The sequence below is a fragment of the Paenibacillus sp. MAHUQ-45 genome (genome assembly GCF_058133325.1).
On sequence record NZ_JBYUPV010000002.1, the window covers coordinates 517572 to 575242 of the forward strand.

General features: G+C 48.3%; 58 protein-coding genes (2 of these 58 cut by a window edge). 57 read left to right on the forward strand and 1 reads right to left on the reverse strand.

Annotated elements, in window-relative coordinates; all coding sequences use genetic code 11:
• Positions 1-382, reverse strand: the 5' portion of a protein-coding gene (locus AC3Y23_RS06100; RefSeq protein WP_066362203.1) for an organic hydroperoxide resistance protein. The gene continues 47 nt to the left of window position 1, outside the view; 382 of the gene's 429 nt are visible here — the first part of the coding sequence; the start codon lies at positions 380-382; the stop codon falls past the left edge of the window.
• A 145-nt stretch (positions 383-527) separates the two neighbouring features.
• Here AC3Y23_RS06100 and AC3Y23_RS06105 point away from each other — a divergent pair, with 145 nt between their 5' ends.
• From AC3Y23_RS06105 to nusA, 57 genes are all read left to right on the forward strand, one after another.
• A complete protein-coding gene (locus tag AC3Y23_RS06105) occupies positions 528-995 on the forward strand; it encodes a MarR family winged helix-turn-helix transcriptional regulator (RefSeq protein WP_379196686.1) in 468 nt (155 codons plus the stop codon).
• Between the two features lie 347 nt (positions 996-1342).
• Complete coding sequence (gene sucC, locus AC3Y23_RS06110; protein ID WP_175371955.1) at positions 1343-2500, forward strand: ADP-forming succinate--CoA ligase subunit beta; 1158 nt, start codon at positions 1343-1345, stop codon at positions 2498-2500.
• A 70-nt stretch (positions 2501-2570) separates the two neighbouring features.
• Entirely contained in the window at positions 2571-3500 is a 930-nt protein-coding gene (gene sucD / locus AC3Y23_RS06115) for a succinate--CoA ligase subunit alpha (protein WP_379196688.1), read from the forward strand.
• A gap of 225 nt (positions 3501-3725) precedes the next feature.
• Positions 3726-4844 (forward strand): DNA-processing protein DprA, encoded by a 1119-nt coding sequence (dprA, locus tag AC3Y23_RS06120; protein WP_379196690.1) that lies wholly within the window; start codon positions 3726-3728, stop codon positions 4842-4844.
• A 163-nt stretch (positions 4845-5007) separates the two neighbouring features.
• On the forward strand, positions 5008-7116 hold the full coding sequence (gene topA, locus AC3Y23_RS06125; RefSeq protein ID WP_379196692.1) for a type I DNA topoisomerase: 2109 nt from the start codon (positions 5008-5010) through the stop codon (positions 7114-7116).
• A 15-nt stretch (positions 7117-7131) separates the two neighbouring features.
• Positions 7132-8511 carry an FADH(2)-oxidizing methylenetetrahydrofolate--tRNA-(uracil(54)-C(5))-methyltransferase TrmFO gene (gene trmFO / locus AC3Y23_RS06130; protein WP_379196694.1) on the forward strand — a complete coding sequence of 460 codons (1380 nt, stop codon included), beginning with the start codon at positions 7132-7134 and terminating at the stop codon, positions 8509-8511.
• 16 nt (positions 8512-8527) lie between these two features.
• The gene (gene hslV / locus AC3Y23_RS06135; RefSeq protein WP_379196696.1) at positions 8528-9070 is read left to right on the forward strand and encodes an ATP-dependent protease subunit HslV; all 543 of its coding nucleotides are present in this window, start codon (positions 8528-8530) and stop codon (positions 9068-9070) included.
• Positions 9071-9105: 35 nt separating this feature from the next.
• Positions 9106-10506: an ATP-dependent protease ATPase subunit HslU gene (gene hslU / locus AC3Y23_RS06140; RefSeq protein ID WP_379196698.1), complete on the forward strand. Its 1401-nt coding sequence runs from the start codon at positions 9106-9108 to the stop codon at positions 10504-10506.
• 368 nt (positions 10507-10874) lie between these two features.
• Positions 10875-11282 (forward strand): flagellar basal body rod protein FlgB, encoded by a 408-nt coding sequence (gene flgB, locus AC3Y23_RS06145; RefSeq protein ID WP_379196700.1) that lies wholly within the window; start codon positions 10875-10877, stop codon positions 11280-11282.
• Between the two features lie 6 nt (positions 11283-11288).
• Positions 11289-11735: a flagellar basal body rod protein FlgC gene (gene flgC / locus AC3Y23_RS06150; protein ID WP_379196702.1), complete on the forward strand. Its 447-nt coding sequence runs from the start codon at positions 11289-11291 to the stop codon at positions 11733-11735.
• Positions 11736-11763: 28 nt separating this feature from the next.
• The gene (fliE, locus tag AC3Y23_RS06155; protein WP_483874837.1) at positions 11764-12081 is read left to right on the forward strand and encodes a flagellar hook-basal body complex protein FliE; all 318 of its coding nucleotides are present in this window, start codon (positions 11764-11766) and stop codon (positions 12079-12081) included.
• Between the two features lie 34 nt (positions 12082-12115).
• Positions 12116-13714, forward strand: coding sequence for a flagellar basal-body MS-ring/collar protein FliF (gene fliF / locus AC3Y23_RS06160; RefSeq protein ID WP_379196704.1), 1599 nt, complete (start codon positions 12116-12118; stop codon positions 13712-13714).
• 8 nt (positions 13715-13722) lie between these two features.
• Positions 13723-14739 carry a flagellar motor switch protein FliG gene (gene fliG / locus AC3Y23_RS06165; protein WP_379196706.1) on the forward strand — a complete coding sequence of 339 codons (1017 nt, stop codon included), beginning with the start codon at positions 13723-13725 and terminating at the stop codon, positions 14737-14739.
• A complete protein-coding gene (locus AC3Y23_RS06170; RefSeq protein ID WP_379196708.1) occupies positions 14732-15580 on the forward strand; it encodes a FliH/SctL family protein in 849 nt (282 codons plus the stop codon). Before fliG ends, AC3Y23_RS06170 begins: the two co-directional genes overlap by 8 nt.
• Positions 15573-16886 carry a flagellar protein export ATPase FliI gene (gene fliI / locus AC3Y23_RS06175; RefSeq protein ID WP_379197144.1) on the forward strand — a complete coding sequence of 438 codons (1314 nt, stop codon included), beginning with the start codon at positions 15573-15575 and terminating at the stop codon, positions 16884-16886. Before AC3Y23_RS06170 ends, fliI begins: the two co-directional genes overlap by 8 nt.
• 9 nt (positions 16887-16895) lie before the next feature.
• Complete coding sequence (gene fliJ, locus AC3Y23_RS06180) at positions 16896-17339, forward strand: flagellar export protein FliJ (RefSeq protein WP_379196710.1); 444 nt, start codon at positions 16896-16898, stop codon at positions 17337-17339.
• A gap of 18 nt (positions 17340-17357) precedes the next feature.
• Positions 17358-18308, forward strand: a complete 951-nt coding sequence (locus tag AC3Y23_RS06185; RefSeq protein ID WP_379196712.1) for a MotE family protein — start codon at positions 17358-17360, stop codon at positions 18306-18308.
• A 25-nt stretch (positions 18309-18333) separates the two neighbouring features.
• Positions 18334-19812 (forward strand): flagellar hook-length control protein FliK, encoded by a 1479-nt coding sequence (locus tag AC3Y23_RS06190; RefSeq protein WP_379196714.1) that lies wholly within the window; start codon positions 18334-18336, stop codon positions 19810-19812.
• Positions 19813-19837: 25 nt separating this feature from the next.
• Positions 19838-20389 (forward strand): flagellar hook capping FlgD N-terminal domain-containing protein, encoded by a 552-nt coding sequence (locus tag AC3Y23_RS06195; RefSeq protein WP_379196716.1) that lies wholly within the window; start codon positions 19838-19840, stop codon positions 20387-20389.
• Positions 20386-20769 (forward strand): TIGR02530 family flagellar biosynthesis protein, encoded by a 384-nt coding sequence (locus tag AC3Y23_RS06200; protein ID WP_379196718.1) that lies wholly within the window; start codon positions 20386-20388, stop codon positions 20767-20769. Before AC3Y23_RS06195 ends, AC3Y23_RS06200 begins: the two co-directional genes overlap by 4 nt.
• 121 nt (positions 20770-20890) lie before the next feature.
• Positions 20891-21709 carry a flagellar basal body rod protein FlgG gene (flgG, locus tag AC3Y23_RS06205; protein ID WP_379196720.1) on the forward strand — a complete coding sequence of 273 codons (819 nt, stop codon included), beginning with the start codon at positions 20891-20893 and terminating at the stop codon, positions 21707-21709.
• Between the two features lie 236 nt (positions 21710-21945).
• Positions 21946-22170, forward strand: coding sequence for a flagellar FlbD family protein (locus AC3Y23_RS06210; RefSeq protein ID WP_379196722.1), 225 nt, complete (start codon positions 21946-21948; stop codon positions 22168-22170).
• Positions 22167-22634: a flagellar basal body-associated FliL family protein gene (locus tag AC3Y23_RS06215; protein ID WP_379196724.1), complete on the forward strand. Its 468-nt coding sequence runs from the start codon at positions 22167-22169 to the stop codon at positions 22632-22634. Before AC3Y23_RS06210 ends, AC3Y23_RS06215 begins: the two co-directional genes overlap by 4 nt.
• 38 nt (positions 22635-22672) lie before the next feature.
• On the forward strand, positions 22673-23671 hold the full coding sequence (gene fliM / locus AC3Y23_RS06220; RefSeq protein WP_379196727.1) for a flagellar motor switch protein FliM: 999 nt from the start codon (positions 22673-22675) through the stop codon (positions 23669-23671).
• On the forward strand, positions 23661-24959 hold the full coding sequence (fliY, locus tag AC3Y23_RS06225; RefSeq protein WP_379196729.1) for a flagellar motor switch phosphatase FliY: 1299 nt from the start codon (positions 23661-23663) through the stop codon (positions 24957-24959). The genes fliM and fliY overlap by 11 nt, the downstream gene beginning before the upstream one ends.
• 25 nt (positions 24960-24984) lie before the next feature.
• Positions 24985-25350: a response regulator gene (locus AC3Y23_RS06230; protein ID WP_066362129.1), complete on the forward strand. Its 366-nt coding sequence runs from the start codon at positions 24985-24987 to the stop codon at positions 25348-25350.
• Between the two features lie 9 nt (positions 25351-25359).
• The gene (locus AC3Y23_RS06235; RefSeq protein ID WP_379196732.1) at positions 25360-25887 is read left to right on the forward strand and encodes a flagellar biosynthetic protein FliO; all 528 of its coding nucleotides are present in this window, start codon (positions 25360-25362) and stop codon (positions 25885-25887) included.
• Positions 25884-26648, forward strand: a complete 765-nt coding sequence (gene fliP, locus AC3Y23_RS06240; RefSeq protein WP_379196734.1) for a flagellar type III secretion system pore protein FliP — start codon at positions 25884-25886, stop codon at positions 26646-26648. The genes AC3Y23_RS06235 and fliP overlap by 4 nt, the downstream gene beginning before the upstream one ends.
• 22 nt (positions 26649-26670) lie before the next feature.
• Entirely contained in the window at positions 26671-26943 is a 273-nt protein-coding gene (gene fliQ / locus AC3Y23_RS06245) for a flagellar biosynthesis protein FliQ (protein ID WP_379196736.1), read from the forward strand.
• Between the two features lie 5 nt (positions 26944-26948).
• Positions 26949-27734: a flagellar biosynthetic protein FliR gene (gene fliR / locus AC3Y23_RS06250; RefSeq protein WP_379196738.1), complete on the forward strand. Its 786-nt coding sequence runs from the start codon at positions 26949-26951 to the stop codon at positions 27732-27734.
• Between the two features lie 22 nt (positions 27735-27756).
• Positions 27757-28851, forward strand: coding sequence for a flagellar biosynthesis protein FlhB (gene flhB / locus AC3Y23_RS06255; RefSeq protein WP_379196740.1), 1095 nt, complete (start codon positions 27757-27759; stop codon positions 28849-28851).
• Positions 28852-28871: 20 nt separating this feature from the next.
• Entirely contained in the window at positions 28872-30905 is a 2034-nt protein-coding gene (gene flhA, locus AC3Y23_RS06260) for a flagellar biosynthesis protein FlhA (RefSeq protein WP_379196742.1), read from the forward strand.
• The gene (gene flhF / locus AC3Y23_RS06265) at positions 30902-32293 is read left to right on the forward strand and encodes a flagellar biosynthesis GTPase FlhF (RefSeq protein WP_379196744.1); all 1392 of its coding nucleotides are present in this window, start codon (positions 30902-30904) and stop codon (positions 32291-32293) included. The genes flhA and flhF overlap by 4 nt, the downstream gene beginning before the upstream one ends.
• Positions 32293-33171 (forward strand): MinD/ParA family protein, encoded by an 879-nt coding sequence (locus AC3Y23_RS06270; RefSeq protein WP_379196746.1) that lies wholly within the window; start codon positions 32293-32295, stop codon positions 33169-33171. The genes flhF and AC3Y23_RS06270 overlap by 1 nt, the downstream gene beginning before the upstream one ends.
• A gap of 37 nt (positions 33172-33208) precedes the next feature.
• Positions 33209-34609 (forward strand): protein-glutamate methylesterase/protein-glutamine glutaminase, encoded by a 1401-nt coding sequence (locus tag AC3Y23_RS06275; RefSeq protein WP_379196748.1) that lies wholly within the window; start codon positions 33209-33211, stop codon positions 34607-34609.
• A gap of 34 nt (positions 34610-34643) precedes the next feature.
• Positions 34644-36740, forward strand: a complete 2097-nt coding sequence (locus AC3Y23_RS06280; protein WP_379196750.1) for a chemotaxis protein CheW — start codon at positions 34644-34646, stop codon at positions 36738-36740.
• Positions 36741-36767: 27 nt separating this feature from the next.
• On the forward strand, positions 36768-37229 hold the full coding sequence (locus tag AC3Y23_RS06285) for a chemotaxis protein CheW (RefSeq protein WP_379196752.1): 462 nt from the start codon (positions 36768-36770) through the stop codon (positions 37227-37229).
• A 36-nt stretch (positions 37230-37265) separates the two neighbouring features.
• Positions 37266-37859, forward strand: coding sequence for a chemotaxis protein CheC (locus tag AC3Y23_RS06290; RefSeq protein ID WP_379197146.1), 594 nt, complete (start codon positions 37266-37268; stop codon positions 37857-37859).
• A complete protein-coding gene (locus tag AC3Y23_RS06295; RefSeq protein ID WP_379196754.1) occupies positions 37852-38346 on the forward strand; it encodes a chemotaxis protein CheD in 495 nt (164 codons plus the stop codon). The genes AC3Y23_RS06290 and AC3Y23_RS06295 overlap by 8 nt, the downstream gene beginning before the upstream one ends.
• Positions 38347-38348: 2 nt before the next feature.
• Positions 38349-38765, forward strand: a complete 417-nt coding sequence (locus AC3Y23_RS06300) for a hypothetical protein (RefSeq protein WP_379196756.1) — start codon at positions 38349-38351, stop codon at positions 38763-38765.
• An 88-nt stretch (positions 38766-38853) separates the two neighbouring features.
• Positions 38854-39642, forward strand: a complete 789-nt coding sequence (locus AC3Y23_RS06305; RefSeq protein WP_379196758.1) for a FliA/WhiG family RNA polymerase sigma factor — start codon at positions 38854-38856, stop codon at positions 39640-39642.
• 30 nt (positions 39643-39672) lie between these two features.
• The gene (locus tag AC3Y23_RS06310; RefSeq protein ID WP_379196760.1) at positions 39673-41076 is read left to right on the forward strand and encodes a flagellar assembly protein A; all 1404 of its coding nucleotides are present in this window, start codon (positions 39673-39675) and stop codon (positions 41074-41076) included.
• Between the two features lie 64 nt (positions 41077-41140).
• The gene (locus AC3Y23_RS06315) at positions 41141-41452 is read left to right on the forward strand and encodes a hypothetical protein (RefSeq protein ID WP_379196762.1); all 312 of its coding nucleotides are present in this window, start codon (positions 41141-41143) and stop codon (positions 41450-41452) included.
• A gap of 187 nt (positions 41453-41639) precedes the next feature.
• Positions 41640-42215, forward strand: a complete 576-nt coding sequence (locus tag AC3Y23_RS06320; protein ID WP_379196764.1) for a hypothetical protein — start codon at positions 41640-41642, stop codon at positions 42213-42215.
• The gene (locus AC3Y23_RS06325; RefSeq protein WP_379196766.1) at positions 42212-42889 is read left to right on the forward strand and encodes a hypothetical protein; all 678 of its coding nucleotides are present in this window, start codon (positions 42212-42214) and stop codon (positions 42887-42889) included. Before AC3Y23_RS06320 ends, AC3Y23_RS06325 begins: the two co-directional genes overlap by 4 nt.
• A gap of 286 nt (positions 42890-43175) precedes the next feature.
• A complete protein-coding gene (gene rpsB, locus AC3Y23_RS06330) occupies positions 43176-43877 on the forward strand; it encodes a 30S ribosomal protein S2 (protein ID WP_066362087.1) in 702 nt (233 codons plus the stop codon).
• Positions 43878-44000: 123 nt separating this feature from the next.
• A complete protein-coding gene (tsf, locus tag AC3Y23_RS06335) occupies positions 44001-44651 on the forward strand; it encodes a translation elongation factor Ts (RefSeq protein ID WP_379196769.1) in 651 nt (216 codons plus the stop codon).
• Positions 44652-44757: 106 nt separating this feature from the next.
• Positions 44758-45486, forward strand: a complete 729-nt coding sequence (gene pyrH, locus AC3Y23_RS06340; protein ID WP_379196771.1) for a UMP kinase — start codon at positions 44758-44760, stop codon at positions 45484-45486.
• Positions 45486-46040, forward strand: coding sequence for a ribosome recycling factor (gene frr / locus AC3Y23_RS06345; protein ID WP_379196773.1), 555 nt, complete (start codon positions 45486-45488; stop codon positions 46038-46040). The genes pyrH and frr overlap by 1 nt, the downstream gene beginning before the upstream one ends.
• A 77-nt stretch (positions 46041-46117) precedes the next feature.
• Positions 46118-46885 (forward strand): undecaprenyl pyrophosphate synthase, encoded by a 768-nt coding sequence (gene uppS, locus AC3Y23_RS06350; protein WP_379196775.1) that lies wholly within the window; start codon positions 46118-46120, stop codon positions 46883-46885.
• A gap of 21 nt (positions 46886-46906) precedes the next feature.
• Positions 46907-47710 (forward strand): phosphatidate cytidylyltransferase, encoded by an 804-nt coding sequence (locus AC3Y23_RS06355; protein ID WP_379196777.1) that lies wholly within the window; start codon positions 46907-46909, stop codon positions 47708-47710.
• Positions 47711-47731: 21 nt separating this feature from the next.
• Complete coding sequence (locus tag AC3Y23_RS06360) at positions 47732-48871, forward strand: 1-deoxy-D-xylulose-5-phosphate reductoisomerase (protein WP_379196779.1); 1140 nt, start codon at positions 47732-47734, stop codon at positions 48869-48871.
• A 141-nt stretch (positions 48872-49012) separates the two neighbouring features.
• Entirely contained in the window at positions 49013-50287 is a 1275-nt protein-coding gene (gene rseP / locus AC3Y23_RS06365; RefSeq protein ID WP_379196781.1) for an RIP metalloprotease RseP, read from the forward strand.
• A gap of 33 nt (positions 50288-50320) precedes the next feature.
• On the forward strand, positions 50321-51769 hold the full coding sequence (gene proS, locus AC3Y23_RS06370; protein WP_379196783.1) for a proline--tRNA ligase: 1449 nt from the start codon (positions 50321-50323) through the stop codon (positions 51767-51769).
• Positions 51770-52164: 395 nt separating this feature from the next.
• Positions 52165-56490: a PolC-type DNA polymerase III gene (locus tag AC3Y23_RS06375; RefSeq protein ID WP_379196785.1), complete on the forward strand. Its 4326-nt coding sequence runs from the start codon at positions 52165-52167 to the stop codon at positions 56488-56490.
• Positions 56491-56720: 230 nt separating this feature from the next.
• Positions 56721-57188, forward strand: coding sequence for a ribosome maturation factor RimP (gene rimP, locus AC3Y23_RS06380; protein WP_379196787.1), 468 nt, complete (start codon positions 56721-56723; stop codon positions 57186-57188).
• A gap of 26 nt (positions 57189-57214) precedes the next feature.
• A protein-coding gene (gene nusA / locus AC3Y23_RS06385; protein WP_379196789.1) for a transcription termination factor NusA crosses the window boundary here: on the forward strand, positions 57215-57671 show its 5' end (the start). It continues 641 nt past the right edge of the window; 457 of the gene's 1098 nt are visible here — the first part of the coding sequence; it begins with the start codon at positions 57215-57217; its stop codon lies off the right edge, out of view.

Here is a 57671-nt window from a genome sequence, read left to right on the forward strand (position 1 = left end):
AGTAAGGACAGGCACCATGTGCTGCTTCTACGAGCGAAACTGCGGTGTCATGGTCTACGCCTTTTACAAGGACATCCAGCTTGACTGCGATGCCGAAGCCGCCATCTTCTACTTTACCCAAGCTCACGGTTGCAGTGACTTCGCTGCCCTCGATTTTCACTTTACCCAGGCGTGCTACCATGTTCAGCGCACTGTCGAAGCAAGCTGAATATCCAGCTGCGAACAGCTGCTCAGGATTTGTTCCTTCACCGCCAGCACCGCCCAATTCACGTGGTGTGCTGATATTCAAGTTAAGCTTTGGAGTTTCAGATTCGATGTAGCCGTTTCTTCCGCCCACCGCTTTTACTGTTGTTTCATACATTTTTTGTTGGATAGTCATCATTATAAATCTCTCCCGTTCCGTTATTTATATATTGTACACAATTTAATTTAACACAAATAAAATAATAGTCAAACTATTTTTTGCAATAATTATGATATAGAGAGTGAATTATGATAAAATAGTTCTATAAGGTGGGTGAAGAGATATGCAAGAAAAGTCAACAAACACCGAGCTTTTGCTCGAAAATCATCTATGTTTTACCATCTATGCTTGCTCACGTGAGATAACGAAGCTGTATCAGCCTTATCTCGACAAAATAGGCGTGACGTATTCGCAATACCTCGTGATGATCGTGTTATGGGAACGCGAACAATGTACAGTGAAGGAACTGGGTGAAGCCCTGTTTCTGGACTCCGGTACATTGACGCCACTATTGAAGCGATTGCAGGCGGCAGGACTTATTTTGCGTGAACGTTCGCTTCAGGATGAGCGCAAAGTACTCATTTCCCTGACACCGCTCGGCTGGGATTTGCAGAAGGAAGCGGCTTGTATTCCAAGCAAGATGATGGAAGGTACGGACATGTCGGAGAAAGAACTGGGAGACCTTCTAGTTCAGTTCAAAGATCTGCTAGGGCGTGTTCATAGTGCGAATACGAGTGCATCCAAGAAATAACACCGGAATGTAGTCAAGATAATTGTTCGCATTCCGGCATGAAACCAAGCGAAAATGTGTGTATAAATTATGAATTATTTTAAGGAAAGCGTTTCAAATACGTGTTACAATATTCTGGGTTTCCTTTTTGGGCATATAGGTTATATGTAAGCTCTGTCTTAGATGAGACCTTATGTTTCCCGCAGAAACGCGAGCCGTCCATATGGGCGGTTGATCCGTTTCTACCTGCTCCGGGCAAGTGAACTGTTGTACCGGCCCGAACCCGGGCATCGCGGCAATCAAAACGGAAAGCGGAATGACTGCAGGCTGCCTGCTAGGTCACCGCAACACTTTAGGAGGCTTCCGGAATGAATATCCACGAGTATCAGGGAAAAGAAGTGCTTAAGAAGTACGGCGTAGCCGTACCGAACGGAAAAGTAGCTTATACGGTGGAAGAAGCGGTCGCAGCCGCAGAATCGCTGAGCACCCCGGTGGTAGTTGTGAAAGCTCAGATTCATGCAGGTGGACGCGGCAAAGCTGGTGGCGTGAAGGTGGCCAAGAATTTGGATGAGGTTCGCAGCTACGCTGCTGAGATTCTCGGCAAGACACTTGTCACTCATCAGACCGGCCCGGAAGGTAAAGTGGTGAAACGGCTTCTCATTGAAGAGGGCTGCCAAATTGTGAAGGAATATTATATCGGACTTGTTGTAGATCGCGGGACTGGCCGCGTCGTAATGATGGCTTCCGAGGAGGGCGGAACGGAGATTGAAGAAGTTGCCGCTACACATCCCGAGAAGATTTTCAAAGAAATTATTGATCCGGCAGTAGGGCTGCAGACCTTCCAAGCCCGCAAACTTGCATACAGCATTGCCATTCCGAGCGAATTGGTGAACAAAGCGGTTAAGTTCATGCAAGCGCTATATTTGGCTTTTGTGGATAAGGATTGCTCTATCGCAGAGATTAACCCGCTGGTCGTTACTGGTGACGGTAATGTGATGGCACTGGATGCCAAATTGAATTTTGATTCCAACGCTTTGTTCCGCCACAAGGACATTCTGGAGCTTCGCGATCTTGAGGAAGAAGATGAGAAAGAGATCGAAGCCTCCAAATACGACCTTAGCTACATTGCCTTGGATGGCAATATTGGCTGTATGGTTAATGGTGCGGGCTTGGCCATGGCTACTATGGATATTATTAAATATTATGGTGGAGAACCCGCTAACTTCCTCGATGTAGGGGGCGGTGCTACTACTGAGAAGGTTACTGAAGCGTTCAAGATTATTTTGTCCGATGCCAAGGTTAATGGAATATTCGTCAACATCTTCGGCGGCATCATGCGCTGTGATGTCATTGCCAACGGTGTGGTGGAAGCTGCCAAGCAGTTAGGGTTGACCAAACCGCTGGTGGTTCGTCTTGAAGGCACCAATGTGGCACTTGGTAAAGAAATTTTGGCCGGATCGGGACTGAATATCGTGCCTGCCGACTCGATGGCGGATGGGGCCCGTAAGATTGTTTCTCTCGTATAATAATAGCCCTGCGAAGTGGTTTCGCAGTGGTGGATCGTATTTGACAAAATGATTAGGGATGTGACGAAGAATGAGCATTCTTGTAGATAAAAATACGAAAGTGATCACGCAGGGAATTACGGGTTCAACCGGATTGTTTCATACTAAGGGCGCGCTGGACTACGGAACCCAGATGGTTGGCGGTGTAACGCCAGGTAAAGGCGGAACAACAGTCAACATCACGCTGGAAAATGGGGAAGAGGTCAGCCTGCCGGTATTTGACACTGTTGTGGCAGCCAAAGCGGCAACCGGTGCAACTGCCAGTGTAATTTATGTACCGCCAGCATTCGCTGCAGACTCTATCATGGAGGCCGTAGATGCGGAACTGGATCTCGTGATCTGTATTACAGAGGGTATTCCGGTGCTTGATATGGTAAAGGTATCACGTTATATGGAAGGCCGTTCCACTGTTCTGATCGGACCTAACTGTCCGGGCGTCATTACCCCGGGAGAATGCAAAATCGGTATTATGCCGGGTTATATCCACTTGCCGGGCTATGTCGGCGTAGTCTCACGTAGTGGAACATTGACCTATGAAGCGGTTCATCAGCTGACTACGCGGGGAATTGGACAATCCTCTGCCGTTGGTATCGGTGGTGATCCTGTTAAAGGCTCGGAGTTTATTGATATTTTGAAGCTCTTTAATGAAGATCCGGGTACTAAAGCGGTTATCATGATCGGTGAAATCGGCGGTACAGCGGAGGAAGAAGCGGCGGTTTGGATACGCGATAATATGACTAAGCCGGTGGTCGGCTTTATTGGCGGGGCTACTGCACCTCCAGGGAAGCGGATGGGTCATGCCGGTGCCATTATTTCAGGCGGAAAAGGGACTGCCAGTGAGAAGATCGCCGTTCTGGAGTCTTGTGGAATTAAAGTGGCTCCGACTCCGGCAGAGATGGGCTCTACTTTGGTAAGTGTGCTTGAAGAACGCGGTATTTTAAGTACATTCACCACTCACTAGCATTCATCTTATCGTTAATAATATCTACATGAAAGGCTCTGCGCTGCAGGGCTCTTTCGTGTATAATGTGATCAGAGGTAAGCAACCTTTTGTTCCTGCGGGAATGGAAGGTTGCTTTTTTGCGTATTTGCGCAAATTCGGGATTTCAGAGAGGACTTGCAATTATAAGCTGTGTGTCACAAAATAGGGAGGTCAGTCCTTCCATTAAAAGGGAGAGAGTGCAAAATGAAGGAACGTGATTTATTATTTGGTCTGAATGAGGTTCAGGGGATTGGCTGGAAAAGCATCGATAAGATTCGTGCTGCCGGGTTATTGACGGAAAAAGCATTTTCTTGTATTCCTGAGGATTGGGAGCGTATCGGATTAAACGGGAAAGTGGCGGCTACCCTTGCCTCTATCTACACACCCGAATGGATCGCCGAGAGACACTCTTTAATAGAAGAAAGAGGAATTGGTCTGCTCACTATTTTGGATGAAGACTACCCCGCAATGTTAAAAGAAACGGTAGAGCCCCCATGGGTACTGTACTACCGCGGACGACTGGAACTGTTGTCCTGCCCCGGAATTGCCATGGTGGGTACCCGTGTGCCTACTGCCTATGGTATCAAGGTTGGTGAAATGCTGGCAGGTGAATTAAGCCAATCCGGACTGACTGTCGTTAGTGGACTTGCCAGAGGGATTGACAGCGTCTGCCATAAAGCTGCCCTCAAGGGTCGCGGAAGTACGATTGCTGTGACCGCAACCGGCATGGACAAGGTTTACCCTCCCGAGAACCGGGAGCTACTGCGGGCTGTAGCCCAAGATGGGCTGGTGCTGACCGAGTACCCTTTGGGGACACCGAGTCACCCTGGTCTTTTCCCGCGGCGTAACCGGATTATTGCGGGACTGTCACTTGGAACCGTAGTTGTTGAGGCTGACAGCCGCAGCGGTTCGCTTATTACAGCTGATGCAGCTCTGGAGGCAGGTCGTGATGTGTTTGCCGTTCCAGGACCGCTGACATCTCCCAAAAGCAGAGGGGCGCTTGACCTAATTAAACAGGGCGCGAAGCTTGTCACCAGCAGTGCAGATATTGTTGAAGAATATCAGTTTTCTCTGCCTGAGCTTCCAGTAATGACAAGTGATAACGGGGATGTCGAACCGCTCGGCAAAGAGGGCTCTGGTGAAAAGAAATTGACAAGAGAGGAGTCCCAACTATACCATATACTGCATCAGGGGCCCTTTACCTTGGATGAGCTTCTAGTAAGAAGCCAGTGGGATTTTGGACATTTGCATTCAGTTCTGTTATCTTTAATCATAAAAAAAGCGGTAACACAATTACCGGGAGCCATTTATAAGATTATTTAAAAATATAAGCGGACATCACAATGGTGTATCCTCCTTGTATTTTCTAAGGAACTTATTAATTTTCGAAGGTCCCCGCCAATTTTTAAGAAGACCGCAGTATAAAGGTTAGGGCCCAGGGGCTATCTTGTATAGAAGGTTGTAGTGTCAATGAGGAGGACGTATTATGGCGGATACATTGGTCATTGTCGAGTCGCCCGCGAAGGCAAAGACGATCGGCAAATATTTGGGCAGTAAATATATTGTGAAAGCATCCATGGGGCATGTTCGTGACTTACCCAAAAGTCAGATCGGCGTAGAGGTTGAGAATGACTTCAACCCGAAGTACATTACCATTCGTGGTAAAGGCTCCGTGCTGAAGGAATTGAAGGATGCCCGTAAAAAAGTGAAAAAAGTATATCTGGCGGCTGACCCGGACCGCGAAGGAGAGGCCATTGCCTGGCATTTGGCTCATGCGCTGGATCTGGACAATACCGAAGAATGTCGGGTGGTTTTTAACGAAATCACTAAGCAGGCCGTCAAGGATGCCTTCAAGACCCCACGAAAAATCAACATGGATCTGGTGAATGCACAGCAGGCTCGCCGGATTCTGGATCGTCTTGTGGGCTACAAGATTAGTCCATTATTATGGAAGAAAGTTAAAAAAGGATTGTCTGCCGGACGAGTTCAATCGGTTGCTGTCAAAATTATTATGGACCGTGAGAACGAGATCGCCGAATTTGTCCCTACAGAATATTGGAGCATTACCGCGAGGCTCGGCATCCGCGATACAAACTTTGAGGCCAAGTTCTATAAGCTGAACGGTGAGAAGAAAGAACTGAACCAAGAGAGTGATGTTCAAGAGGTTCTTCAGGCGATCGAGGGAGCCGATTTTACGGTTAGCCAGGTAAAGGAAAAGGAACGGCAACGTCATCCATCGGCACCGTTTACCACCAGTTCATTGCAGCAGGAAGCGGCGCGTAAGCTCGGGTTCCGGGCAGCCAAAACGATGTCGGTAGCTCAGCAGCTGTATGAAGGTGTGGAATTGGGCAAAGAAGGCACGGTCGGTCTTATAACCTATATGCGTACCGACTCCACGCGGATTTCGGCGACGGCGCAGGAAGAGGCAAAAGAACTGATTCTCTCCAAGTACGGTGAGAAATTTGTCCCAGAATCCCCGCGTCAATATTCCAAAAAGGCTGCCGGAGCTCAGGATGCGCACGAAGCAATTCGTCCGACATCTGCTCTTCGCGAACCTGAAACGGTCAAAGAGTTCATGAGTCGAGATCAATTCCGTCTCTATAAACTCGTCTGGGAGCGGTTTGTTTCCAGCCAGATGTCTTCTGCCCTGCTGGATACGCTTTCGGTTGATATTGGCGCAGGACCGGCCATTTTCCGTGCTGTGGGCTCCAAAGTTTCTTTCCCAGGCTTCATGAAAGTGTATGTGGAGGGGAATGATGACGGCACGACGGATGAGGAGAAGTTCCTTCCGCCGCTACAGTCAGGCGATCACCTGAACACGCAAGAAGTTGATCCGAAGCAGCACTTTACACAGCCACCACCACGTTATACGGAGGCAAGGCTCGTTAAGACGCTGGAGGAACTAGGTATAGGGCGTCCAAGTACGTATGCCCCGACGCTGGAGACGATCCAGAAGCGAGGTTATGTGGCCATTGAAGAGAAGAAGTTCATGCCAACAGAGCTGGGTGAATTGGTCATCGAGCAAATGGAAGAATTCTTCCCGGAGATTCTGAACGTTGAATTCACAGCCAACATGGAAGGCGATCTTGACCATGTGGAGGAAGGATCAGAGGACTGGGTGAAGGTACTGGCTGAGTTCTATGAATCCTTCGAGAAGCGGTTGGAGTTCGCCGAAGAGGAAATGAAAGAGATTGAGATCGAAGATGAAGTCTCCGACGAGCTCTGTGAAAAATGTGGTAAGCCAATGGTGTATAAGCTTGGCCGCTTCGGGAAGTTTCTTGCTTGTTCGGGATTCCCAGATTGCCGAAACACAAAGCCAATCGTCAAAGATATCGGTGTTACCTGTCCGAAATGCCACGAGGGCAAAGTAGTAGAACGTCGTAGCAAGAAGGGGCGCGTCTTCTACGGCTGCGATCAGTACCCGGGTTGTGATTTTGTCTCCTGGGATCGTCCGTCTTTGAAGCCTTGTCCTGCTTGCGGCTCCTGGATGGTAGAGAAGCGCAATAAACAAGGGGTCAAGCTGCAATGCACCTCATGCGATCATACAGAAGCAGTTCTGGACAATGATAGCGACAACGAAGAATTAGCAGAATAATAGGTTCAGGAGGAAATGAAGTTGACAGATATTTCGAAAGTTACAGTAATTGGTGCCGGCTTGGCCGGTAGTGAAGCAGCCTGGCAAATTGCCTCGCAAGGGGTGCCGGTTAGGTTGTATGAGATGAGACCGGTTGTGAAGACTCCGGCCCATCATACAGACAAATTTGCTGAACTGGTGTGCAGTAACTCGCTGCGCGCCAATGGCCTAGGCAATGCAGTTGGCGTGTTGAAGGAAGAAATGCGCCGCTTGAATTCGCTTGTTCTGGGAGCGGCGGACCGGAATGCGGTCCCGGCTGGTGGTGCGCTTGCAGTGGATCGTGACGGCTTCTCCGGCGAGATTACATCCACCCTGCATAACCATCCTCTCATTGAGGTTATAAATGAAGAACTTACGCATATACCGGAGGAAGGGATTGTTGTTATTGCGACCGGTCCACTGACCTCCCCTGCGTTGTCCTCCGAGATCAAGGCCCTGCTGGGAGAAGAATATTTCTACTTCTACGATGCGGCTGCGCCAATCGTCGAGAAAGATTCTATCGACATGGATAAAGTCTATCTCGCTTCCCGCTATGACAAAGGCGAGGCGGCATATTTGAACTGCCCGATGACAGAAGAGGAATTTGATATCTTCTATGATGCGCTGATCACGGCAGAGACAGCAGCACTCAAAGAATTTGAGAAAGAGATTTATTTTGAAGGCTGCATGCCGATCGAGATTATGATGAAACGGGGCAAGCAGACCGCACTGTTCGGGCCGATGAAGCCAGTAGGCTTGGTCAACCCGCATACAGGCAAACTGCCTTATGCCGTTGTACAGCTGCGTCAGGATAATGCGGCTGGAACGCTGTATAACCTTGTAGGGTTCCAAACTCATCTCAAATGGGGCGAGCAAAAGCGCGTGTTCTCTCTGATTCCAGGACTTGAGAATGCGGAGTATGTTCGTTATGGTGTTATGCACCGCAACACTTTCATCAACTCGCCTAAGCTTTTGCACCCTACTTATCAGATGAAGGGGCATGAGCGTCTGTATTTTGCCGGTCAAATGACAGGTGTAGAAGGTTATGTAGAATCGGCAGCTTCCGGCCTAATCGCTGGTATTAACGCCGCCAGAGCCGCCAAGGGACAGGAAGGTCTTATTTTCCCTGGAGATAGCGTGCTTGGCAGTATGCCTGCTTATATTACTTCAGCCGATCCGAAGCACTTCCAGCCGATGAATGCTAACTTTGGATTGTTGCCGAAGCCTGAAAAGAAGATTCGCAACAAGAAGGAAAAGAATGAGCTGCTGGCCCACCGTGCGCTGGACAGTCTGGCTGAATACGCAATTCGTGAACAATTAAATTATATCGAACCTGAGATTAGCGAAGTCCAAGAAGAGGAAGAGAGCTTATCTTGATAAGGAGGCAGCAATCATGATTCCCAGCTTTCATGCAACTACAATTTGTGCAGTAAGACATAACGGTCAGGCGGCGATAGCCGGCGACGGGCAGGTTACATTCGGAGAAAGTGTCATCATGAAGACGACAGCCAGAAAAGTACGGCGCCTCTATCGTGGGCAAGTCATTGCTGGCTTCGCAGGTTCTGTCTCTGACGCTATTACGTTGTTCGAGAAGTTTGAGGGTAAGCTGGAGGAGCATCACGGCAACTTGCAGCGTGCAGCGGTAGAACTGGCCAAGGACTGGCGTCAGGACCGTGTCCTGCGCAAGCTGGAGGCACTGATGATTGTGATGAACAAGGACGGTATGCTGCTGATTTCCGGTAACGGAGAGATCATTGAGCCAGATGATGATGTACTGGCTATTGGTTCGGGCGGCAACTTTGCCCTGGCTTCCGGTCGTGCTCTTAAACGCCACGCGTCCAATCTGACTGCGGCAGAAATTGCGAAGGAAGCTTTGCAAATTGCATCCGAGATCTGTGTATATACGAATTCCAATATTATTGTTGAACAATTATAGGCATAACAGCCATAGAAGAGATGGAGGAAGTCACGATGGTTAATCAATCGCTAACCCCGCGCCAAATCGTAGCCGAATTGGATAAATATATCGTTGGTCAGAAGCAGGCCAAGAAATCCGTGGCCGTTGCACTCCGCAATCGGTATCGGCGCAGTTTGCTTGCCGAAGAACTGCGTGATGAGGTCGTTCCGAAGAATATTCTGATGATCGGACCTACCGGTGTAGGTAAAACCGAGATCGCCCGGCGTCTAGCCAAGCTGGTCAATGCGCCTTTCATCAAGGTCGAAGCTACGAAGTTCACTGAGGTCGGCTACGTCGGTCGCGATGTAGAATCCATGGTTCGGGATCTTGTGGAGACCGCCATCCGGATGGTGAAGCTGGAGCGGACCGAGAAGGTTCAGGATCGGGCAGAGGAACTGGCTAACGAGCGGATCGTTTCGATTCTGGTGCCCTCCGCCTCCAAGAATAAATCCCAGCGCAACCCCTTTGAGATGATCTTTGGGGGGAATGGGGGTCAGGATGATTCCAAGGAGGAGTCCGAGCAGGATAGCAGCCTCAGCGAACGCCGTAGAGGGGTCAGATTCAAGCTTCTGGCCGGACAACTGGAAGAGGACATCATCGAAGTGGATGTAGAGGACGCGTCCCCTAATATGCTGGATATGTTTGCCGGACAGGGCAATGAGCAGATGGGGATGAATATGCAAGAAATGTTCGGAAGCTTTCTGCCTAAACGCACCAAAAAGCGTAAGCTGCCGATTAAGGAAGCTCGCAAGGTGTTGATTCAGGACGAAGCTTCCAAGTTGATTGACATGGATGATGTGATTCAGGAATCTGTGGCGCGAGCTGAGCAGTCCGGCATTATTTTTATCGACGAGATCGATAAGGTAGCCAGCCAAGGCAAGGGCTCAGGTCCGGATGTCTCCCGTGAAGGCGTACAGCGTGATATTTTACCGATCGTCGAGGGCTCTACAGTGATGACCAAATACGGCCCTGTGAAGACGGATTACGTGCTCTTCATCGCCGCAGGCGCTTTTCACATTGCCAAGCCGTCGGATCTTATTCCTGAGCTTCAGGGACGTTTTCCAATTCGGGTCGAGCTCAACAGCCTGACACTGGAGGACTTTGTATCCATTTTGACAGAGCCGGAGAACGCATTGACCAAACAGTATGTTCACTTACTCCAGACAGAGAATCTCGAAGTTCAGTTCCAGAAGGAAGCCATTGAGGAAATCGCCAAGATTGCAGCGTCTGTTAATCAGAACATGGAGAATATCGGTGCCCGTCGTCTGCATACCATTTTGGAGAAGCTGCTGGAGGATCTTTCCTTTGAAGCGCCTGAGCTGACACTGGATACAATGGTCATCACACCGGAATATGTTCGTGAGAAATTATCGGGTATTGCCCAGGATCGTGATTTGAGCCAATACATTCTTTAAATTGACAGCATTCGAGATAGTTCGAATTTGGGTAGTTGGAATTAGAAATACATAATATCCCCTCGAAATGAAGGAATATTATGTAATAATATGCAAAATATTAGTTTTAATATAAGGAGTAATGTAATAAAATAGCATTATTGTGCTTTAAGCCCTCTCTTTTCTGAAAAGATAGGGCTTATTTCTTATTGTAATAATATACAAATTCTAAGAAAATCAAAGTATGTGAGATTGCTAGTGGAATAAACCACTGACAACATTCGACCTATATCTAGCTGTTCGGCACTATTTTTGTCGAATAAAGAAGGGATTCGCATAGTTGTTGTGGAATTCTTTTTATTACGAAAGCTTTTGGAAGGAGGATTTCCGTGGGATTGCTGAATAGTGTCAGTTTTCAACGATTACAGGGAGGCATTGAAGCTGCTAATCAACGACAATCTGTGCTGGCTAATAATGTGGCCAATGTCGATACGCCAAATTTCAAACGCTCCAATGTTTCATTCGAGAGTATTCTTAAGCAGCAAGAGCTTGGGCTTCATTCGGACTTGAACGCTAGAGTGACAGATCGCCGGCACATTCAATTCGGTTCGAACAAGACCGTACCGGCTGCCGCCTTTAGCACAGATCTAACCACCTCAATGAACAATAACAAGAATAACGTAGATATTGACAGAGAGATGGCTCTAAGCGCTGAAAATCAGCTCAGATACAGTTCATATGTCGGGCTGTTGAATAGCCAAATTACGATGATGCGCTCAGTTGTTGAAGGGAGATAATGCTCAATGAACTTTGGTAGCAGTTTTGGGATAAGCGCCTCTGCATTAACCGTTCAGCGGCTGCGGATGGACGTAATCAGTTCGAATATTGCCAACGCAGAAACGACAAGAGCTTCGGTAGTGGATGGCAAGGCTGTTCCTTATCGGCGCAAGATGGTCGTTCTGGAGACAGCAGAAGGCAACAAATTCTCGGACATCCTTCACAACAAGATGAATGGTGACGTCAAGGGTGTAACCGTCCAGGCCATTACGGAGGATTCTTCTCCGCTCAAGCCGGTATTCAATCCAAGTCATCCCGATGCGGATGAGAATGGATATGTGTATATGCCGAATGTGGACATCACCAAGGAAATGGTGGACATGCTGTCTGCATCCCGTTCCTACGAAGCGAATGTAACGATGTTGAATGCATCGAAGGCCATGGTAAGCAAGGCGCTCGAAATCGGACGCTAACCGTAAAATTGACCAAGGAGGAACATAGTTGATACCGAATAATCTCGCTATAGGCTCACAGGGAGTTCAGCAGCTTGCACTTAAACCGGCAGCATCGCAATCATCATTTGGTCCGGCAGTGAATAACACACAAAGCTTTGGCTCTTACCTGGAAAATGCATTGAATCAAGTGGCTGCCCAAGAGCAGCAAGCGAAAGTTATGAGTAACAAGTTTATTCTCGGAGAAGTGAACGTGGACGAAGCAATGATTTCTTCGCAACAAGCGTTGCTTAGTTTGCAGCTTACGACACAAGTCCGGAACAAGGTGATAGAGGCCTATCAGGAAATTATGAGAACTCAAATCTAAATAATCCTAGCTTAGTTTCGGATGGGGTGACACTGTGAATGAAAGATTTGCCCAGTACCGGGAAAAAGCAGCCCAGTATTGGAACAGATTCAGCAACCAACAGAAGATATTATTTTTTGCCACACTTGGCATTATTATTGTAATTATTGTGGTTCTTACGATGCAGTTGTCCAAGACGGAATATGAAGTCGCATTCAGGGATCTGGACAGTACGGATTCCGCGGCAGTCATGACCTATCTGGACTCCAAAGGAACACCTTACCGGTTGAGTCCTGACGGAAAGAGCATATCTGTACCGAGTACAGAAGCAGCACGGATCAAGGTGGACATCGGTTCGCAGGGAATCGTGCAAGGCGGCTCTATCGGGTACAAAATCTTTGACGAGAACTCGTCCATGATTGGTACAACAGATAATGAGTTTAATGTGAAATATAACAACGCTCTGAATGGTGAAGTGGAGCAGTTGATGAAACGGATGCAGGGCATTCAGGATGCCAAGGTATTGGTCAATCTGCCAAAAGAGACTGTATTTGCCTCTCAGGCTAACCAAGAGAAGGCTTCCGCTTCCGTTGTACTTACGTTTAAGCCTGGATTCAGACCAAGCCAGGATAATATTGACGGTTACTTCAATCTCGTGAAGACTGCTGTGCCAAATCTACCGGTTGAGAATATTACGATCGCCAACAATGAGGTTGAGCTGATACCAACGGCCAAAGGCGGCCAAGGTGGCGGAGTCTCCAATCAGGTGGAAGAGAATTTTGCGCTGCAGAAGAAATTCGAAGAAGATGTCAAAAAGGATGTTAAACAATTTCTTAGCAGACTGATGGGACCTGAAAAAGTTGATGTGCTCGTCATGTCTAAGCTGAACTTCGACAAGGAGAACCGTAAGGAAGATCTTGTCGCACCGGTTGATACAGAGAATATGAAGGGGATCGAGATCAGTTCCCAGATCATTAGTAACTCGTATTCCGGTCAAGATAATCCTAACAATGCTGGAGGTCTGGCTGGTACAGGTACCCAGGATGTTGCCGGATTCCCATCCGCAACGGGTTCGGGGCAGTCGACTTCGGATGAATCTTCGGAGACTAGAAACTATGAAGTGAATCGAATCACTAAAGATATCATTGCGAGTCCGTACTCTGTAAAAGATTTAACCATTAATGTGGCAGTTGAACCACCTGATGGACAAAATTCTTTGGATCAGCCAACAACAGCTGCTATCCAGAACATTTTGGTCAATATTGTAAGAGCATCGCTGGCTGGTTCTGATGTTACTTATACAGACGCAGAGTTGGCCAAAAAAGTTTCGGTATTTTCGCAACCATTTGGTTCCAGTACTACGGCGACCACTTCTACCGGACTTGCTAACTGGATGATTTGGGCCATTGGCGCAGCTGCACTACTAGTAGGTGCCGGGGTGGGATACTTCATCTATCGGAGACGTAATAGAGCCGAGGAAGAAGAAGAGGAAGAAGACATTCCTCTGCAAGTTCCGACTGAGTTTCCTTCCATTAATTTGGAGAGCGTGACGAATGAAAGCCAGGTTCGCAAGCAGCTTGAGAGTCTGGCGAAGAAGAAACCGGACGAATTCGTAAATCTGCTGCGTACATGGCTTGCAGACGAACAGAGGTGAACTGATTAATGGCTAAAGCTACACAGCAGAGTCTTAGCGGTCGTCAAAAGGCTGCAATTCTGCTAATCACACTTGGGCCGGAAGTGTCGGCGCAAATATTCAAACATCTAAGGGACGATGAAATCGAACAACTTACGTTGGAGATTGCCAATGTGCGTAAGGTTGATAGCGGTGAAAAAGAGTCGATTATGGCGGAGTTTCACCAGATTTGCCTCGCCCAGGAATATATTTCACAAGGCGGTATCAATTACGCGAAGGAAATTCTGGAGAAAGCACTGGGTTCGCAGAAAGCACTGGAGGTTATCAACCGCCTGACAGCTACGCTGCAGGTGCGGCCATTCGATTTTGCTCGAAAGGCAGATCCGAACCAGATCCTCAACTTTATTCAGAACGAGAATGTACAGACCATTGCACTTGTCTTGTCCTATCTGCAATTTGAACAAGCCGCAGCGATCCTGTCTTCACTGCCGCAGGAGAAGCAAGCGGAGGTTGCGCGGCGAATTGCCGTCATGGACAGCACTTCGCCAGAAGTTATTACCCAGATTGAACGGGTGCTCGAGCAAAAGCTGTCAGCGACGGTTACTCAGGATTACACCAACGCTGGCGGCATAGAGTCCATCGTTCAAATTCTGAATGGCGTAGACCGCGGTACAGAACGTACGATTCTGGATTCCTTGGAAATTCAAGATCCGGAGCTTGCTGAGGAAATCAAGAAGCGGATGTTCGTATTCGAGGACATTGTCAACGTGGACAACCGTTCGATTCAACGTATTATCCGCGATATCGAGAATGCGGATTTGCAGCTCGCTCTCAAAGTGGCCAGCGAGGAAGTTCGGGATGTTATTTTCCGCAACATGTCCAAGCGTATGGCAGAGACATTCCGCGAGGAAATGGAGTACATGGGTCCGGTGCGGCTGCGTGATGTGGAGGAAGCTCAGACGCGTATTGTCGGTACGATCCGCAGACTGGAAGAATCCGGTGAGATTATTATTGCCCGCGGTGGAGGAGATGACATAATTGTCTAAGCTGATCAAACACTCCCAATATGTTCCGGTAGATGTACTCAAGAGATTGGAGCAGGCCCGGCAATATGCCGGGCTCACCGAAGAACCCGATCCGGAGGAATCTACTGGAGAAATCCACCATCAAGATCCCGCGCAAGAAGAGGCGGAGCAGGCCCGCAAGCAAATGCTGAAGGATGCGAAGGAGTTTGCTGAAGGACAGGTGCGTGATGCCTCCCTTGAGGCTGAATCCATCGTGGAGGCGGCGCAGGCGGAAGCCGAAGAGTGGTGGCGGCAACGTCGGGAGCAGGATGAGCACCTTGTAGAGGCAGTTAAATCCGAGGCATTTCAGCAAGGGTATCAGGAAGGCGTCCAGCGGGCAGAGGAAGAGATGCAGCGGAAGCTAGCCGAGATGATGGAAGAAGCCAGGGCAGTATTACAAGAAGCCTATAAGGCGAGAGATGTTATTATTCAGGAGGCTGAGCCTTTCCTCGTAGAGCTGAGTTGTGACATCGCCGAGAAGATCGTGGACAAGCAGTTGACCTTGGAGCCACAGTTCGCGATGGAACTGATTCGCAAGAATCTGGCGCGCAAGCGCGAGCAAGGATTGATCTCGCTCTGTGTGTCACCTGCACAGTTCGCATTTGTGAATGCGGCCAGAGAGGAATTGGCGCTCGCGGTAGATTCGCAAGCAGAGCTGCAGATTTTGCCTGATTCAACGGTGAAAGATCAGGGCTGTGTGATCCGGTCTTCCTTTGGCAGCATAGACGCCCGTATTGATACTCAACTTTCGGAGATTAAGAAAGAGCTGGTACGAATCGCGCTGGATTCCGAGGAGCATGGAAGTGGTGAAGAGCATGCTTGACAGTAGACGCTACAAAGAGCAACTTCGTAATCTCGATCCAGTTAGAATCAACGGCAAGGTTACGCAAGTTATTGGTCTTATGGTGGAATCGGAAGGACCAGACGCAAGCATTGGAGATGTATGTTATATCTACCCGACTAAGGGTAGCAAGCCATTGCAGGCTGAGGTCGTCGGTTTCCGTGATAATAAAGTGCTGCTGATGCCTTTGGGCGAGCTTCAGGCCATCGGTCCAGGTTGTGACGTGGTCGGAACAGGAAAACCACTTAGTGTTCAAGTTGGTTCCGAACTGCTCGGCAAGGTGCTTGACGGTCTTGGTCAGCCACTTGACGGCTCGCTAATCCCAGCCCGCATGCCCCATAGCTCGACTTTTAATATTCCTTCCAATCCGCTGACCCGGCCACGTGTGCATGAACCGATCAGCATTGGAGTGCGCGCCATTGATGGGCTATTGACCATAGGTAAAGGACAGCGGGTTGGGATTTTTGCGGGTTCAGGCGTCGGTAAAAGTACACTGATGGGCATGATCGCCCGCAATACCTCGGCAGATGTGAATGTCATTGCGCTTATTGGAGAGCGGGGCAGGGAAGTGCTTGATTTTATTGAACGTGATCTAGGTCCGGAAGGATTGCAGCGTTCAGTAGTTATAGTAGCTACCTCAGATCAGCCGGCTCTGATCCGTATCAAGGGGGCATTGATCGCTACCACAATCGCCGAATATTTCCGCGATCGCGGACTGAATGTCATGCTGATGATGGATTCTGTTACCCGCTATGCGATGGCTCAGCGTGAGGTAGGACTTGCTGTTGGCGAGCCGCCAGCGATGAGAGGTTACACTCCTTCTGTGTTTGCCAGTCTGCCGAAGCTTCTGGAACGTGCAGGAACAGGTCCAACTGGATCAATAACAGCGTTCTACACGGTGCTGGTGGACGGGGATGACATGAATGAGCCGATCGCCGATGCGGTTCGGGGGATTCTGGATGGACATATCGTGCTTAACCGTAGCATCGCGAATAAAGGACATTTTCCAGCCATTGACGTGCTGGCCAGCATTAGCCGTGTTATGAAGGATATCGCTCCCGAAGATCAGATAGCGGCTGCTGAGAATGTGAAGCGACTCATGGCTGTGTACAAGGATTCAGAGGATTTGATCAATATCGGTGCCTATCAACGAGGCTCTAATGCCCAGATCGATGAGTCGATCCATTATATCGACAGCATTTGGGAGTTCACGAGACAGAAGGTTAATGAAAAAGTGACGCTTACTGAAGTTCAGGAATCTTTAATTTCCCAGTTCTCAAGGAGTTGATTCAGTATTATGAAATTTCATTATACGTTTCAAAAGGTCGTAGACTTGAAGGCTAACGAAAAGACACAGGCAGAGTGGATGCTCTCAAGCGCGCTCGGAGAACTGCAGGCACAGGAGAAGAGCCTCGAGGAATTGACTGCCCAGCGCAGTGATTTAATGATGGCTCTGCAAAACGCAGCGGAACACAGAACGCCGATGGCGAAGATACGGGAGATGCAGGATTACGTTGATTATCTGGACCAATGCATTATTCGCAAGCATGCGGATATTGGCCGTGCACATCAGGAAGTTCAGAGAAAGCAGGATCAGCTGAGCAATAAAATGTTGGATGAAAAAGTATGGCTGAAGGCAAAGGATAAAGCCCAGATGCTATTTCAGCAAAATATGATTTTACGGGAACAAAACGAACTGGATGAGATGGCTACCGTCCGCTTCGCGATGAAATCCCTCTAACCCGGGAGGTTTCCCCTAGTGGCAAATAATGATATTGAACTGGAAAACGAAGGGTCAGCAGGAAAGTTTGAGCGTTTCTTGTTCTTGATGATACCGATTATATTTACGCTCGTACTACTTGGCGTACTGTTGACACTTTTTAATATGGATATCCGCAATAATGTGTTTGCGATTGCGAATAAGATTCCTATTTTGGAAAAATGGGTTCCTGATCCGCCAGCGGATCCTTCCAAACCCGCAGATCCGAAGAAGCAGGCCCAGAAGCAAGCTGAAAGCTCAAATTCTACAATCAAAGAATTGAAGTCACAGCTTTCCAAGCAAGAGGAGAACTTGAAGAAGATAACTGAAGAGAAAACAGCTCAGGATAGCAAGGTGCAGGCGCTTGAGTCTCAGGTAAATACGATGACAGAAGAAGCAAAGGCTGCGGAAGAAGCCAAAGCGGCTACTACTGAAGATGATTATCTGAAGCAGGTCAAGGATTTGGCCAAACTCTACGCCGGAATGAAACCGTCCAAGGCAGCACCCATCATGGAGAATTTGACACAAGAAGAAATGGTGCAGATTTTCAGTGTGATGAATAATGCAAGCAAAACTGCAATCCTTGAGAAAATGGACCCGAAAAAAGCAGCAGATGTTTCTATCAAGCTGAAGGAAGAGACGACTTCCTCGGATCTCGCTATTGCTGCACTTCAGTCTCGACTGAAACAAGATTCGAACGCAGCAGCGACAACGCCTGCTAACGGAACTAAGAATCTGGACAAGGAAAAGCTGAACCAGACATTTTCCAGCATGACACCTGCAAACGCAGCTTCACTGCTTGGAGAAATGTACAAGATCAGTCCAGATAAAGTAATTACGATCATGAATACGGTCAGCGATTCCGTGAGATCGTCCATACTGGGCGAAATGACGAAGAATGACAGCGTTCAGGCTGCCAAAATTGTCAACCGGCTAATGGGAGGCAAGTAGACCTGAGAGGAGGTGAACAATAACAATGAGCTTGATTATTCAATCCCTTATGGGCAGCAATGCGCTGACAGGGAGTTCCCAGTCAGGGGCTTCAGCAGGTTCTACTACAACACAGCCGTTCGCCCAGACACTTGTTCAGACGATGGGTGCAAAAGATGCGTCAGCTACCCCACAGTCTTTGGGAAGCTTAACTTCTTTGCTAATGGGACTACTTGGTGCTACGCAGCAAACAGTAAGTGAATCTGGCGATCAACAAGGTCAACAGACGCCAGAAGATTTGTTAAATGCAGTGACAGAGGAATTGGAGAAGCAGGATGACAAGATTAGCAGTGATCCTGTGCTGCAAGCGGCATTGCAAGGATGGTTGATTTTGGTATCGGCGGCAGGAAACTCGTTCCAGGAGTTAACGGAGGATGGACATCTTAAAGGCGGAGGCCTTGAGGGAAGTTTACCGCCACTGGCTCAGCACTCAGCCACTTTGCGCTTCGCCCTTCAGGATGAGCTTCATAATCTGGTCAACGTGATTCAACAATCAGCGGATAAAGGCGACGAAGTTGCAGTAGCCAAAGGTGTTGAACTGGTAAAACAGCTGTCAGCAATGCTAGAACTAGTAGCGCCATCTGTTGATCAAACGAAAACTGCAAATGGTCCTCTCGTTGATACATCCACGGCAGCAGTTGAACAGCTCCTAGGTGTAGAAAGTAAGACTAAGTCTCAAGATAAAGCAGTGCCTGTGCTTCGTTATAGTCCAGTGGACGCGACGGCAGCTAAAGGTGCGACGTCATCTTCTCAAACTGCGATACAGCAGGGAACGACCGAAGAACAGCCTGACACCCCAACTGTTTCAGGAGCTAAAGCAGTAACAGCTGTTGCTGCTAAAGGTGTTGCTAAAGAAGAAGAGTCTGCACAAGTAAAACCAACAGAAGCTGGCGAGCATGAAATCGTTACGGCGGGTCAGTTGTCACTTCGCAATGGGATCACTGCTATGCATAAAGCGGAAGCTCCTTCACCACAGGTTCCTGTACATCAGTTTGCCGAGGAAATGACAGGCTTTATTACAGGAAAGCTGGAGATTGTGAGAAAGGGCAGTGCTGCTGAAGCTACGATTTCATTGTTTCCGGAACATCTTGGACAGGTTGATGTCAAAATTACAATGCAAAACGGTCACCTGGTCGCACAGTTCATGACTGAGCATGCTGCCACCAAAGATATGCTGGAGCAGCAAATGACTCAGCTACGTGCTGCGTTGCAGTCCCAGGGCCTACAGGTGGAGAAACTGGAAGTAACTCAGAACAATGCACCGCTGCATTCCCAATTCGGCCAGGAAGGCCGTCAGCCCGGTTCAGGTGGGCAACAGTCCGGCAACAACCGTTCGAAGCAGCGCAGTGAAGATACCGGAGATGCCGTTCTTGCAGCGGAGCTTACTGGTGATTGGAGAGACTGGGTAGCGGGCGAAGGAAGCGGAGAACGTAATCACGGAGGTTCCTTCTCAGCTAAAATCTAAACATGAGGAAGAGAGGTGAACGGCGATGACTACAACACCACCACCGGTATCGAACAGAGACCAGTGGAATTACAATCCTGAGAACAACAATAAGAAGACTACCGGTGATTCCAAGTTAGGAAAAGATCAGTTTCTGAAAATTCTGATTACCCAGTTGCAGAATCAAAATCCGCTGCAACCGATGGAGGATAAAGAATTTATTGCTCAGATGGCACAGTTTACCTCGGTTGAGCAGTTGACGAATATCTCGAAGCAGCTAACGGAAATGAACCAGTCACTTGGCTCTGTTTCTGGATTGATCGGCAAGGAAATAACTTGGATGGATAGTAAGAGCTTGGAGAAATCCGGCAAAGTGGATTCCATTCTGGTGAGTAACGGCCTTCAGTATGCGGTGGTCGGCAATGACAAAATTGCGTTGAGTGACATTACCAAAATTCAGAATGAAGTGCCAAAAGCTGAGGATACACCAGACAATGGAACTGGTGATAATGAAGCAACTCCAGTCGATACCAAGGCGAAAGCCAATGATGCTAATGACACCTCGGTCAATGACAAGGAGAGCGGGGCGGAGCAATGAGTGACCGGATGACCATAGGTCAGATGTATCCGGCAGCCGTCCATCCTTCAATCCTGCAGCGACCGTCTGTTGCCAAAGATGCAGCATCCCCGGAATCATCTTTTGAGAGCATGCTGCAGCGGAATATGCTGAAATTCAGCAACCATGCCGCTAAGAGATTGGAACAAAGAGGGATTGAACTTGGAAGTCGTCAGTTGGATGAAATTTCATCCGCAGTAGACAAAGCTGCTGCCAAGGGAAGCAAAGAGTCATTGATATTAATGAAGGATATGGCGCTGATCGTCAGCGTACCTAACCGCACAGTGGTTACAGCTATGGATGGCAACTCGATGAAAGACAACGTGTTTACGCAAATTGATAGTGCAGTGATTATATCTTAAACCGGCCGGTCCTAACGGAGAGCCGGAGTGACCGCCGACCGACTGAAGCGGTCCTAAGCTCTGATTAAGCTTTACATTCCACGGGTCGTATAGACTCTATAATCTGGGAGGACGACATTAAATGTTAAGATCAATGTATTCTGGGGTTTCAGGAATGCGCGGTTTCCAAACCAAGCTTGATGTCATCGGTAACAACATTGCAAATGTCAACACTGTAGGTTTCAAATCCGGTCGTGTGATGTTTAAGGATATCATGAGTCAAACGGTATCCGGTGTTACGGCTCCAACCGATGGCGGACAAGGCGGGGTGAATGCGAAGCAGGTAGGTCTTGGTGTAAGCATTGGTTCTATTGATACGATGCATCTTCAGGGCAGTGCGATGACCACGAACAATCCAACTGACCTGCGGATTGATGGGGATGGATTTTTCCTCGTAAAACTGTCAGGAGATCAGGAAACTCCTTTTCTGACCCGTGCAGGAGATTTTCGTCCAGATGCGGCCGGTAATCTCTTGACTGCTGACGGTCTGCATGTTGTGGATTCCAACGGAGACCCCATTCAGTTCGGTGACGACGTAACGGCATTTTCCATCTCCAGTGACGGCACAATTATCTTATCTAGAGCAGACGGCACAACCGAGCCAGGACCTCAACTCGGAATCGGTAAAGTTGCCAATCCGCAAGGTCTGGAGAAAATCGGGGGGAATCTGTACCGGATGACCCTGAATGCTAACCCGGATGGCGCACTTGAGCCTACCACTGCGAACAATGCTGAAGCCGGAACTGGCTCCATTGTTGCAGGTCAGCTGGAGATGTCCAATGTGGATCTCACTGGTGAGTTTACGGAAATGATCGTGACACAGCGCGGTTTCCAGGCCAACTCACGGATTATCACGACTTCTGACGAAATTCTGCAGGAAGTTGTGAATCTGAAGCGTTAATTTTAAATAACGTTATTAATGAATCAATTTCATAATGCGGATTTCAATCCGAATAGGTGCAATATCTAGTTATACCAAAACCATGTGCAACTAGATATCGATGATTAGACGCTCACTTATGGATTTATGAAAATGATTCAATAGCTTGCTATTATAAATTATAACGTTCGCCAATGGCGAGGATGCACAATCGGGGGAGAGGTTCTCCTCTCCCTATTTTTGTTAGGAGGCCTGTCATGATTTCCGTAACAAGATTAAATGGTACACCCATGTGGCTGAATGCCCTGCTGGTGGAGATGGTTGAGGAAGGCCCGGACACGTATGTTACGCTGGTAACGGGAAAGAGACTGATCGTGCTTGAAAAAGCCGATGAGGTTATTGCAAAAATCCGTGATTACAACAAGGACATCGGCACGAATGCTGCCACCATTAAATTCCAAAGTATGGAGGAGCTTTCATGAAAAAGATGCTGCCTTGGCTCATTACAATTCTACTCGCAATCACTTTGATCGTAGTGGCTGCGTTTCTGTTATGGGACAAGCTATTCCCAAGCAATCCCAATGATGTGAATCAAGCCGTGCAAAATGTGCAGACGAAGCATTTAAATGCGGATGAGATTGTCGCACTAACGGCTGAAATCAAGGACATCAAAACTAATTCAGCTGACCCCGATTATATCGTTTTAATAAATTTGGCTTTTCAACTGGATTCTGTGAAATCCAAAGAAGCTTTTGAGAAGATCCAAGAGATTAAGATCAAACCTATTATTATCAAGACACTTGCGGACTCAAAACCAGAAGAGTTGAATGGTGCAAGCGGGAAAGATCAGCTTGCCAGCAAGCTAGTCAATCTGATTAACAAAGCATTGACTGAAGGTAAGCTGACCCAGATTGAAGTTACCAATTTCGTACTTGCAAGACAGTAGTAACCGGGGGATAAATCCTTGATGGGGGGGTGATTGAATTGGTTGATGTACTTTCACAAAACGAAATTGATGCTCTGCTTGCTGCATTGTCATCCGGTGAAATGGATGCCGATGAGCTTAAGAAAGAAGAAACACAGAAAAAGATTCGCTCCTATGACTTCAAACGGGCCGTACGTTTTTCGAAAGATCATATCCGTAGCCTTACGCGGATTCATGAGAATTTTGCCCGCTATCTAACAACGTACTTTTCAGCCCAATTGCGCACGTTTGTGCAGATCAATGTCGTTCAGGTGGAGCAGCTCCCTTATGATGAGTTTATCCGCTCCATTCCAAAAATGACGATTTTGAATATTTTTGAAGCTGAGCCCCTGGAAGGGCGAATGGTTATGGAGGTACACCCGAATATCGCCTTTGCCATGCTTGACAGGCTTCTAGGTGGTTTCGGAACCGCGCCATCCAAAATCACTTCGTTAACCGAAATTGAAACAACGATTATGGAGCGTATTTTCAGCCGATGCTTTGAAAGTTTGCAGGAGGCCTGGAAGACGGTTCTGGATATTGAGCCGCGTATGGAAGCACTGGAGACCAATCCACAGTTTATGCAGATCGTGTCGCCTAATGAGACGATTGCTCTGATATCCTTAAGCACTAAAATCGGGGATACCACTGGGATGATCAACCTATGTATTCCTCACGTGGTGCTGGAGCCAATCATGTCCCGACTTTCGGTGCACCAATGGTTTGTTTCAGAGAAGAAGACGAGAGATCCAGAAGAAATTAATGCTATAAGAGAACGGGTGCACAAGGCGCAGCTGCCGATTGTGGCTGAGCTTGGTGAATCCAGGCTGTCCATAGCCGAGTTTCTCGGACTTAGTGTCGGTGATGTAATCTCGCTGAACAGAAATGTGGATTCTGGATTGTCGATTAAGGTAGGAAACAAGCTGAAATTCATTGGAAGCCCCGGCATGATTAAGGATCGGGTAGCGGTGCAAATAGACGAGATTGTCCATGAAGGAGTTGAGGAACTTGACGAGTAAAGACTACTTATCCCAGGAAGAAATCGACGCTCTTCTGCGACAATCTGCGGAGGGCACGATGCCTGCCGCGGTAAAGACGGTGGATGATTTTTTAACACCGTTTGAACAGGATGCCTTGGGTGAAATAGGGAATATAACGTTTGGTAGCGCGGCCACTGCATTGTCCACATTGCTGGGCAAGAAAGTTGATATTACAACACCTCAAGTATCAATTATTACACGGGGTGAGTTTGAAGAGACATTTCCTAAGCCGCATGTGGCTGTTCATGTACAATATGTCGACGGGTTCCAAGGAATTAATTCGCTTGTGATCAAGATCCGTGATGCACAGGTCATTGCTGATCTGATGCTTGGCGGAGAAGGTGAACCTAAGGAAGAAGAGCTGAATGAAATCCATATCAGTGCGGTTCAGGAAGCCATGAACCAGATGATGGGTTCTTCCGCAACGTCGATGTCGACCATTTTCAATCGGTTTGTTAATATCTCGCCACCGGGGATTGACATTCTTAACATGTCCAGCGGTGAAGGGGTAGGAAGTCTTCCTGATGAAGAGACACTGATTCGCATTGCTTTCCGGCTTAGAATCGGTGACTTGATCGATTCGACGATTATGCAGCTTCTGCCGGTGCGCTTTGCCAAAGATATGGTTACGATGCTGATTGGTGATGTAGCTCCTTCTGAGCAGGAGACAGCTGCTGCGGCCACGCTGCCCCCACCGGCTCCAGCTCAACAACCGGCTCCAGAAGCACCTCCGGTGCAGCAGGCGCCGCCACAGCAGCCTCAGGGCGCGGCTCAGCAGCCTTACCCGCAGCAGGGAGTGCCTCCGTATCCGGGAATGCCGGAAGGTGGCTACTATTATCCGCCGCAAGGAATGCCTGCTTATGGAATGCCGCCATACGGGGTGCCGCCGCAAGGAATGCCTTACGCGCAGACACCGCCGCCGGCTAGCCCGCCACAGAATCGCAATGTCAACGTTCAGCCGGTGCAATTCGCCAATCTTAGTGGGGGCGCCTTCGGCAACATTGACGAAAATAATTTAAATTTATTGATGGACATACCACTGAAAGTCACCGTAGAATTAGGAAGGACCCAGAAGCAGATTAAAGATATTTTGGAAATGTCGCAGGGTTCGATTATCGAGCTGGACAAGCTAGCCGGTGAGCCTGTGGACATCCTGGTTAACAACAAACTTATTGCCAAAGGGGAAGTCGTAGTTATCGACGAGAACTTCGGTGTTCGTGTTACGGATATCGTCAGCCAGTGGGACCGTATTCAAAAATTACAATAGCGTACTTAGGGAGGATTTAGTAAAAATGGCTAATCGAATTCTAATCGTGGACGATGCAGCATTTATGAGAATGATGATCCGGGACATTTTGACCAAAAACGGATTTGAAGTAGTGGGCGAAGCCCAGGACGGTTCTCAAGCCATCGAGAAATTTAAGGAACTTCGTCCAGATCTGATCACGATGGATATTACCATGCCTGAGATGGACGGAATCGCCGCCCTGAAAGAGATCAAAAAAGTGGATGCAAGCGCCAAGGTTATTATGTGTTCAGCCATGGGCCAGCAGGCTATGGTTATCGATGCAATTCAAGCGGGTGCCAAGGACTTTATCGTGAAGCCATTCCAGGCAGACCGTGTTATTGAAGCGATAAACAAAACGCTGGGCGTATAGGAAACAGTTATGCCGAGCAACACAGAACCGCTTGGAACGGGTAACAACCTGCTGAACTTGCTTAACGTTATTTTAGTGCTTGCGGTGATCATAGTTCTTATTGTGCTGCTGATCCGCTTTCTTGGCCGCCGCAATCAGACTTGGATGAGCGGACGCTCCATGCGCACACTTGGTGCGGTGGGGCTTGGTCCGGGCAAGTCGATGCAGGTCATTGAGGTTGGGAGCAGCCTGTACCTGATCGGAGTCGGAGAGGACGTATCCATATTGGATAAGGTGACCGACCCGGATGAGGTAGCGTTGATTATCTCGGCTTTCGAGGACCAGTCCTCAGGCCGTAACAACTTTCTCGTGCCGCTTATCTCCAAATTTAGAAATAGGCAGCGCGGGGAAGTTTCATCTCAGGAAATCGAACTTAGTGAAACATCGTCCTTTTATGAGACACTTCAATCCAAGCTTCGCTCTGCGCCTGAGCGCAAAGAGAAGATGGAGGAGCTGCTTCGGGAAGATGCCGCCAAGAATGAGTCGAGGGATTTATGAAAAAAAAGCTAATTCTCGCTTTTCTGCTGCTCAGTAGCCTTAGCATTCTTATGATTCATACGATGCACGCTGATCCTATCCCTAATATCAATGTTCAAATTGGGGGTAATAATAGTTCCAGCGGGGGAACCAGTTCCATATCCATATTGCTACTTATTACGGTTCTGAGTGTTGCCCCGGCATTTGTTATCCTGATGACCAGCTTTACCCGGATTGTCATTGTGCTGGGCTTTGTCAGAACCTCGCTCGGTACACAGCAGATGCCGCCCAACCAGGTACTTGTGGGGCTTGCTCTTTTCCTGACGCTTTTCGTGATGGCTCCGACATTTTCGACCATTAACGAGACGGCACTGCAGCCTTATATGAAAGGTACAATTACCCAGAGCGAGGCGCTGAACAAGGCAGCTGATCCAATGAAGGAATTCATGTTCAAGCAGACGAATTCCAAAGACCTGTTACTATTTATGAAATATACAGGGTATACGGGGACAGACAAGCCGGCTACATACAGCGACATCCCATTAACAGTCATTGTGCCTGCTTTTGCAATCGGTGAAATGAAAAAAGCATTTACTATGGGTTTTCTTATTTTCATACCATTCTTAATTATTGATATTGTGGTAGCCAGCACCCTGATGGCAATGGGGATGATGATGCTACCGCCCGTAATGATCTCATTACCTTTCAAAATTATGCTCTTTGTACTGGTAGACGGCTGGTACCTGGTCATAAAATCACTGCTATTGAGCTTTAACACCTGACGTTTATGAGGAGGCATAGGGGATGAATACGGAGTTTATTATCGGCCTAGCTGGCCAAGCCGTATATATCGTGCTGGAAGTCAGCGCGCCCATGCTGATTCTGGGTCTGACGGTTGGGCTAATTATCAGTATCTTTCAAGCTACGACACAGATTCAGGAGCAAACGCTAGCGTTTGTTCCCAAAATCGTCGCAGTATTGCTGGCCTTGCTGCTGTTCGGGCCTTGGATCATTACGAAATTGGTCGACTTTACAAGCCAGATTTTGGGCAATCTCCATATGTACATCGGTAAGTAACGGATATGGAGATCATGCTGCAAAGTTTTCCCGTCTTTCTGTTGTTTTTTTGTCGAATTTCAGCATTTTTTGTTGTCGTACCTGTGTTTTCATCTAATGGGGTGCCAATGACCTTCAAGATAGGCCTTTCCTTTTTTGTGTCACTGATAGTGTTTAGTGCAAGTGGAACTGGATTGGTTGTCCCGCAGGATCTTAGCTATATCCTATTGATTGCCAAAGAGATTTTAGTTGGACTCCTGCTAGGTTTTATAGGTTACCTCATCTTTATGGCGATACAAACGGCGGGCTCCTTTATTGATATCCAAATTGGCTTCGGGATTGCGAATGTCATTGATCCAATGACTGGCGCGTCCGCACCGATTTTCGGTAACTTCAAGTATATGATTGCGCTGCTAATGTTCCTGAGCATGAACGGACATCATTATCTGCTCGATGCAATTGTGTACAGCTATAATTGGGTTCCTATTAATAATGATCTATTCCTAAAAATGATAGACGGCAGCTTGTCGGAATTCCTTGTGCGTACATTTACTCAATCATTTATCCTTGCTTTTCAAATGTCTGCGCCCTTGGTGGCGGCATTGTTTCTGACAGATATAGGTCTTGCTTTTCTGGCGAGAACGGCTCCGCAATACAATGTATTTGTGATTGGGGTTCCGCTTAAAATCATTATTGGTCTGGCACTTTTGCTTGTGCTGATGCCAGGACTGGCAGTTCTTTTCAGAAGCATGTTCGATATTTTGTTTGAATCCATGCACAACTTGCTGAAGCTGATGGGGAGTAGTCCATAGGTGACCATAAGGAGAGATAGTTATGCCGCAGCCTAGGCGCTATAAACTGGATCTTCAGCATTTCGGGGGAGAAAAAACAGAAAAAGCCACCCCTAAGAAACGACAGGATGCGCGCAAAAAAGGCCAGGTGGCCAAAAGTGCGGAGCTGTCGGGTGCTGTTGTGCTGTTATCCGCAGTGCTAAGTTTATCCATGTTTGGCGGTTATATGAAGGAACGCTTCATGGACTTGTATATGGATGTTTTTCAAAACAGGATGCTACAGGAAATTTCATCTGAGAATGTGATGAAAATGTTCAGCGGGTACGGAGTACAGGTTCTATTACTGCTGGCTCCACTGCTCGGAATTACATTTATAATGGCATTAGTATCCAATATCATGCAGGTCGGGTTTATGGCCTCCGGACAAGGGTTAACCCCCAAGTTCAGTAAAATTAATCCGATCAAAGGGTTTAAAAATATTTTTTCCATGCGTTCGCTTGTGGAATTTCTGAAATCCATCCTCAAGCTGCTGCTGATCGCTTATCTGGTCTACAGTACGTTATGGGGACAAAAAAGAAGCATCATGTCACTGTCGCATATCGATACGGAAGGAATCTTCAAATTCGTAGCCAAACTAACGTTGACGCTCGGACTTAAGATAGGCGTGGTGCTGATGGTACTGGCTCTTCTCGATTATATGTATCAGAAATATGAGCATGAGAAGAGTCTCAAAATGTCCAAACAGGATATCAAGGATGAATATAAGAAAATGGAGGGTGACCCTCTAATTAAAGGCAAGATCAGGGAACGCCAACGCAGGATGGCTATGCAGCGGATGATGCAGGAAGTTCCTAAAGCGGATGTGATCATTACGAACCCGACGCACTTTGCAGTAGCGCTGAAATATGACGGCTCCATGATGGAGGCGCCACAGATTATTGCCAAGGGCCAGGACTACGTGGCACTCCGAATCCGGGAGCTGGCCAAGGAGCATGGCGTTGTGACTATGGAAAACAAGCCGCTTGCACGGGCGCTGTTCCAGAGGGCTGAAATCGGGGATACCGTCCCTGCAGATTTGTTCCAGGCAGTTGCCGAAGTACTGGCGTATGTATACAAGCTTAAAGGCAAGAAGAGATAAGACGGGGGAGGTTAAGGACATTGAAAGCTAGAGATCTATCTGTTTTAGTGGGCATCATCGGTATAGTGCTTATGATGATTCTGCCTATCCCGTCCTGGCTTCTGGACGTTTTACTAGTTATCAATATTTCAGTTGCGTTAACCATCATATTGGTGGCCATGAATACCAAGGAAGCCTTGCAGTTTTCAATCTTTCCAGCATTGCTTCTGATTACAACGCTTTTCCGTCTGGCATTGAACATTTCGACAACCAAGCTGATTCTTTCTAAAGGGGATGCAGGTGCCGTAGTTGCTACCTTTGGTAGCTGGATTGCCGGCGGACAGATTGCAGTCGGTTTTGTCGTGTTCCTGATTCTCGTAGTTGTTCAATTTATAGTTATTACCAAAGGTTCTGAGCGCGTAGCTGAGGTAGGCGCGAGATTCACACTCGATGCGATGCCCGGAAAGCAGATGAGTATAGATGCCGACCTCAATGCCGGCATGATTAATGAACAGCAGGCTCGTGAGCGTCGTCAAAAAGTAGAACGCGAGGCAGACTTCTACGGAGCGATGGACGGGGCCAGTAAGTTTGTTAAAGGAGATGCTATTGCCAGCATCATTATCCTCCTAATCAACTTGATAGGCGGATTTATCATCGGGATGGTTGTGCATGGAATGCCTTTTGGTGACGCACTGTCAACCTATTCCGTACTGACGATTGGTGACGGGTTGGTTAGCCAAATTCCTGCCTTGCTCATTTCGACGGCTGCCGGCTTGATTGTTACCCGTGCTTCTTCGGAAGGAAATTTGGCCGAGGATTTGACAGGACAATTATTGTCTTATCCGAAGCTGCTCTACATTGTAGCTGTAACGGTAGCCTTCCTAGGATTGTTTACTCCAATTCATCTCACTACAACGTTGCCGTTAGCTGGACTGATGGCCTTTGCGGCTTATCGGATGAGTCAGAATCTCAATCGGAAGCAGATTGCGGAAGAACAGCTTGTGGAAGAAAAGCAGATCGAAGAAGTGCGTAGTCCCGAAAGTGTTATTAACTTGCTTTCCGTCGATCCGATCGAGTTCGAATTTGGCTACGGCTTGATTCCTTTGGCAGATACAGGCCAGGGTGGCGACCTACTCGACAGAATTATCATGATTAGGCGGCAATGTGCACTAGAAATGGGACTTGTAGTGCCTGTTATTCGCATTCGCGACAATATTCAACTAAAACCGAACGAATACGTCATCAAAATTAAAGGAAATAACGTTGGCGGCGGTGAATTATTACTTAATCACTATCTTGCTATGAGCCCAGGATATGATGATGAGTCCATCAACGGAATTGAAACCGTGGAACCTTCTTTCGGACTGCCGGCTCTATGGATTGATGAATCAGTCAAAGAACGTGCCGAGTTGTCAGGATATACCGTGGTTGATCCTCCGTCTGTAGTGGCTACACATCTTACCGAACTGATTAAGCGTCATGGGCATGAACTGCTCGGACGTCAGGAAACCAAAATGCTGGTCGACAATTTACGGGAAAATTACCCTGTACTTGTGGATGAGCTCATTCCTTCAGTATTGGCCATTGGTGATGTACAGAAGGTGCTGGGGAAATTGCTTCGTGAGAAGATTTCCATTCGGGATCTCGTAACCATCTTCGAGACGCTCGCAGATTATGGAACCTACACCAAGGATCCTGACATTCTAACCGAGTATGTGCGTCAATCCTTGTCGAGACAAATCACTCAGCAGTTTTCCCAGATTGGGGAGACGCTGCGGGTAATTACCGTAGGGCCGACACTGGAAAAGAAAATCTCTGAAAGTGTGCAGCAATCGGAACAGGGCAGCTATCTCGCGCTGGATCCGGTGTCCACACAAACGGTCTATCAGCGACTGACCGAGCAGATCAATCGCCTGCTTCAGTCAGGACAGCAACCGATTGTGCTGACCTCACCGAATATTCGCATGTATTTGCGGCAGGTGATTGAACGCACGATGCAGGATATCCCAGTGCTCTCCTACAGCGAGCTGGAACCGAACATTGAAATTCAAAGCGTTGGAGTGGTGAATCTATGAGAGTGAAGCGTTATGTGGTGGATACAATGCCTGACGCCATGTTGTCCATCCGTAATGAGCTTGGCAGCGACGCCGTCATTCTTAGTACCAAAGAGATCAAAGTAGGCGGATTTATCGGACTCTTCCAAAAGAAAAAGATAGAAGTGGTTGCTGCCGTAGAGAAGGAGCAGAAGCCTGTTGTTCCGGCCAAGCCGCCAGCGCCTTCTCTGAGCATACCGCGCAATGCCGTTCCTCAGGCGTATAAAAAAGCTTCTGCGACGCCGCTTGCTGCTGAAGAGCAGAAAGCCCCTGAGGAGAACCGCACATTTGCCGAGATTGCCGCAGCACTGTCTGAGGCGATAGGCATTCAGGAGGCACCTGTTGTGCCAGCGCCTGCCTTGCGCCAAGAAACACCTTCGACTACGGGGGAGCTGAGGCAGACTTTGCTGAGCAAGGAGCCTGAGTCCCCGCTCCTAAATGTCGACTTCATGGAGGAAGCGAGAAGGCCTACCTTAAATGAAGCACCAGGTCCTGACCCTGAGGTGTTGCGTGAAATCCGCGAAATGAAGCAGTGGATGGAACGGATTGCAAGGCACTCCTCAGTATCGCGTGATTTGCCGGATCGTCTGGAGATCCTGCGGAGTCAACTGGTAGATCAGGAGTTGGATACGGTACTGGTGGAAGAATGGATTAGCACTATTTTTGACCGCTGGAATGAAGAAGGGCGAACCTGGAGGTCTGAACAGTTCGACGAAAGTCTGGCTGAACAGATCAGTAGCTTTCTCACTGGCCGTGTAGGTCAAGGGATACGCCCGAATACTCAGATCGTGTACATTGCCGGACCTACAGGCGTCGGTAAAACAACGACAATCGCGAAGCTGGCCGCAGAGCAGTTATTCAAGTATGGCCGCAAAGTGGGCTTGATCACTTCGGATACATACCGGATATCGGCTGTAGATCAGCTGCGAACCTATGCGTCTATTCTGAACATTCCACTGGAAGTAGTTCAATCGCCCGGTGATTTGCAGCGGGCGATGTTTCGACTCGAAAGCTGCGACCTCGTACTGATGGATACGGCAGGACGTAATTATCGCAATGAGCTGCTCGTTGCTGAATTGCAGAGTCTGTTGGCCAAGGAATTGAGGAGCGAGACCTACCTGGTTCTCAGCATGACCTCCAAGAGCCGGGATATGAAGAAGATTGCCGAGCATTTCGGCAGGTATCCGCTGGATAAAGTAATCTTTACGAAGCTGGATGAAACGGGAAGCTACGGCCCTCTTTTCAATGTGCTGAATGATTTTCCGTTGACCTTGTCCTACTTGACCAATGGGCAGAACGTTCCGGAGGATCTGTTGCTTGCCTCTGAAGAAGAACTGTCAGATATGCTGCTGGGAATAGGTGGACATTAATGGATCAAGCGCAAGCTTTAAGACATCTTGTGTCCAGGCAAGACCCCAAGCGTATGACCATGGAAGGATCAAGTGCTCGGATCATAACAGTCTGCAGTGGAAAAGGCGGCGTTGGCAAATCGAATTTTACGCTGAATTTTGCGTTAGCCCTGCAATCGCTGGGTAAGAAAGTACTTTTATTTGACGCTGACATCGGGATGGCGAACATAGATGTGTTGATGGGGGTATCACCCAAATATAACCTCTATCATTTGCTGACAAGAGAAGCCGATATTAGCCGGGTTGTTCAGCTCGGTCCGCAAGATCTTCCTTTTATCGCAGGCGGTTCCGGTATGGACGAGCTGTTCTCGCTCTCCGAGAACGATCTCAATTATTTTACTAACCAGATTGCCGAGATTGCTGACAGCATGGATTATATTTTGTTTGATACAGGTGCTGGTTTGTCCAAGGAAACAATGAAGTTCATTTCGACTGCCGATGACTGTCTGGTGGTCACCACCCCGGAGCCAACGGCAATAACCGACGCCTACGCATTAATGAAAGTAGTACATAACTCTCATCCCGATGTTTCCTTCAGACTTATTGTCAATCAGGCCGGGGACATACGGGAAGCTGCAGCAACTAGTGACAAAATTAGAATGGCGGCAAGCCGATTTTTACAGTTGAATCTTCCTTTCCTGGGTCATATCAGCAGTGATTCCCATGTGGTCCAGGCTGTGAAAAGACAAGTGCCGTTCATTCTGGCCTTTCCAAACTGCGCAGCATCCAAAGACGTTCATCTTCTAGCCGTTCGTTATTTGGCAAGCGATGCCGTCATAGAAACCAAAGTCCAGGGAATTAAGGGGTTTATTCGCAAGTGGTTAATACGAAACAAGTAGTACATGTTCTGAATTCAGGAACAGAGGTGGAAATGATATGAAGCCATATAAAGTTTTGGTTGTTGATGATTCTGCATTTATGCGCAAGATCATTTCCGATTTGATTGAAAACGATGCTGACTTTCAGGTAACGGCAACCGCAGCCAATGGCCGTGAGGCGATTGAAAAGGTAAACGAGCTATGCCCAGACCTTGTGACCATGGATGTGGAAATGCCGGAAATGAACGGCCTGGAAGCGCTGAAAATAATCATGGCCGAGCGTCCGCTTCCCGTAATTATGCTGTCAGGCATCAACGAGGAAGGCATGAAGGAGACCATTCTTGCTCTGGAGTGGGGCGCCTTCGACTTTATTCGCAAGCCATCGATTTCCAGTTCGCAGGATATCATCACTGTTGGGGAATCGCTGCGTGAGCAGATGAAGGAAGCGATGCTGGCCCGACATCAGAGACAAGTCAGAGAGACAGCTATTCAAGCCATCGAAGTTACACCTATTGAGCCTGTAGCGCCGCAGATCATTAAACCAAGCATACAGGATGTTAGAAAGAATCTGGAGCTTCATGTTCCAAAAACTGAGTTAACGACAAGTAAGCCTGCCGAAGCAGAGAGGCGGATTAAGCCTGCAGAGGTGCTGGGCACAGCCAAGCCTATACAGAAAAAGGTTGCGCCGGAGAACAAAGCTACAAAGAAGGCGGTTCTTCCGCCACCAGCTTCTCCCAAGCCTGCCTCCGAGAAGTTCAGGAATCGCCTCAAATTAGAGCGCGAGTCTATACATGCACTCCGTTCACAATCGGAAGCCATTGCAGAACCAGTAGCGGTGACTGGCGCCACGAGCACAGATCGGAGATCCACTTCTGCAAAAGGATTATGCAAAATCGTCGCTGTAGGTTGTTCAACAGGTGGGCCGCGAGCTTTGAAGGCACTGCTAGAGAACATTCCGGCCGATTTCCCGGCTCCGATCGTGATTGTGCAGCATATGCCGCCTAACTTCACGAAATCGCTGGCACAGCGGCTCAATACCTTCAGTCCGCTGGAAGTAGCGGAGGCGGAGCAGGGTATGATATTGCGGCAGGGGGCCGCGTATATCGCCCCGGGTGGCTATCACATGAAGGTTGTTCCAACTGCCAGCGGGCAATATACCCTTTCACTTACAAAGGAAGAGGCTCGCAATGGCCATCGGCCATCTGTAGATACATTATTTGAATCCTTGCTTCCGCTTACGTCGCTGGAACGTCATGCTGTACTCATGACAGGGATGGGAAGTGATGGAGCACGAATGATGAAGGCTCTCCATGACTCAGGCGTTTCTTCAACCTTTGCCGAGAGTGAAGAGACCTGCGTTGTATATGGAATGCCACGCTCTGCGGTTGAACTGCAGTGCGTTAGACATATCCTGCCTTTGCAGGAAATAGCTCCAAGACTGGTGCAAGCCGTTAATTAACGGAAAAGCGAACTCGAAGGGGAGGTACCCGCTTATGGACATGAATCAGTATTTATCCATGTTTATTGATGAGTCAAATGATCATCTGCAGTCATTGAACGAAAATATGATGGGGTTGGAAGCAAATCCTGAGGATCTGAGTATCGTACAGGTAATCTTCCGCTCTGCCCATACCTTAAAAGGTATGGCGGCAACTATGGGCTTTGAGGATTTGGCTTCACTTACTCACCAAATGGAGAACGTGCTTGATTTGGTGCGCAACAACAAGCTGAAGATGCAGGATTTCATTTTTGACACCTTGTTTAAAAGTCTAGATGCCTTAGAATCCATGGTTCAGGACATTACTGGGGGCGGAGAAGGTAGAGCTGATGTCTCTAGCATCGTAGCCGATCTTCAGGCCATAGTTCGCGGCGAAATTCCTACTGCGGGTGGGGCAGCGGCTGGAAATGCTCCGGCTGCTTCTAAGCAGGCTGAGACTCCGATACATCTGGATGAGTTCCAGTTCTCAGTCCTGGAGCAGTCTATTCAGGAAGGCCATAAGGTCATGTTCGTAGAGGTTACAATTCGTGAAGATTGTCAGCTTAAAGCGGTACGCTCTTACATGGTGTTTGATCTCTTGGAACGTTCCGGTGAAGTCGTTAAATCCTTCCCTTCCGTTCAAGATATTGAGCAGGAAAAATTTGATCACAGCTTTTCGCTTTATTACATAACCCAAAAGGATGCTAGTGAAATTCAGGCCATGATCCTGAACCTGTCGGAAATTGACAAGGTAACTGCTGTTGCGCTGGATCAAGAATCCTTGCATCAGCTTGGTCAGGATGTAGCCGCGGCCGCATCCGAAGTGGCTGCCGCTGCATCTGAGGTAGCAGTGGCTGTGGAAGCCCCTTCCCCGCCAACTGCTGCTTCCACTCCAGCACCAAAAGTGGCTGCTAAAGAGGAAGGAGCCAAGTCACCAGCCGCTGGTCGAACGGGAGGTACGCCGTCACGGACCATCCGCGTGGATATTGAACGTCTGGATGTCTTGATGAACCTGTTCAGTGAACTTCTTATTGACCGCGTCCGTTTGGAACAGTTGGCTTCGGAAATACAAAGCGGTGATCTTACTGAAACAGTAGAGCATATGAGCCGAGTTAGCGCCGATTTGCAAAATATTGTAATGAAGCTGCGCATGGTGCCGGTGGATACTGTATTCAACCGGTTCCCGCGGATGATTCGCGACCTTGCTAAATCATTGGACAAGAAAGTTGATCTTGTTATTACTGGTGCCGAGACCGAGATGGATAGAACCGTCATTGATGAAATCGGCGATCCGCTCGTGCATTTACTACGCAATGCCGTTGACCATGGGATCGAATCTGTTGCTGACCGGATTGCTGCTGGTAAGCCGGAGACTGGAACGGTTAACCTGCGTGCATTCCATAGCGGTAACCATGTATTTATTGAGATTGAAGAGGATGGAAGAGGGATTATCCCTGAGAACGTCCTTAAGTCTGCTGTTAAGAAAGGGATTCTTACCCAAGAGCAAGCGGCAAGCAAGACGGATGAAGAAGCTTATCAAATGTTGTTCGCCCCGGGCTTCAGTACGGCGGAAGTCATCTCCGACGTTTCCGGACGTGGCGTGGGACTAGACGTTGTTAAAGCCAAAATTACTGCGCTGGGCGGCAATGTTACCATTTACTCCACACCGGGTAAAGGAACTAACTTCTCGGTACAGCTTCCACTTACACTTTCGATCATTGCGGCAATGATGATTAAGCTCGGATCGGAGAAGTATGCGATTCCGTTGTCCTCGATTGTAGAGACGGGCATCATTAAGCAATCTCAAATTCGCACCATTCATGGTAACAAAATGCTGGAGTTCCGAGGCAGCCATATTCCGCTTGTTTCCTTGAGTCGTTTATTCTCCATACCTGATTATGATGAGAGTACCGAGGAAGAGACGGAGATCGTTGTAGTTCGTAAGGGAGAACGCCTCGTGGCTCTAGCGGTAGAAGACTTTATCGGGCAGAACGAGATTGTAATCAAGAATCTCGGCAAATATCTGCCAGAGATTCAAGGTATCTCCGGCGCTACGATTCTTGGTGACGGACAGGTTGCACTCATTATTGATCCGAACGCTTTTATTAAATAACTAGGATAGAACAGGGAGGTTCATTCCATGGCTGAAGATATTAAAGTGATAGTGTTCAAACTAGGTACCGAAGAATACGGCATTGAAGTGGATAAGGTACAGACTATCGAGCGTATGATGCCGATTACACGTGTGCCAAAGACGTATTCTTTTATCAAGGGAGTAATCAATTTGCGTGGGGTAGTTATCCCTGTTATTGATCTTCGCGGTCGCTTCGGCATTGCCGAGGCCGAGCATACGGACCAGACTAGAGTGATTATAGTAGCTGTGAACGAGATGGAAGTAGGCTTTATCGTAGATTCCGCCAATGATGTCATTGACCTTAACCGGGATTCCATTGATACACCTCCCGATGTTGTGGGTGGCATCAAAGCCAAGTACTTGGACGGGGTGGCCAAAATCGGGGAAGACCGTCTGCTGATCATGCTCAATTTGTCCGAGGTGCTCAACAAGAGCGAAATCGTACAATTGGAAGGCCTGGAGGGCTAACCAGTGGAGTTGTTCAAAAACTTCAAGGATTTCAAAATGGATGTGCTCAAGGAAGTCGGGAATATCGGAGCTGGGAACGCTGCCACCGCGTTATCCCAGCTGCTGGGTAAACCGATTGATATGGCCGTACCAAAGGTCCAACTGCTCAATTTTGAGGAAATTACTGAAAAAGTGGGCGGAGCCGAAGAATTGGTATATGCCGTATTCCTGCGGGTCGAAGGTGAAGCACCTGGCAATCTGTTCTTCATTCTTACACCGGAAGCCGCCGTCAATCTGCTCAGTCGTGTGGCAGGGATCGAGCTGTCTGGTGGGGAAGAATTGAGCGAGATGGAATTATCCGCATTGAACGAGATCGGTAACATTTTGGCAGGTTCCTATCTGTCCTCGCTAGCCGACTTCACTTCACTCACGATGTACCCGACGGTGCCGGCACTGGCCATGGATATGGCCGGTGCTATTCTGGGCTATGGGCTGCTACAGTTTGGACAAATGGGGGATGATGCTTTGCTGATAGATACGACGTTTCTAGAGGGGCAGGATGAGATCGAAGGGCAGTTCTTCCTCATCCCCGATCCGGAATCGTTCCCGAAAATCTTCAAATCTCTGGGAGTTCCTTTCGACAATGATTGATGTACAAACCATCATAAAGGTAGGCATGGCAGATCTTAATGTCGGGAATGAGGGTCTGATCCGTACAACTGGACTTGGCTCCTGTGTAGGATTGACCCTCTATGATCCAGGCAAAAAGATAGCGGGCATGGCACATGTAATGCTGCCCTCCTCGGAAATTGCCAGGGAGGGGCAGCTCAATATCGCCAAGTTCGCCGATACAGCTGTGCCAGAACTGCTGAATCGTCTGCTGTCGCTTGGGGCGGTTCGCAGCCGAATCGTCGCCAAGATGGCGGGGGGCTCGCAAATGTTTGCCTTTGCTGGAGGGAGTGACACCATGAGGATCGGGCCTCGTAATGTGGAATCCTGTAAGCATTCGCTTGAAGCTTTGAACATTCCGTTAATCGCTGAAGATACCGGCGGCAATTATGGCCGTACGATAGAGATCGCCTGCAGCACTGGAGTCTTGTATATCCGAAGTGTGCAAAAAGGCGCTAAGGAAATATAATCATGATTGGAAATATTTTGATAAATTTGCTGTCTGGCGTGGTAGGCTTTGTGCTTACCTTCCTTGTCACTTACGGGAATAATTTACTAATGACCAGCCTGATTCGAGGGTCATTTGGATTTATTACCTGGTTCTTGCTTGCATTTCTTCTTAGATGGGTATTGGGTATTATGATGAAACAGACGGAACCGGAAGAACTCACGGACCCTGCTGGCGGGGACGGCGAAGAAGCGCTGGGTGCCAGACTGAATATCAGCACTCCGGATGAGGATGAGGAATTGAAGAGTTTATTGATGCCAAAGCCGGCGGTAGGGGACGGGGATAACGGAGGATTTACTCCGCTAAAACCACCTAAGCTGGTCACCATGAAAGATCCTGAAGAATTGGCCAAGGCCGTTCGTCACCTGAAGGAAGAATAAGGTAGTGCTGCAGGAACCGGAATTCGGCCAAGCTGTACGGTTCCTCATTCAGGGCACACTGACTAAACTTTGGGAAGGGTGAAAGCTGTTGAACGAGCGTAAAGCTTCTCAGTCGGAGATAGACGGGCTATGGGCGCAGTGGAAAGAACAAGGCGATCCTGAAGCGAAGAAAAAGCTGATTGAGAGTTATCTCCATATTGTAGATTACGTATCCAGCCGTTTGGCTGTGGGGTTGCCCAAGAATGTCTCCAAGGATGACTTAGCGAGCAATGGTGTTATGGGGTTGATTGATGCCATTGAAAAATTCGATTATAAGCGCGGGCTCCAGTTCCAGACCTATGCCTCCTGGCGGGTGCGTGGGGCGATCCTTGATTCTTTACGCCAGAGTGACTGGGTTCCCCGGTCGGTGCGGGAAAAAGCGAAAAAAATCGAGGATGCTTATCAGCAGATGGAACAGAAATATTTACGATCTGTTACGGACGAAGAAATGAGTCAATACCTGAACATTAGCGAGCAAGAATTTCAAAATATGCTGCAGGATGTGGCCGTTATGTCACTCTGCTCACTGGAAGACCCTATTCGCGAAGAAGAATCGGAGACCCGAATGTCCATCCTGGTGGATGATAAGGCCAAGAACCCGGATCGCAAGGTAAACGAATTTTATTTGCGTGAGACCCTTACCAAAGGCATTGAGAAACTAACGGTGAAAGAACGGACCGTTGTGTCCCTTTTATATTATGAAGATTTGTCTTTAAGCGAAATTGCCGAGGTTATGTCATTATCCCCCTCGAGGATTTCGCAGCTCCATTCTAAAGCCATTTTGCGGCTGAGGGGTACGCTGGAGAAAAGCCGGGATCTTCTTATGCAAAACGATTAACCGTACTACGGTGACAAGGGGGAGTATAATTTGATCGGTCATTATGCTTTGAATCAGTACCTGAGCATTACTTTCTCGGATGACAAGGGCATTGCTTATCTCCAGTTTTCCAAAAAAGACGAGAATTTTTCCTGTTCGATCGAAGATCTGGAGGCCTTTCTGCACAGTCATAATATCAGATATGGTATTGAGCGGGATATTGTCCAGCGTATTAGTACTCATCCCGAGGAGTATTTCTTCAATAGAGTACCTATTGCGATTGGAGACTCCGCCGAGAATGGTACGGATGGACGAGTTGTTCTTACCATTGATATGGAGGAAGACCGTGGGCCTGCCGAGAAGGCTGACGGCAAGGTCGACTACAAAGATTTGGTCCGGCTGCAGAATGTCCGTAAAGGCCAACTGATCGCCAAGACCATTCCTCCATTAGCTGGCAAACCAGGCAAAATGGTGACGGGCGAAGAGCTACCGTTCAAAGCTGGGCGTGAGGCCCAGTTTAAAGTGGGTAAAAATGTCCTGGTCAGCAATGAAGAGACTTCTATGTATGCTGCAATTGATGGTCTTGTGACGATTACGGATAAAGGCAAAATCAATGTTTTTCCGGTGTATGAAGTCAACGGTGACGTAGATTACAGTACCGGAAATATTGATTTTGTGGGTACCGTTGTTATCCGCGGCAATGTCCTCACTGGGTTCTCTGTCAAATCGGACGGCGATATTCGGGTGGTCGGCGGAGTGGAAGGCGCGGAACTAATCGCCGGGGGCTCCATTGAGATTACGGGCGGTATTATCGGTTATCACAAGGGACATGTTAGCGCTGGTAAGAATGTGAAAGTGTCCTTTATCCAGGATGGTAATGTGACTGCAGGCGAAGACGTTATTGTCTCACAGAGCATTATGCATTCCGATATACGTGCAGGGCATGATGTGATTTGCAATGGCACGAAAGGTCTAATTGTCGGCGGAACCGTTCAAGCTGGTGAGCGGGTGGTTGCACGGACAATCGGTAACACGATGTCGACGGCAACAGCCATTGAAGTGGGCGTATTGCCAGAGCTGAGAAATGAGATCAATGATCTTCGTCAACAGTTACGCCAGCTGCTTGAGAATGACGATAAGACCTCCAAGGCGCTTTATTTGCTGAATCAATTGGCGAACAGCGGTCAGCTGTCTCCCGATAAAATAGCACTTCGTGTCAAGCTCAATGCCACCAAACAATCCCATCAGCGGGAAGAGGCAAGAATTAAGGGCCGGGTACTTGAGATTGAGAGAATGCTAGAAGATACGGGTAGAGCCAGAGTAGAGGCTGTAAAGACGATATACGGAGGCTGCAAAATCGTAATTGGCAGATACACCAGATTTGTAAAAGACCCTACAGAGCGGGTCGTTTTCGCATACAGCGAAGGGGATATCTCAATCACGCCGTATATCTAACTCAGGCGGGCAGCAGCAGCGGCCGGCCATTTACAAATTCTTATTTTGTGAAAAGAGGGTCGACATGAGTCTAAAACCGGTGGAGTTGCAAATTGCTGTGCCTCGGACAACAGAGGCGGGAAGAATTCAGAACGAGCTTCAGCATCGTCCTGCAGCAGACCAGCAGCAGCTAGCTGCACAGAATGTTAAGCAAAGCCAGGAAATGACTCAACGCACTGCGGAAGTCGATGATTCTTCAGAGACTGCCTTACGTGATGATGGTGGACGCGGCAACAACTCTGGTGGGCATTCCTCGCAGGAGAAAGGTCACAAATCAGATGGAAGCCGTGATGCCGAACATCCGTACAAAGGGCGTCGCATAGATTTGAGCCTATAATTATATAAGACGAACAACAGAAAATAACAAGAAGCGAGAAGGAACGAAGGGGGAAGTATGGAACTGTAGGAGCGACAGCGCCCGGAAGTCCAAACATTCCACCGTACTGACCAACGAGTCTTATGTTCGGATCTTAAATTTGTCTTATATAAACAACTATTATTTTAAGCAAAAGGGGATTTGGCACTTGCAACCATGGGGTTATATTGTGCTGGTGGGCGCTGTCACAATTGTGTACGCCCTGATTATGCCGGCGCGTGCCCGGGAGGGCAAGAAAACGAAGCAGCAAAGTCTTAAGGAGACTGAGGCAGCGCTAGAGCTCTACATGGCGGATATGGAGCGCGAGAATGAAGAGTTGGTTCAATTAGTGACCAGCATTAAGCAGCAGTCTCAGAACAATCAGGCGACCCTGACTGAGCAAATCAAGGATCTGCAAGGAGCTTTGAGTGAGCAGCAGGAGCATTCCAAGCAGCTCGAAGCCAGAATGAATGCAGAAGCAGAAACGGTACGTCAATTGGCTACTTCGATAGAAAATCAAGCGGTTATTCAAACTACTACTATTGCAAATAGCATAGAACATGTTGAGGCACCGCCTGAAGCGAAACCAAAGCCAGTGAGTTCCATTAAACTGCGTTATCCGCGTATATTTGAACTGCATGAGGAAGGCAAGTCCATTGATTCCATAGCCAAGACTGCAGGGCTTCAGCGGGGAGAGGTGCAGCTGATTCTCCAGCTTGCCAAACAGGAGGAATCGATAGGATGAAGAATCGTTCCTTTCTACTTGGACTTGGCTCTGGCCTAGTTGCCGGGGCGCTGCTGTTACAGGTTATGATCTCTGGCAACGCTGCGCCGCTCACGAAAGAGCAGGTGCTCAAGGGAGCGGCGCGGCTGAATTTGAAAGTGTCTGATGAAACAGGCAAGCTACTTACGCCAGTGGAGGCTGAACCGGAAGTTCAACCTGGCAGTACGGAAGGACAGCCGGCCGCTGAAGAGGGTAGCAGTGAACCGGTGAGTACGGGCATGCCAACCGCTCTGGAGCCTTCACCGTCGCCTTCGGCACCAGCTACAGCGGCCGTGCCGTCGCCTGTTGCTACGCCGGAAGCTGCCGAACCTTCTGCACCTGCAGTTCCTTCTCCGCCGGCAGAAAAGGTTGCTCAGCAGCCGAAGAATACCGGGGCTCCGGCCGTGCCGGAACAGCCTGAAGCGCCTAAGGCTCCCACACCAGAAGTGGTTACTGTGCGGATTCCAAGCGGGATCACCTTGACGAGAACAGCTGAATTGCTGGCCCAGTCGGGTGCGGTCAAAGATAAAGCGGCTTTTCTGAAATCAGCCAAGGAACGCAAGATCAACACAAAGATCCAGTATGGTACCTACAGCTTTGAAAAGGGTGAGAGTATCGACTCCATTATTGAAAAGCTGATTACGCTGAAGAAGTAGAGCTGGTAGAGTTATAAAGCAGCTATAGCATTATTTTGTAGAAAGATGGAGATCCTGTTCTGGCAGTCATCAAGCTGCCTGAAATGCGGGAGTATCCATCTTTCTTGCTAAAATTACAAATTGGGCGTTGCAACCAGTATTTAATTATGGTATATTAATTAACGGTGTTAAAACACACGCCGGTTGATTTCAGGCAAGCGGTGCTTTCTTTCGAAGAAAGTCTTGCCGAAAAATGACACATGGCGGAGGAGACACACAATAAACCAATATTAGGAGGTGTGTGAAGATGGCAGTAATCTCCATGAAGCAGCTTCTCGAAGCTGGGGTACACTTCGGTCACCAGACTCGTCGTTGGAACCCAAAAATGGATCGTTATATCTTCACTGAAAGAAACGGAATTTACATTATTGACCTGCAAAAAACGGTTAAAAAGGTAGAGGAAGCTTACAACTTTGTTAAGAGCGTCGCTGGCGACAACGGCACTATCCTTTTCGTAGGAACAAAGAAACAAGCTCAAGATTCCGTAAAAGAAGAAGCTGAGCGTTCCGGTATGTTCTACATCAACCAACGTTGGTTGGGTGGTACTCTGACTAACTTCCAAACTATTCAAAAGCGTGTTGATCGCCTGAAGAAATTGGAAGCTTGGGAAGAAGACGGTACGTTCGCAGTTCTGCCTAAGAAAGAAGTTATCCTTCTTCGCAAGGAGAAAGATCGTCTTGAGAAATTCCTGGGCGGAATCAAGAACATGAAAGGTCTGCCTAGCGCGTTGTTCATCATTGACCCGCGTAAAGAGCGTATCGCTGTTGCGGAAGCTCGCAAATTGGGTATTCCAATCGTTGCTATCGTTGATACCAACTGTGATCCGGACGAAATCGACTACGTAATTCCAGGTAACGACGACGCGATCCGCGCTGTTAAATTGTTGACTGGTAAAATGGCTGACGCTGTTGTGGAAGCTCACCAAGGCGAAGACACAACTACAGCTTAAGTAGTGGTTACAACATAAACAAGAACTTAAATGAAAAGGGTGGTTGGCAGGTGGATAACCTCTCACTGCCCTTTTTTTAGGATATTGGCAAGAAAACAACAACATATCTGGAGGGAATAATCAATGGCAGTAGATGCAAAGGCAGTAAAAGAGCTTCGTGAAAGAACAGGCGCAGGTATGTTGGACTGCAAAAAGGCGCTTGAAGAAGCAAACAACGACATCACCAAAGCCGCTGAATTGCTTCGTGAAAAAGGTCTGTCCGCAGCAGCTAGCAAAGCTGGACGTGTTGCAACTGAAGGCGTTGTAGAATCTTACATCCACGCTGGCGGCCGTATTGGCGTACTCGTAGAAATCAACTGTGAAACTGACTTCGTTGGTAAAACAGATTCCTTCAAAGAGTTCGCACGCGATATCGCTATGCAAATCGCAGCAGCTAACCCGCTTTATGTACGTCGCGAAGAAGTTCCACAAGCAGACGTTGAGAAAGAAAAAGAAATCTTGAAGGCTCAAGCTCTGAACGAAGGCAAGCCTGAGAAGATCGTTGAGAAAATGGTTGAAGGCCGCATCAGCAAGTTCTATGAAGAATACTGCTTGCTTGAGCAAACCTTCGTTAAAGACCCTGACAAAACTATTTCCCAATTGCTGAACGAAAAAGTTAGCACTATTGGTGAAAACATCTCCATCCGTCGCTTTGTACGTTATGAGCTGGGCGAAGGTTTGGAAAAGAAAGTTGATAACTTCGTTGAAGAAGTTATGGCTCAAGTTAAACAATAATCTAGTCCCCCGGGTAACCCGGGAGAATTGAATAAAGGCAAGCATCAAAAGAGCGGAACACGTACACTAAGTGTTCCGTCTTTTGTAAGAAAGTGAGGGTATACAATTGGAACAGCCGGTATTTAAGAGAGTAGTCCTTAAAGTTAGCGGTGAATCATTAGCGGGACAAAACGGATATGGTATTGATGCCGACACGATTAACTCCATCGCAGAACAGGTTAAAGAAGTTGTGGAGCTTGGAGTAGAGGTAGCCATCGTCTGCGGCGGAGGCAACATCTGGCGCGGAATCGCTGGCAGCGCAAGCGGTATTGATCGTGCAACTGCCGATTATATGGGCATGCTGGCTACATTGATGAATTCTCTTGCCTTGCAGGACGCACTTGAGCAAATCGATGTGCCTACACGTGTACAGACTTCGATTTCAATGCAGCAGATTGCTGAGCCGTACATTCGCCGTCGGGCGATCCGTCATTTGGAGAAGGGCCGCGTTGTGATTTTCGCAGCAGGTACAGGAAATCCGTTCTTCTCTACAGATACCACTGCAGCATTGCGGGCAGCCGAAATTGAAGCAGAGGTTATTCTGATGGCGAAGAACAAAGTGGATGGTGTATACTCTGCCGATCCTTTCAAAGACAGTACAGCTGAGAAGTATGAGCAGCTCACTTACATGGATGTACTGAATAAGAACCTTGGCGTGATGGATTCCACCGCTTCATCTCTCTGCATGGATAATAATATACCGCTCATCGTGTTTGCCATTACAGAACAAGGTAATATCAAACGAGTCGTTCTTGGTGAGAAGATCGGGACGATTGTGAAGGGGAGTGTAGATTAATGCCACAAACGATTAAGAAAAATGCCGAAGAGCGTATGGAAAAAGCGATTCTGGCGCTGAAGCGTGATTTGGCGACATTGCGTGCGGGCCGTGCTTCTACAGCGCTTTTGGACCGTATCCAGGTAGAATATTATGGTGCGCCTACACCGGTGAACCAGCTCGCGAATATCAGCACACCGGACTCCCGGACACTGTTGATTCAGCCTTGGGACAAATCTTCGTTGTCCGACATCGAGCGTGCGATCATGAAATCTGATCTAGGCTTGACGCCGGCTAATGACGGCACCATCATTCGTCTGTCCATCCCTCCACTAACTGAGGAGCGCCGTGCAGAACTGGTGAAGTTCACCAAGCGCTTCGGTGAAGATGCGAAAGTAGCGATCCGTAATATCCGCCGCGATGCTAACGATGATATCAAGAAGCTGGAGAAAAACGGAATTTCTGAAGACGAATCCCATGGGCATCAGGAAGATATCCAAAAGGCTACTGACAAGTTCATAGCCGAGGTTGATAAAGTGCTCTTGTCCAAGGAAAAAGAGATTATGGAAGTTTAAAGATAATCAAGAGATTAAGGCCCCTCCGTCATTGGTGGGGTTTGTCTCTTTCTGATAAGAGCTTGGAGGAAACGGAAATGATCAAACGGGTTCAAGCGTGGTTGGGCCGTAAAGACAGGCAGCAGCCAGTCGAGATTTCACCGGATAACATCCCCCTGCATGTAGCGATAATTATGGACGGTAATGGACGCTGGGCCAAACGGCGCGGCTTGCCGCGAATTGTCGGCCACCAGAATGGGATGAAAGCCGTCAAACGAGCAACCATTGCCGCAGATGAACTGGGTATTAAATATTTAACGATGTACGCATTTTCAACCGAAAACTGGAAACGTCCCAAGGATGAAGTTGAGTTCTTGATGCGACTGCCAGAAGAGTTTTTGGCGATTGAACTTGATGAATTGATCGAAAAAAACGTGCAGGTACGTGTCATGGGCGATGCCGATGCATTGCCTTCATATACTCGCAAAGCGATGGACGAAGCAGTTGCCAGAACCCAAAACAATACCGGACTTATTTTGAATTTTGCCCTGAATTATGGGGGGAGAAAAGAAATTACAGATTGTATGCGTAATTTGGGCAAGGATATAGAAGCAGGGGTGCTAAAACCGGAAGACATTACGTCTGAACTTATCGATAGCAGACTTTTATCTGGCGGATTGCCTGATCCTGATCTCCTGATCCGCACTAGTGGAGAAATGAGAATTAGTAATTTTATGTTGTGGCAGCTTGCCTACAGTGAACTGTGGTTTACGAATGCATACTGGCCTGAATTTAACAAAGAACATTTGCTGCAGGCCGTTGCCGAATATCAGCGGCGTACACGCCGCTACGGTGGACTGAAGTAGCCTGATTGGAGATGGAGACCTTTGAAGCAGCGCTTGATTACCGGTGTCGTTGCCGGAGCTATATTTTTGGGTTTATGCCTTTTGGGAGGCTGGTCGTACCAGCTATTGCTGGCCGGCATGGCTCTCATCGGCTACTATGAGTTCGTGAAGATGACCGGTTCGCCAGCATTTGGCGGTACGGCTCTGCTCGGTTATGGCGCGATTGCAGCTTTTATGATACCTTGGAATTTGCTTGGAGTGACCGCATTATTGTCCTGGGAACAAGGGATTTGGCTCTTGCTGCTCCTCTTTCTGTTGGTCACAGTTTTCACTAAAAATAAAATGGATATTCGGATCACAGCGCTGCTGTTTGCCGGTATCATCTATATAGGCATGGGATTCTCCTATATGGCTTTGGCCCGGTCTTCTAGTGACGGGTATGGCTTGCTCTGGACCTTCCTGCTGCTCTTCTGCATTTGGGGAAGTGATGCCGGAGCGTATTTTGTGGGCAAAAGCTTTGGCAAGAATAAGCTTTGGCCTGCAATCAGCCCTAACAAAACTGTGGAAGGTGCAGTGGGTGGCGTCTTGATCGCCATGCTGATTTCCATTGTTTTTGCGATTTTCGTTCCTGATCTGTTAACCCTCGGACGGGCTCTGCTCATTGGTCTTTCCTGCGCGGTGCTTGGTCAGCTCGGAGATCTTGTACAATCTGCCTATAAACGGGTGTACGGTATCAAAGATTCAGGATCGCTGCTTCCTGGTCATGGAGGCATTCTTGACCGCTGTGACAGCTGGATCATCGTCTTTCCGTTCGTACATATTGTAATGCTTATGCCTTACTATTAATGTCAGGGAGAAGGTACTGCTGTGAAGAAAATAAGTATTCTCGGTTCTACCGGTTCCATCGGCACTCAGACATTGGATGTCGTTGCGATGCACCCGGAGAAATTTGAAATTGATGGATTGGCGGCTGGAAGTAATACTGCGCTCTTGCTGGAGCAGGTTCGTCAATTCAAACCACGCAGGGTTTCTGTCGCCACCGAAGACCTTGCTAATGAGATTAGAGGAGTTCTGCCAGCAGGTACGGAGCTTTATAGCGGAAGCCAGGGCTTGGTGGAAATTGCGGCAGGAGGCGATGCCGAGATGGTCGTTACTGCGGTGGTGGGCAGTGTCGGGCTGCAGTCTACGTTAGCTGCGATTGAAGCGGGTAGAACGATTGGACTGGCCAACAAGGAGACACTTGTGACAGCAGGACATCTCGTGACAGAGTTGGCCGACAAGAAGGGTGTGCGTATACTTCCTGTGGACAGTGAGCATTCTGCGATTTTTCAATGCCTGAACGGGGAGAATCGGAGCGATGTCGAGAGCATCACTATAACAGCATCTGGTGGTTCTTTTCGAGATTACACCCGTGATCAGCTTGTAGGGGTTACGGTGGAAGAAGCGCTACGACATCCGAACTGGAGCATGGGCGCGAAGATTACGATTGACTCTGCGACCATGGTTAACAAAGGCTTAGAGGTCATAGAAGCTCATTGGCTGTTCAATCTTCCTTATGAGCAAATCCATGTGCTGCTGCATCCGGAGAGCATCATTCACTCTTATGTGGAATTCCGTGACAGCAGCATTATTGCCCAACTTGGTACCCCGGATATGCGTGTCCCGATCCAATACGCTTTGACCTATCCGGATCGCTGGCATTCCCCGGCAAAACGCCTCTCGCTGGCCGAAGCTGGCCGGCTCTCATTCCGAGAGATGGATTTTGAACGTTATCCGCTTCTTCGACTGGCTATTGAGTGTGGTAAAGCCGGTGGAACCGCAACAACGGCATTCAATGCGGCAAACGAGATTGCGGTGGATCGCTTCCTGCGCGGCGAAATTTCATTCCTGCGTATCGAAGAGATCATTGATGAGGTGCTACAGCGCCATAACAACGAAACTAATCCTGATCTGGAGCAAATCGGGCATTGTGACCGAGCAGTGAGGGAGCTGGCGGCACAGCTGTAAACATCCTGCTTTTTATAACTGCTAATCATTGCCTGGCCCTAAAAATAGGTTCGGACAGTTGATTCTCTTGTGCCTGATCGGAGAATAATGATAAATTAAGAGGACATACTTCGGTCTTACACCTAAAGGGGGATGTTACGCTTGGAAATGGTTCAAGTCGTTTTTTTAACGGTGCTGATGTTTTTTGTATTGGTGACCGTACATGAATGGGGACACTATTACTTTGCCAAACGTGCTGGCATACTTGTCAGAGAATTTGCTATCGGTTTTGGACCAAAACTGTTCTCCTATAAACGCAATGAGACCCAGTTCACGTTGCGTCTGCTGCCCTTTGGCGGATATGCGCGAATGGCCGGCGAAGATCCAGAGATTATTGAGATCGGTCCAGGCCAGACCATTGCTGTAAGACTGGGTCAGGACAACAAGATCAAGAATATCTACCTGGATGCTCTCGATACGCGCAAGAATGTGATTCGCGGCGAAGCACAGCATACCGATCTTGAGGTCGATCTGAAGATCTCTCTGGACGTAGATGGTGAAGTTACAACCTATGACGTTCACCCGCAGGCGATGATGGTCAGAGGCAGTCAACAGACGCAGATTGCGCCTAAGGATCGTCAATTTGGCAGCAAGACAGTGGGTCAACGTGCCTTGGCGATTGTTGCCGGCCCGGTAATGAACTTCCTGTTGGCCTTTGTTCTGTTCGCGATTCATCTACAGATGGTTGGCATTCCACTCGAGAATCCGACTTATGTAAAAATCGGTGATGTCAGCAAAGGTATGCCGGCTGAAGAAGCGGGTATCCAAAAAGGCGATATTATTGACTCCATCGATGGTCAGAAGATCGGTGCCGATTACAAGAAAATGATTGCCCTGACTGCCGCTTCCAAGGGCAAGGAAATGAAGTGGGTTATCCTTCGCGATGACAAGACGCTGAATTTCACGCTGATTCCTCGTACAATGGAGGGGGAAGAAGGCGGTAAAGTGGGAATCACACCGGAGCTTCCAAGCCGCAAGGCCAGTATAGGAGAGACCGTGTCGGGTGCGGGTACAGCGATGGTCAGCACTACGAAGATGATTTTTGTCGGCTTCAAACAGCTGATTAATAAATTCAATATGGATGATATCGGAGGACCTGTTCGGACCTTCCAGATGACAGGGCAGATTGCTGAACAAGGCATTCAGTATCTGACATATTGGGCCGCAATTCTCAGTCTGTATCTTGGCATTTTCAATTTGTTGCCGATTCCTGCACTTGATGGAAGCCGTCTGGCGTTCCTTGGAGTTGAGGCATTGCGTGGCAAGCCGGTTGATCCCGGCCGGGAAGGCATGGTCCACTTCGTTGGGTTTGCGTTGCTTTTCCTTCTTATGATTGCAGTAACTTATAATGATATATTGCGCTTGATTAGCGGATAATTTTGCTTTTATTTACGGGAGGAATTGCAGCACATGGCAAAAGATAAACAATTCGTAACGGAAATTACGCCGCAAGGCGAAGATTTTTCACGCTGGTATATTGATGTTATTAAAAAAGCGGACTTGATGGATTACTCCCCGGTGCGGGGCTGTATCGTATTCAAGCCGGACGGCTATGAAATTTGGGAGCACATCCAGGAGGAAATGAACCGTCGCTTCAAGGCAACGGGTCACCGGAACGCCTACTTCCCGATGTTCATTCCGGAGAGCTTTTTCCAAAAGGAAAAGGATCATATCGAAGGCTTCAATCCTGAGCTGCCATGGGTAACAGAAGCGGGTGGAGATCAGCTGGAAGAACGTCTGGCGATCCGTCCGACTTCGGAGACCATGATTGGACATATGTACTCCAAATGGATTCAATCCTACCGTGATCTTCCGGTGCTGATCAACCAATGGGCGAACGTTGTGCGTTGGGAGAAGCGTACACTGCCGTTCATCCGTACCAGCGAATTCCTCTGGCAAGAAGGTCATACTGCACACGAGAATGAGGAAGAAGCACGGGCAGAGACGATGCAAATGCTGGAGGTTTATCGTGATTTTCTAGAAGGCTATCTGGCTATTCCGGTGATCGCGGGTCAAAAAACGCCTTCCGAACGCTTCGCGGGTGCGGTGGATACGTTCTCCATTGAAGCTATGATGAAGGATGGAAAGGCCGTTCAAGCGGGTACTTCCCATTATATGGGCACCAAGTTTGCTGTAGCTTTTGATATTCAGTACCTTAGCCGTGACAACGTGCTTGAGTATGCACACACCACCTCCTGGGGGACAAGCACACGGATGATCGGTTCGATGATCATGGTGCATGGCGATGACCGTGGTCTGGCATTGCCGCCGAAGGTAGCTCCTACTCAGGTGATTATGATTCCGATCGGACCTCCGAAGACTCGTGAAGCTGTAATCGGACGGACCGATGAGTTGTTCAAAGAACTGAAAAGCGCTGGTATCCGTGTCCGCGTAGACGACCGGGCAGATGTAACACCAGGCTGGAAGTTCAACGAATATGAAATGCGCGGAGTACCGGTTCGTCTGGAGCTCGGTCCACGTGATATGGAGAACGGCGTCTGCGTTCTAGTATCACGGGTTACGGGTGAGAAGAAAGTCGTTCAGCAAGCGAACCTTGTAGAAGAGGTTCAGGCGATGCTGGATCAGGTACACAACGAAATGTTCGAACGGGCGCTCAAATTCCGTGAAGACCACTTCTACTCTGTTGATACCCTTGATGAGATGAAGGCTTCCATGGAAGAAAAACGCGGCTTTGCTCTGGCAGGCTGGTGCGGATCTGAAGAATGTGAGTCCAAGGTTAAGGAAGAGACCGGAGCAACCAGCCGGAATATTCCGTTCAATCCTGCAGAGCAGAAGGAAGTTTGCCTCTGCTGTGGAAAGCCTGCTGCACATACGGTTGTATTTGCTAAAGCGTATTAATCTATTTAAGACAAACAAAAGAAAATAACAAAAAGGCGAGAGGAACGAAGGGGGAAGTTTGGAACTGTAGGAGCGAAGCGTTCGCCTGAAAGCTTTCCTACGGAAAGCTCGCATCGGAAGCATGGGCTGTCGCCAGATTTCAACCGCTAGAAGCGGTTATAAAGAAGAAATCTGGCGACAACAGCGACCGGAAGTCCAAACATTCCACCGTAGTGACGATCGAGCCTTACGTTAGATCTTAAGTTTGTCTTATGATAGAGCGGCTTTACAAGATATAGATTTACTTCATGCAGCTTCTGGCGAAAGGAGTCGGCGGGCCGAAAGAACCCAATGCTTTTTGACCCGGAAGCTTTTTATCATTGGAAGTCAGGGCGATCATAAGGTGGAGGGAAGCCATGGAACAAAACGTGGAAAGAAGAAAAAGGTTCGAGCTTCTGATGAAGCAAGGCGAAATACCGCCTGGACTTATCGATCCTTATTTTCTGGATGGAAGTATTGAGCGTGTAGAGATTAGCCGTGGCAACCGGGATTGGCATATAGTCATTGCCAAAGAAACGTTGGTTCCTGCGCAGGCGTACCGTACCTTTTGTCTGAGAATGCGGGAAAAGCTGCAGCATATTGCGAAAGTGAGCTTTTTGTTCCAATATGCGGAGAACGTAAGCAGGGCGGATCTGGTGGCAGAGTATTGGGGGTTGTTCCTGGAATGGGTACAGCGTGAAATTCCGTCTGTAAACGGCTGGTTAACACGTTCTTCGCAGGAGCTTCAAGACGGTACACTGTTCCTGACGATGAGCGATACCATGTCTCAGGAACTCGCCCGTAAAAAAGGAATCGACGGAGCTATTATTAAATTTTACGCTAAATATTTTGCTCTTCCGCTCAAGGTTAAAATTCAGGTAGCGGAAAATCAGGATAATACCGTTGTCTTCGAAGAATTCCAGCAGAAGCTTCAGCAAGAGCAGCGTGTATTCATCGAGCAGATGATGACTGAGAGTGAGGCAGAAGTCGTTGTAGACGAAGGCGATCCTAATGAGGTTGTGAAGCTTCAGGTTGGCTATGATATCAAAGAACCGCCTGTGCCGCTTGTTGAGATTCAGGATGAAGAGAAGAAGATTACGATTCAAGGGACTATTTTTGGCCTGGAAAGCAAAGAACTGCGCAACGGCAGCACACTCTTTACTTTCTTTCTTACCGATTTTACCGATTCCCTGCAGATGAAGATGTTTGCCAAGAACAAGGAAGACCTCAAGATCATGAGCCAACTCGCCAACGGGAAATGGGTAAGAGCGCGTGGCCGAGTAGAGTACGACCGCTTCATGCAAATTCCAGAGCTGGTGATGATCCCATCTGACTTGTCCGAAGTTGCGGCGCCGCCAGCACGTAAGGATAATGCTCCAGTCAAAAGAGTAGAGTTCCATCTACACACGACAATGAGCACCATGGATGCTGTCACGCCAGTTGATACCTATATTAAAACAGCCGCCAAATGGGGCCACACGGCAATGGCCGTTACCGACCACGGCGGAGTTCAAAGCTTCCCGGAAGCGAACCATGCCGCCCATAAGAACAAGATTAAAATGCTATATGGCGTAGAAGCCAACGTCGTGAATGACGCGGTGAATATTGTTGAGAATCCGCAGCCGCTTGATTTGAAGACAGCTACTTATGTTGTTTTCGATATCGAGACCACGGGCTTGTCGATTACCCGCAACAACATTACAGAGCTTGCAGCGATCAAGATGTGCGAGGGTAAAGAGTTGGATCGATATACCACCTTTGTTAACCCGCACGAGAAGATTCCTTATCATATCCAGCAATTAACGAATATTACAGATGAAATGGTCAAGGATGCACCCGATCTGGAGCCTGTCCTGCACGATTTTGTGAAATTTGTGGGAGACAGTGTGCTTGTTGCCCATAACGCCAGATTCGATATGGGATTTATTCAGGCCTCTCTGGTCAAGCTGGGGCAACCTAAACTGACTAATCCATCACTCGACACTTTGGAGTTAGCAAGGCTGCTGCATCCTACAATGAAGAATCACCGTCTGAACACCTTGGCGGATAAATATAAAGTGCTACTGGAAAGCCATCACCGGGCGGTTGACGATACCATTGCCTTGGGTGGCATTCTGAACGGTCTGCTCGCCGATGCTGAGAAGCTGAAAGGGATGACAAAGCTGGATCGGCTCAATGATTATGTGGGAAATGATCTCTCCAACACACGGCCATTCCATTGTTGTATCTACGCGCTTAATGCAATCGGTAAGAAAAATCTCTACAAGCTGATTTCCTTATCGCATACAGAGTATTTCAAGCGGGTTCCTTGTATTCCAAAATCGAAGCTTGAAGAGTTACGGGACGGATTACTGGTCATCTCGGGCTGTGAACGGGGAGAATTCTTCGAATCTGTACTTAACAAAACGGTTGAGGAAGCGATCGAAGTTGCCCAATTCTACGACGTATTGGAGATCCAACCACTGACTATGTACATGCATCTGGTGGACAAAGGGTTTGTAGCCAGTCCTGAGGAACTGCGTGACGTGGTACGCAGAATTTGTGAGATTGGTGAGCAGCTCAGCAAGCCGGTAATTGCTACAGGAAATGTGCATTATCTCGAGCCGCGAGACAAGCTGTACCGCGATATTACGATAAACGGTATTACGGGCTTTAGCCCGCTGAAGGATATGCGTAAGCCGGATGCACACTTCCGCACGACGGATGAAATGCTGGCCGAGTTCGATTTCCTGGGTCCAGAGAAAGCGATGGAAGTCGTGGTGACGAACACGGTAGAACTGGCCGAGCGCTTTGAAGAGCTGGAGCTGTTCCCGGACAAGCTATTTACGCCGATTCTTGAGGGTGCAGACGAAGAAATTCGTGAGACCTGCTACAATACAGCCAAGTCGATTTATGGCGAGGAGCTGCCTGAGGTAGTAATTGCGCGTCTGGAAAAAGAATTGGAGCCGATTATCAAATACGGCTTCTCGGCCAACTATCTAATATCCGAACGTCTCGTTAAAAAATCGAACCGTGATGGTTATCTCGTAGGCTCGCGGGGATCGGTCGGTTCCTCGGTAGTTGCTACCTTCCTTGGTATTTCCGAGGTTAATCCGCTCCCGGCGCATTATGTCTGCCGCAATTCCGATTGTCGCCATAGCGAATGGTTCCTAGACGGTAGTATACCAAGTGGATTTGACCTGCCTGACAAATCCTGTCCAGACTGTGGCGGGAATCTGAAGGGCGAAGGACAGGATATTCCGTTTGAGACCTTCCTTGGCTTTAAAGGGGACAAAGTTCCCGATATCGACCTTAACTTCTCTGGTGAATATCAGCCACAAGCGCACAATTTCACTAAGACGATGTTCGGACCGGATAACGTATTCCGTGCGGGCACGATTGGTACGGTAGCGGAGAAAACTGCTTTTGGTTTTACCAAGAAATACGAGGAGCATCACCAGAAACGCTGGCGCGGTGCCGAAGTCAGCCGTCTGGCGGCAGGCTGTACAGGCGTCAAGCGGAACACCGGACAGCATCCCGGCGGGATCGTCGTTGTGCCAGACTATATAGATGTAGAGGATATTACTCCAGTGCAGTTTCCAGCGGATGATGTCAATGCGGAATGGAAGACTACGCATTTTGATTATCACGCCTTTGATGCGAACTTGCTTAAGCTCGATATTCTCGGTCACGATGATCCGACGATGATGCGGATGCTGCAGGATTTGACCGGAGTGGACCCTACGACAATTCCAATGAATGACCCTAAGGTAATGAGCATGTTCAACTCTACGGAAGCGCTAGGCGTTACGCCTGAGCAGATCCGCTCACCTGTAGCCACTTATGGGGTGCCCGAAATGGGAACCAAGTTCGTGCGGCAGATGTTGATCGAATCGAAACCGTCGAGTTTTGCCGACTTGCTGCAAATTTCGGGGTTGTCGCACGGAACAGGCGTATGGCTGGGAAATGCCCAGGAACTTATCAAGAACAATACATGTAACATCAAAACCGTAATTGGTTGCCGGGATGACATCATGCTTTTCCTCATTTATAAAGCGGGTATGGATGCCAGTCTGGCTTTTAAAATTACCGAGAGTGTACGGAAAGGTAAAGGTTTGCCGCCAGAATGGATCGAGGAAATGAAACGATGCAAGGTACCTCAGTGGTACATTGATTCCTGTCTGAAGATCCAGTACATGTTCCCGAAGGCGCACGCAGCAGCGTATGTTATCTCTGCAGTGCGTACCGCCTACTTTAAGCTCTATCATCCGATTGAGTATTATGCAACCTACTTCTCTGTACGGGCAGCGGATTTTGATATTGATTTGTGCTGTCAGGGTTATGAGGCGATCGGTCGTCAAATCGTGGAGATTGAGCAAAAAGGATTTCAGGCGCTGCCTAAGGAAAAGGCGATGCTGCCGATTCTGGAAATGGCGCTGGAAATGACTGCTCGCGGTCTTACATTCAAGAATATCGATTTGTATCGCTCTGACGCTACCCGCTTTACGGTGGATGGCGACAGTCTCATCCCGCCGTTCTCTGCTCTTTCGGGCATCGGGGAGAACGCCGCGATCAATATTGCTGCCGCCAAGGACGCCGGAGAGTTCCTGTCGATTGAGGATTTCCAGCAGAAATCCAAGGCAAGTAAGACGGTCATTGAGCTTCTTACCGGCATGGGCTGTTTCCGGGGATTACCGGAGAGCAACCAGCTTTCTCTTTTCTAACGAACTCATTCAGCGAAGCTTTGCTGCCGAATATAACAGGTTGATTGCGGTAAACCGCAATGGTCTTGATCCCAGATAAGGGGGAGTCAAGGGCTGGCACTTGTCAGTGCCCACGCACTATGTTATAATTTTCTTGGTAATAATGAGATAAGTCCGTTGTGTAAAGAGTGGGGAAACCCACTCTTTATCTTTGGTATATAGCAAAAGACAAGTTCGTGGAGGTTAACTTTTTGAGCACACCCAAATCTAAAATTAAACAAACGGTAGAGCAGATGCTCGGACCCTATCTGGACAACAATGGCTTTGAGCTAGTAGACGTAGAATACGTAAAGGAAGGTTCCAACTGGTTCCTGCGTGTATTCGTTGATAAGGAAGGCGGCATTGATATTGATGACTGCGGCTCCATTAGCGAATATTTCAGCCAGAAGCTGGATGAGAATGATCCTATTCCCGAGGCTTATTTCCTTGAAGTGTCCTCACCGGGAGCGGAACGTCCGCTCAAGAAAGCCGCAGATGTGGCCAAGGCGGTAGGAAAAGACGTATATGTGACGGTCTATGAGCCGATTCAAGGGCTTAAGGAATTCGAAGGTCGTTTGCTTTCGTTCGAGAACGAGGAATTGCTCATCTCCGCGGGTAAAAAAGAACATGTTGTGCCATATGCCAAAGTCGCCAGCGCGAGATTGGCCATTATTTTTTAACGTCTTGAAAGGGGGACCGGAATTTCATGAGTATGGATTTTATTGAAGCTATGAATGAACTGGAAAGGGAGAAGGGTATCAGCAAAGATGTGCTGTTCGAAGCCATTGAAGCTGCGCTGATCTCCAGCTATAAACGCAACTTCAACGCAGCACAGAACGTTCGTGTGGACATGAACCGCAATACTGGAGTCATCAAAGTGTTCGCACGCAAGCTGGTGGTCGAGGAGGTTCTGGATGCGCGGACCGAGATCTCGCTGCTTGCGGCTAGAGAGATCAATCCGCACTTCCAACTGGAAGATGTGGCTGAGCTTGAGGTCACTCCACGTGACTTCGGGCGCATTGCCGCTCAAACAGCCAAACAAGTAGTTACCCAACGCATTCGCGAAGCAGAGCGTGGACTCATCTATAACGCTTTTATCGACAAGGAAGAGGACATTGTTACCGGCCTTGTTCAGCGTCAGGATATGCGCAACATCTATGTGG

Excerpts from the sequence above, each read along its gene's own strand:
- AC3Y23_RS06290 (WP_379197146.1), top strand. The coding sequence starts at position 37,266 with ATGGATGTGCTCAAGGAAGTCGGGAATATCGGAGCTGGGAACGCTGCC.
- AC3Y23_RS06190 (WP_379196714.1), top strand. The coding sequence starts at position 18,334 with ATGAGCTTGATTATTCAATCCCTTATGGGCAGCAATGCGCTGACAGGG.
- fliJ (WP_379196710.1), top strand. The coding sequence starts at position 16,896 with ATGAAATTTCATTATACGTTTCAAAAGGTCGTAGACTTGAAGGCTAAC.
- trmFO (WP_379196694.1), top strand. The coding sequence starts at position 7,132 with ATGAAGTTGACAGATATTTCGAAAGTTACAGTAATTGGTGCCGGCTTG.
- AC3Y23_RS06215 (WP_379196724.1), top strand. The coding sequence starts at position 22,167 with ATGAAAAAGATGCTGCCTTGGCTCATTACAATTCTACTCGCAATCACT.
- AC3Y23_RS06235 (WP_379196732.1), top strand. The coding sequence starts at position 25,360 with ATGCCGAGCAACACAGAACCGCTTGGAACGGGTAACAACCTGCTGAAC.
- AC3Y23_RS06195 (WP_379196716.1), top strand. The coding sequence starts at position 19,838 with ATGACTACAACACCACCACCGGTATCGAACAGAGACCAGTGGAATTAC.
- fliR (WP_379196738.1), top strand. The coding sequence starts at position 26,949 with ATGGAGATCATGCTGCAAAGTTTTCCCGTCTTTCTGTTGTTTTTTTGT.
- fliQ (WP_379196736.1), top strand. The coding sequence starts at position 26,671 with ATGAATACGGAGTTTATTATCGGCCTAGCTGGCCAAGCCGTATATATC.
- flhF (WP_379196744.1), top strand. The coding sequence starts at position 30,902 with ATGAGAGTGAAGCGTTATGTGGTGGATACAATGCCTGACGCCATGTTG.
- topA (WP_379196692.1), top strand. The coding sequence starts at position 5,008 with ATGGCGGATACATTGGTCATTGTCGAGTCGCCCGCGAAGGCAAAGACG.
- uppS (WP_379196775.1), top strand. The coding sequence starts at position 46,118 with ATGATCAAACGGGTTCAAGCGTGGTTGGGCCGTAAAGACAGGCAGCAG.
- AC3Y23_RS06105 (WP_379196686.1), top strand. The coding sequence starts at position 528 with ATGCAAGAAAAGTCAACAAACACCGAGCTTTTGCTCGAAAATCATCTA.
- AC3Y23_RS06325 (WP_379196766.1), top strand. The coding sequence starts at position 42,212 with ATGAAGAATCGTTCCTTTCTACTTGGACTTGGCTCTGGCCTAGTTGCC.
- AC3Y23_RS06230 (WP_066362129.1), top strand. The coding sequence starts at position 24,985 with ATGGCTAATCGAATTCTAATCGTGGACGATGCAGCATTTATGAGAATG.
- AC3Y23_RS06280 (WP_379196750.1), top strand. The coding sequence starts at position 34,644 with ATGGACATGAATCAGTATTTATCCATGTTTATTGATGAGTCAAATGAT.
- frr (WP_379196773.1), top strand. The coding sequence starts at position 45,486 with ATGCCACAAACGATTAAGAAAAATGCCGAAGAGCGTATGGAAAAAGCG.
- fliG (WP_379196706.1), top strand. The coding sequence starts at position 13,723 with ATGGCTAAAGCTACACAGCAGAGTCTTAGCGGTCGTCAAAAGGCTGCA.
- flgG (WP_379196720.1), top strand. The coding sequence starts at position 20,891 with ATGTTAAGATCAATGTATTCTGGGGTTTCAGGAATGCGCGGTTTCCAA.
- dprA (WP_379196690.1), top strand. The coding sequence starts at position 3,726 with ATGAAGGAACGTGATTTATTATTTGGTCTGAATGAGGTTCAGGGGATT.
- AC3Y23_RS06300 (WP_379196756.1), top strand. The coding sequence starts at position 38,349 with ATGATTGGAAATATTTTGATAAATTTGCTGTCTGGCGTGGTAGGCTTT.
- rpsB (WP_066362087.1), top strand. The coding sequence starts at position 43,176 with ATGGCAGTAATCTCCATGAAGCAGCTTCTCGAAGCTGGGGTACACTTC.
- fliI (WP_379197144.1), top strand. The coding sequence starts at position 15,573 with ATGCTTGACAGTAGACGCTACAAAGAGCAACTTCGTAATCTCGATCCA.
- AC3Y23_RS06210 (WP_379196722.1), top strand. The coding sequence starts at position 21,946 with ATGATTTCCGTAACAAGATTAAATGGTACACCCATGTGGCTGAATGCC.
- AC3Y23_RS06200 (WP_379196718.1), top strand. The coding sequence starts at position 20,386 with ATGAGTGACCGGATGACCATAGGTCAGATGTATCCGGCAGCCGTCCAT.
- AC3Y23_RS06315 (WP_379196762.1), top strand. The coding sequence starts at position 41,141 with ATGAGTCTAAAACCGGTGGAGTTGCAAATTGCTGTGCCTCGGACAACA.
- sucC (WP_175371955.1), top strand. The coding sequence starts at position 1,343 with ATGAATATCCACGAGTATCAGGGAAAAGAAGTGCTTAAGAAGTACGGC.
- fliP (WP_379196734.1), top strand. The coding sequence starts at position 25,884 with ATGAAAAAAAAGCTAATTCTCGCTTTTCTGCTGCTCAGTAGCCTTAGC.
- AC3Y23_RS06285 (WP_379196752.1), top strand. The coding sequence starts at position 36,768 with ATGGCTGAAGATATTAAAGTGATAGTGTTCAAACTAGGTACCGAAGAA.
- flgC (WP_379196702.1), top strand. The coding sequence starts at position 11,289 with ATGAACTTTGGTAGCAGTTTTGGGATAAGCGCCTCTGCATTAACCGTT.
- flhB (WP_379196740.1), top strand. The coding sequence starts at position 27,757 with ATGCCGCAGCCTAGGCGCTATAAACTGGATCTTCAGCATTTCGGGGGA.
- AC3Y23_RS06270 (WP_379196746.1), top strand. The coding sequence starts at position 32,293 with ATGGATCAAGCGCAAGCTTTAAGACATCTTGTGTCCAGGCAAGACCCC.
- proS (WP_379196783.1), top strand. The coding sequence starts at position 50,321 with ATGGCAAAAGATAAACAATTCGTAACGGAAATTACGCCGCAAGGCGAA.
- hslV (WP_379196696.1), top strand. The coding sequence starts at position 8,528 with ATGATTCCCAGCTTTCATGCAACTACAATTTGTGCAGTAAGACATAAC.
- AC3Y23_RS06375 (WP_379196785.1), top strand. The coding sequence starts at position 52,165 with ATGGAACAAAACGTGGAAAGAAGAAAAAGGTTCGAGCTTCTGATGAAG.
- AC3Y23_RS06295 (WP_379196754.1), top strand. The coding sequence starts at position 37,852 with ATGATTGATGTACAAACCATCATAAAGGTAGGCATGGCAGATCTTAAT.
- tsf (WP_379196769.1), top strand. The coding sequence starts at position 44,001 with ATGGCAGTAGATGCAAAGGCAGTAAAAGAGCTTCGTGAAAGAACAGGC.
- hslU (WP_379196698.1), top strand. The coding sequence starts at position 9,106 with ATGGTTAATCAATCGCTAACCCCGCGCCAAATCGTAGCCGAATTGGAT.
- sucD (WP_379196688.1), top strand. The coding sequence starts at position 2,571 with ATGAGCATTCTTGTAGATAAAAATACGAAAGTGATCACGCAGGGAATT.
- AC3Y23_RS06275 (WP_379196748.1), top strand. The coding sequence starts at position 33,209 with ATGAAGCCATATAAAGTTTTGGTTGTTGATGATTCTGCATTTATGCGC.